Below are 56389 nucleotides of genomic sequence, written 5' to 3' on the forward strand. Positions count from 1 at the left end.
CAACAGCTACCAGGTCAGACAGGCCCGCCACACCGGCCGGCGACATCCCGGACCACCCACGATCGACCTGATCAACCTCCACCCACCACGAAGATCAACCTAAGCTGAGTGGCATTGGCTCATGAACGGCCACCCTCCCCCTGCCGGCTGCGTGCTCGCAAGACCGGTCAGGCGCCCGGGAGCTGCGTCAGAACCGACGAGCCGGCCATGACCCACGCCCCCCACACCTCGACGATCTTCCCGTCGGCGATCCGATAGACCGCGAACTCCTGAGTGTCCACCGCCCGGCCCGTCGGCGCGGCCCCGCCGGTGTGCACGCCGGTGTCGGTGAAGTGGGCGGACAGCCGGTCGCCGTCAACGAGCAGATGCCGCACTTTCCACCGGTAGCCGGGAAACGGCTCCACCATCGCCCGCAGGCCCGCGACGTACCGGTCGAAGCCCTGGTCGATGCCGTTGATCCGCACCTCGGGATCGACGAACTCGGCGAGGTCGCCGAACCGGCGATCGTTGCAGCACGCCAGGTAGCGCCGGTAGAAGTCCCGCAGAGCGTCGCTGTCCACGACCCCATCCTGGCCCGGCCTGTCATCCCCGCCAACCTTTCATGGCCGCACTGCGGACTCGCCCGGGGTGGCAGTCAAGGGCAGCGATCAGAGGCACCTGAAGAAGAGCAGGCCAGGGCAGCTCCGTGCCGTCGTCGGGCGCGCTCGGAGGGCACTCGGGCCGGATGATAACCCGGCAAAGTTAATACAATGCCCTAATGGAACAAAACGGTACGATCTTCCGACTCACCACGCGTCGTGTTCTTGCGGCTGCACTGGTGATGGCCGCCTCGGGCGCGCTCGCCGTGAACGCCCAGCCGGCCAGTGCTTCGTCGCACCAGCCTTGCAAGATCGACAAGCACCGCACCACCGCCGGTGTCACCAAGGTCGGTACGGCCACTGCCACCGTCGTCACCGACGGCGTGAAGCTGACCACCGCCCGGTCGAGCAACTCCGACAAGGTGTCGTGGCAGTCCTCCTTCAAGCCGGTGCCGGCCAGCACCGTGACCGAAGTGAGCTACGAGACCGTCAAGCTCGACACGACGGCCGGCGACAACAACACCGTCAACGACGCCGCGCTGCCGTCGTACCACCTCTACGTCAAGACGCCCGCGGGTGACGGCGTGCTGATCTTCGAGCCGTACTACTACCTGAGCTCGATCGGCGCCGGGAACCCGCAGCGCAAGGTCCGCACCGAGTGGAACGTGCTCGACGGTCCGCTGTGGACGTCCTCGGCCACGATCGCCGGTCTGCCCAAGACCGCGGGTGGCCCGGCCACCAAGACCTTCGCCGAGGTCGTCGCGGCCAACCCGCGGATGACCGTCAATGGCATCGGCTTCGGTCTCGGCACCTACAACGCCGGAGTGACCGCCGTCCTCGACGAGCAGCGCTTCGCCACCTCCCGGCAGTGCACCGAGCACCAGTGGTCGACCGGTTTCAAGGGCGGCGGCTGGTGGCGCTAGACGCCGGCAGCTGACTCGGCGGCCGGGTCCCACCAGGACCCGGCCGCTGCCGTCGGTGTCCTCGTACGATGGGCCCGAGCGTTCCCGCGGCTGAGAGGACACCACCGTGTACCTGATGATCTCGACCTATCGCGCCCCGCTGGAGCAGGTCGACGAGGCCCGGACCGCGCATCTGGCCTTCGTCGACGAGCTGCAGCGCGCCGGTGTGCTGGTCTCCGCCGGCCGCCAGGATCCGCCGGTCGGCGGCATCCTGCTGCTCGACGTCGAGTCCGAGGCCCGGGCGCACGAGCTGCTCGCCGACGACCCCTACGTGCGCCAGGGCCTGGCCGACTACGCCGCGACCGGCTGGCTCCCCACCCGCGGCGTCCTCGCCGACTGGAAGAGCCCGACCGCCTAACGCACGCCGACCTCGGCGAGGGCGCGCCGCGCGTTGCCCTCGGCGATCTCGCGCATGAACGCCGCGTGCGGGAAGTCGCCCTCGATGAGCTGCAGCGGCCCGGCGACCAGCGACAGGTAGTGCACGAGCCGGTAGAGCGCGAGCCGGGCCGGATCCGGCCCGACCGTGCGCAGCGCCGGGTAGAGCGGGCCGAAGCGCAGCTCCAGGAAGGCGTGTTCCCACTCCACGTCGAAGAACATCGCCGCTTCGATGTCGATCAGGACCGGTTCGCCGCCGGGGCCGATCAGGACGTGGTCGGGGCCGAGTTCGCCGTGGATCAGGCCGTACCCGGATCGGGGTCGCACCGCCGCGAACCGCTTGTGCAGCTCTTCTTCCAGCCGGCTGCGTGCCGCCGCGATGCGCGGGTCGCGCGCGGCCGCCTCGACCAGGCAGTTGAGGCCGCGTTGCCGGGCGAAGCCGGCGGGGGTCTCGCCGGGGAAGCCGAATGTGGGTGACCGGTGGCTGTGCATCGTGCGGAGCATCTCGCCCAGCCGGCCGACGATCTGGCGGCCGGCGGTCGCGTCCCGCTCCAGCAGCGCCTCCAGGGTGCCGCCGCGGACATCCTCGACCAGCGCGCGGTCCGGACCCAGGGCCACGATCTCCGGTACGCGCACCCCGAGCTCATGCAGCAGCGCGTGGCACCGGACGAAACCGTCGCGCCCCGCGTCGGCCTGGAACGGTCCGACGTCGAGCCCGGTCTGCGCGGGCCAGAAGTTCTCCTCCGCCGCCCAGCGGTACAGCAGCACGGTCGCGCCGTCGTCGAGGGTGAGGCGGTAGACGCCCTTGGTGGTGCCTCCGGCGAGCCGGGCCAGCTCGTGGAGCCGGCGGTCGGTGCCGTACGTGTCCCGTACGAGATCATGCAGGTCTTCTGTGGTGACGAAAGCGCGCATCCGGCCCACCTTGCCGCACCGGCGCGCGGTGGGACACCGAGTTACGCGCGGTGCGAGCGCAGCCGGCCGACCTCGCCCACGATCGTGTTGATCAGCAGGGTGTTGAGCAGGACGCCGGCCGCGACGCTGAGCCACAGCATGGCGATGGCCAGCCAGCCGTCGCCGAGCAGGAACACCGGCGCGAAGATGATCGAGACCGGCGCGGTGAGGCCGATCAGGTAGACCGCGGCCGACGAGGGCTCGTGGTTACCGGTGGCGAGATTCCCGCCGAGCAGGATGACCGAGGTGACCGCGACGGCGAACAGATAGACGCGGGTGGTCCAGGTGCCGAGGAAGAATGTGGTCATGCGGTCCATCGTGGTGAGGCCGGTGGACGCCCTCCTGAGTAGCGCTACTCAGGAGGGACCGGTACTCAGCTCAGATCCGCGCCGGTGAGCAACCCGCGGATGCCCAACTCGGCGGCGACCGCCGGATCGCACTCGTCCACGATGACGGCCGTACCGGTCACCGTCGCGCCCAGCGCCGCGAGCAGGTCGTGCAGGCCGCGGGCCTGGGCCCCGGTGACCGCCCAGTCGTCCACCACCAGTACCCGGTCGGCCGGACCGATCAACCGGGTGCGCACGCCCAGCTGCTGACCGTCACCGCGATGGTCGGCGGGCACCCGCGCCCACGTCATCGGCTCGGCGATCGGCAGCCGCGCCCCCGCCCGGTACGCCTCCACGAAGCCGACGCCCAGCGCGCGGGCCACCAGCGGGCCGACGAGGAACCCGGTCACCTCCGGGGAGACCACGACCGTCGGCGTGGCGTCCGGAAAAAGTCCGGCCAGTCCCGGACCGAGGCCGTTCAGCACCAACGGGTCGCGCCACCAGCCGGAGCGGTCGCTGACGAGCAGATCGGTGCCCGGACCGGGGTCGGTCCAACGGAATCCGGCGCGAAGCCGGTCACGGAGGTCGGATGCCACAGCGCCATGGTGTCACCGCGGGCGCGGTGTCCCGCCGCCGAGTGGGCAGAACCCGCTCAGACTAGGGGTCAAGTTGATGCAGGCGCCCACGTGGATCAGGCATGCTGTTCGGCGTACCCATGCCGATTCTCCCGGCGGGCCCCCGCCCGCTCAGCCCAGCATCCCGCGCCGGCCTCGGCGCGGCCCTCGTGCTGCTCGTCGTCGTGTCGGGCGTGGAGGTCGCGGACGGTCCGCAGGCGAACTTCGTCGGGCTCTACGCCGCCGTGCCGTTCCTGGCCGCCGTGTTCGCGTACTGGCAGACCGTGCTGGCCGTCGGCGCGGTCGCCACGATCGTCGGGATGGTCTTCGCCGGGACGGACGGCCGCTTCGACACCGTCGGCATGGTCAACGTGGTGGGGATCACGCTGGCCACCGGGATCGCCGCCGCGGTCGCGACCATCCGGCAGCGCAAGGACAACCGGATCGCCGAGCTGCTGCGCCTGGCGGCGGTCGCCCAGCAGGCGGTGCTGCGCCCGCTCGGCCCGCAGGTCGGCAGCCTCGCGGTGGCGGGCCGCTACATCTCGGCGTCGGCCGCGGCGGACATCGGGGGAGACCTCTACGAGGCCCTGGACACGCCGTACGGCGTGCGGATCATCATCGGCGACGTGCGGGGCAAGGGCCTGGACGCGGTACGGCTGGCGAGCATCGTGCTGGGCTCGTACCGGCACGTGGCGTTCGAGCGCGCCGATCTGCGTTCCATCGTCACGGACCTGGACCGGGCAGTCGCCCGCAGCGTCGGTGACGAGGACTTCGTGACCGCCGCGCTGGTCGAGGAGCGGGGCGGCACCCTCACCATCGTCAACTGTGGACATCCGGCCCCGCTGCTGCTGCGGCGTGGGCAGGTCATCGCCCTCGATCCGCCGGCGCCGGCGCCGCCCCTGGGGTTCATGCCGGTGGCCCGGCCCCGGGTGGAGCGGCTGGAGCCGGGGGACCGGCTGCTGCTGTTCACCGACGGGCTGGGCGAGGCGCGCCGGGACGGCGAGTTCTTCCCGACCGCGGACCGGGCGTGGCGGCTGCTGGGTCACGGCACGGTCGGGGACGGCCTGGCGTCGCTCGAGACCGCCCTGGTCGACTGGGTGCACGGGCAGCTCGAGGACGACATCGCCCTGGTGCTGCTGGAGTACACCGGTCCGGACGGCAGCGCGTCCGTGGCCATGCCGAGCTGGGAAGTCGGCGCGGCCGGGAGCTAGTCCTCGTGCTTGTCCGGTACGGCGGCAGTCGTCTGGTCGGTGGGCGTCCGGTTCTCGGGCGCGGGTGCCGGAGCGGGTACCACGGCGACCGTGGCGCGTGCGGCAATCGTCTCCGGCTGACGGTGCCGCCCCACGTAGTGGCGCGGCTGATCCGCCTGGCGGGGCTCCGGAATCAGACTCTTGATCGTGGCGAACATGCTGACCTCCCCGGGTCGGTCGTACGTTTCGTCGCGTACAACCGGAGCAACGATGGGCTCGGCCCGTCGATACGTCCGGACGGCGCGGCGACTTGCAAATGGCCGAACGGTTGTCCCGATTCCCACCTGATCGGAGACGTTTGACCCCCAACCCGACGGACAGGAAATGATCGAAGCGGACTTGTCGGTCCTACCAGCGGGTAATACAGTGGTGGTTACTGACGGGTAACTCGCGTCCGGAGAGCGGGGCCAGAAACACATGAGTCACTACAAGAGCAACCTGCGCGACCTCGAGTTCAACCTCTTCGAGGTCTTCGGGGCGGATCGTGCTTTCGGCCAGGCGCCGTTCGACGGCATCGACGCCGAGACCGCGCGCGACGTGCTCGCGGAGGTCAACCGCCTCGCTCGCGAGGATCTCGCGGCCAGCTACATCGAGGCCGACCGCAACCCGCCGCGTTTCGACCCGGCGACCAACACCGCGGACCTGCCCGAGGCCTTCAAGAAGTCGTACGCCGCGTTCATGGAGTCCGAGTTCTGGCGCATGGACCTGCCCGAGGCGCTCGGTGGCACCCTGGCGCCGCGGGCGCTGTGGTGGGCCATCGCCGAGCAGATCCTCGGCGCCAACGCCCCGGTCTGGATGTATTCCTCCGGCCCCTCGTTCGCGCACGTCGTGCACGTCGAGGGCACCGAGGAGCAGAAGAAGTGGGCCCGACTCTTCGTCGACAAGCAGTGGGGCTCGACGATGGTGCTCACCGAGCCCGACGCGGGCTCCGACGTCGGCGCCGGCCGCACCCGGGCGATCGCGCAGCCCGACGGCTCCTGGCACATCGAGGGCGTCAAGCGCTTCATCACCTCGGGCGAGCACGACCTGAGCGACAACATCATCCACTACGTGCTGGCCCGCCCGGTCGGCGTCGAGGGTGTGGGCGGCCCGGGCACCAAGGGCCTGTCGCTGTTCATCGTGCCGAAGTTCCACTTCGACGCCGAGACCGGCGAGCTGGGCGAGCGCAACGGCGTCTACGCCACCAACGTCGAGCACAAGATGGGTCTGAAGGTCTCCAACACCTGCGAGATGACCTTCGGCGAGGGCGCGCCGGCCAAGGGCTGGCTGCTCGGCGACGTGCACCAGGGCATCCGGCAGATGTTCATGATCATCGAGTACGCCCGGATGATGGTCGGCACCAAGGCGATCGCCACCCTCTCCACCGGCTACCTGAACGCGCTGGAGTACGCGAAGAACCGCGTCCAGGGCGCCGACCTGGTGCAGAACTCGAACAAGGCCGCCCCGCGCGTCACGATCACCCACCACCCGGACGTGCGCCGCTCGCTGATGCTGCAGAAGGCGTACGCCGAGGGTCTCCGCTCGCTGGTCATCTACACCGCCACCTGGCAGGACAAGGTCGCCATCGCGCAGGCCGCCGGGGACAAGGAGGGCGCCGAGCTGGCCGAGCGGGTCAACGACCTGCTGCTGCCGCTGGTCAAGGGCGTCGGTTCGGAGCGGGCGTACGAGCTGCTCGGCCACGAGTCGCTGCAGACCTTCGGTGGTTCCGGCTTCCTGCAGGACTACCCGCTGGAGCAGTACGTCCGCGACGCCAAGATCGACACCCTGTACGAGGGCACCACGGCGATCCAGAGCCTGGACCTGATCTTCCGCAAGATCGTCAAGGACCAGGGCCAGGCCCTCGCCGCGCTCGCCACCGAGATGCAGGAGTTCATCGACAGCGAGGCCGGCAACGGTCAGCTCAAGGTCGAGCGCGCGTCGCTCGGCAAGGCGCTCGGCGAGATGCAGGCCATCCTCGGCATCCAGATGGGCTGGCTGCAGGCCGCGCAGGGCGGTGACGCCCGCGAGCTGTACAAGGTCGGCCTCACCTCCCGCCGGGTGCTGCTCGCCCTGGGTGACGTGGTCGTCTCGTGGCTGCTGCTGCGCGGGGCCGAGGTCTCCCTCAAGGCGCTGGGCACCGAGTCCGGCACGGCGGACAAGGCCTTCTACGAGGGCAAGATCGCCGCGGCCCGGTTCTTCGCCCGTGAGGTGCTGCCCCGCATCGGCTCGGACCGCCGGATCATCGAGAACACCACCCTCGACGTGATGGACCTGCCCGAAGAGGCGTTCTGATCTTCACACTCTCCGGATAAGCCGAAGGCCGGCGGACAATGACGTCCGCCGGCCTTCGGCTATCCGCGGGCAGTGTGCTCGATGATCAACGGCATCGAGAACGGCTCGGTCCCTGACCAGGGCCTCTCGGCCCGGTGCACGGCGAGCCCGGCGGTTCGCAGCGCCGTCAGCTGCGCCTCCGCGTCGTACGGGCGCAGCAGGATCGACACGTCGGACATCGTGGGGTTGTGCCCGATGACCAGCACCGTGCGCACCGAGTCCGGTACGGCCCGCAGCAGATCGATGACCTCCGTGCGCCCGCCGTCGTAGAGCCGCTGCTCATAGTGCACCTCGGGGCTGCGCGCCTCCGGGTCGGCCTGCGCCAGCGCCACCGAGACGCCCTGCCAGGTCTGCCGGGTCCGGCGCGCCGACGAGCAGAGCACCAGATCCGGGCGCAGCCGTTCGTCGGCCAGCCAGGAGCCGGCCGCATCGGCGTCGGCGTCACCCTTCTCGGTGAGCCGGCGCTCGAAATCGGGCAGCTCCCCGGGAGTCTCGGCCTTCGCGTGCCGCAGCAGGACCAGCGTGCGCACAGTCATGGGCACAGCTTGCCTGATTGAGGAATCCGCCGCCTGGGTAGACACCCGGAACGACGTATTGCCGCGGCTCGGTGCGGCAGCCACGAGCCTGGGAGGCCATTTATGGGCATCGGCGGAAGTATTTTCCTACTCGCGCTGGGAGCGATCCTGGCGTTCGCTGTCAACGCGGACATCAGCGGTCTGGACATCAACGTCGTCGGCTACGTACTCATGCTGGCGGGCCTCATCGGCCTGGCCATCACGCTCTGGTTCTGGAACAGCCGCCGCCGTCCCGCCGCCGCCGTGCAGCAGCAGCGGCCGGTCGTCAGCAACGACCCGGCCTACCGCGACGGTGAGGTCGTGCAGGAGTACCGCGAGACCACCCGTCGCGAGCCCCCGCCGCCGCCGTACGGCGCCTGACAGCAGACGACCGGGAGTGCCACCGCCTGCGGTGGCACTCCCTTCGTCGTGTCCGGATCAGGCCAGCTGGGCGCGGACCGCGTCGGCCAGCGGGGTGGCCGGGCGGCCGAGCAGGTGCGCCAGGTCCTCGGGGCCGGTGTAGAGCGCACCGGAGGCCGCGTGGTGGTCCGAGTCGGCCAGGACCGCGGCGAAGCCCTCCGGGACGCCGACGCCGACCAGGAACTCGACGTACTTGTCCTGCGGCAGGTCGGTGTAGGTGACCTCGCGGCCGGACTGGCGGGAGACCTCGGCGGCGAGCTCGGCCAGCGTGACGCCTTCGCCGCCCAGCTCGTACACCTGCTTGTCGTGGCTGTCCGCGAGCACCGCCGCGGCCGCCGCCTCGGCCAGGTCGGCCCGGGTGGCCAGGCTGAGCCTGCCGTCACCGGCGGCACCGACCAGGCCGTGCTCGAGGGCGCCGCGCAGGTCGTAGTTCTCCAGGTACCAGCCGTTGCGCAGGATCACCGACGGGATGCCGGAGGCGGCCAGGGCCTGCTCGGTGGCGAGGTGCTCGGTGGCCAGGATCATGCCGGACGAGTCGGCGTGCGGCGCGCTGGTGTAGACGATCAGGCCGACCCCGGCGTCCTTGGCCGCGTCGACCACGTTGCGGTGCTGCGGGATGCGCTTGCCGGGTTCGCTGGCGGAGACGAAGAGCAGCTTGCCGGCGCCCGCGAACGCCTTGCGCAGGGACTCCGGCTCGTCGTACGAGGCGTACTGGACGCGTACGCCACGGTCGGCGAGGTCCTGAATCTTCTCGATGCTGCGGCCCACCGCCACGATCTGGTCGGCGGGCACGCCGCGCGAGAGCAGGTTCTCGACGGCGTGGCGGCCGAAATGTCCGGTGGCGCCGGTGACGACGATGGTCATGCGAACTCCTCAACAAGCGTTTCCGACGGCCGGTCGACCGTCCCCTGGCACAACTACGCAGCTGGAGGCTTACTTCCCAGGAGATAGAGAGCACCTTGAAGTGCAGTACACACCTGAGGGATAGTTCCCTGGTGGAAGCCGACGTGTACGCCAAGAACTGCCCCAGCCGTCAGCTGCTGGACCGCATCGGAGACGCCTGGAGCGTGCTGATCGTCGCATCGCTGGCCGACGGCGCGATGCGCTACACCGAACTCGCGCACCGCATCTCCGGCATCAGCCCCAAGATGCTCACCCAGACGCTGCGCGCCCTGGAACGCGACGGCCTGGTCACCCGTACGGTCTATCCGGTCGTCCCGCCCCGGGTCGACTACGCCCTGACCTCCCTCGGGCGCAGCCTGCTGAGCCTCGTCGACGCGCTGCAGGAGTGGGCCGAGAAGCACATCGCGGACGTGGTCGAAGCGCGCAACGCCTACGACGCGCGGGACTGAAGCCACTCCAGCGCCGCTGCCGCCGAGGTCAGGATCGAGAGGTGGCCGTCCTCCGGGCGCAGCCACAGCTCGGCGGTGGGGCAGTGCCCGGCCAGCCAGACGCCGTGCGAGCCGGGCACCATCAGATCCGCGCCGCCGTGCACGATCAGCACCGGCACGGTGATGGTGGCCGGGTCGAAGCCCCACGGTGCGACGTAGGCCAGGTCGTCGTCGATCAGCGCGGCCGGGCCGGCCGCCAGCGCCGGGTGCACCACGTCGAGGATCCACGCCCACTCACCGGCGAACATCGCCTGGTCGCGCTCGGTGAAGCCCGGCTCGGCGTCGGTGCTCGTCGCCTCATGACGCTCTTTGGCAGCACGGCCCCAGCTCGCGGCGCGCAGGGAGGCTTCGCCGGAGGGCGCCATCCCGGCGAACCAGTCCAGTCCGGCGGCGTCGTAGGGGGCGAGGCCCGAGAGGCTGGTCACGGCGGTCACCCGATCCGGCAGCAGGGCGGCACAGGCCAGGGCGTGCGGGCCACCACCGGAGTGACCCATGGCGGCGAAGCGGTCGAGACCGAGCTCGTCCGCGACGGCCGCGACATCACCCGCGGCCGACGCGATGTCGCGGTCCGGGCGAGGGCTGGAGCCGCCGTAACCCGGCCGGTCGTACGAGAGCCAGCGGATCCCGTCACGCATCAGCGGCACCGGGGGCGCGCCGAGGTTCGGGGTGCCGTGGAACCAGAAGACCGGCGTGCCGTCCCCGCCCGTGTCGTACGCGTGCACGGTGCGGCCGTCGCCGAGCTTCAGGTCGAACTGCTCCATGCGGTAGGGCCTTTCCTGCTGATCATGGCGACGCGGAAGCTGGACCCGGCGCAGGCCGTCATGCTCGGCAGGATAGGTCCTACGCGTAGAGCGCGAAATAGATGGCTATGTGGTGGCAGAGGGCGGCCAGCAGGGTGCAGGCATGGAAGAACTCGTGGTGGCCGAAGACGTCCGGCCACGGGTTCGGGCGGCGCATCGCGTAGAAGACCGCGCCGACGCTGTACATGACGCCGCCGGCGGCCAGCAGCACCAGGTCGGCCAGGCCGCCGTTGTTCAGGATGTCCGGCAGGATCGCCACCGCGCCCCAGCCGAGCGCCAGGTAGAGCGGGGCACCGACCCAGCGGGGCAGGTGCGGCCAGATGCTCTTGAGGGCCACGCCACCCACGGCCCCGGTCCAGATGAGGGTGAGCAGCAGGGTCGCCTTGTCCCGCTCCAGCAGCAGGACGCAGAACGGCGTGTAGGTGCCCGCGATGAAGATGAAGATCATCGAGTGGTCGAGGCGTCGCATGATCTGGTAGCCGCGCTTGCCCCAGTGGCGCCGGTGGTAGAGCGCGCTGATGCCGAACAGGCCACACACCGTGATGCTGTAGATCAGGGTGCTCACGAACGGCGCGATGCCGGGACGGGTCGCGGCGATGGAGCAGAGCACGACGCCGCAGACGAGCGCGACGAAGAACGCGTACTGGTGCAGCCGGCCGCGCAAACGCGGCTTGCCGATGGCGGCCGGTTTCATCTGGAACGGGGCTTCGGGCGTCACGGCTCCAGGTTACGGCACCGTAGGTTACTGATCGGTAGTGAAGCGGGTCACCTCAGCTGTCGAGGCCGCGAAGGATCAGCGGCAGCCGGGCCGCCGCACCCGGCTCCACCAACACCGGCACTCCCCAGTCCTGCCTGGTGAGGTGGCAGGCGGCGTGCTCCACGTCCGCGTCACAGGTCGCGGCCTGGGCCACCACCTGCAGGATTCCCTTGGGCACGGCCGGATTGAGCACCAGCCGGCGGGACAGATCGGTGGACGTGCCGTCGCCCTCCAGCAGCAACTCCGGCGGGGACGCGGAGACCACCAGACGGGTCGACGGCCCGAACGACGTGTCCAGCTTCTGGCCCGGAGCCGGGTCGAAGATCACGTCCAGGGTCACCTCACCCGGCGCCAGCGACGACGGCGGGCGCTCGGTGCGGTGCCGCTCGCCGGCGACCGTACGGACCGCGCCGGGCGCGAGCCGCACCAGGCGGTGGGCGCCGGACTCGACCACGACCACCTCACCGGCGCGGGTGAGCAGGATGTCACTCGGCTCGGCCAGGCCGGAGTCCACGGTGGACACCTCACCGGAGGCCGGATCGAAGCGCCGGACAGCACCGTTGTAGGTGTCGGCGATCAGCACCGAGCCGTCCGGCAACGCGCAGACCCCCAGCGGATGCTGCAACAGTGCCTCGGCCGCCGGCCCGTCCACGTGGCCGAAGTCGAACAGGCCCTGGCCGACGGCGGTGTGCAGCTCACCGGCCTCGACCCAGCGCAGCGCCGACGTCTCGCTGTCCGCGACCCAGAGCCGGTCGCCGGCCGCCGACAGGCCCGAGGGCTGTGCCATCCACACGTCGGGCAGCTTGCCGTCGCGCAGGGCCTCGACGGTGGTGCCCGCGTACACGCCGGAACCGCCGGTGGCCGGATCGAACCACCAGAGCTGATGGATGCCCGCCATCGCGACGATCACCTGACCCTCGAACCAGGCGACGTCCCAGGGCGAGGAGAGCGCCACCCCGTCGTCGGCCGCGGTGCGCCAGGGCCGCCCGGTGCCGGCGACGGTGACGACCTCCCCGGTCTCCAGCCGCAGGCCGCGCAGCAGGTGATTGACCGTGTCGGCGACGACCACGTCGTAGTCGGCGGTGCCGGCGGGCAGCAGGGAGAGGCCCTGAGGCTCGGAGAAGCTCGCGACTTCGGCCGGGCCGTCGGCGCGGCCCCGCTCACCCGTGCCGAACCGGCGCACCAGCGATTCGCCGTCGGCGGTCAGCTCCACCAGCGAGTGGCGGGCCGAATCGGAGACGAGCAGATTGCCGTTGGGCAGCTCGACGGCCTTGCCGGGGAACCGCAGCAGGGTGTCGGGGGCGGCCGGCGGCACGTACGGGCCGTCGCCGCGGTGCAGCGTGCCCTTGGCCCCGTGGGTGGCGATCAGCTCGTCCAACAGGCGCATCAGGCCCTCGGCGTGACCTTCACCGGCCATCGAGGCGACGACGTACCCCTCGGGGTCGATCACCGAGAGGGTGGGCCAGGCCTTGGCGGCGTACTGCTGCCACATGTGCATGTCGGCGTCGTCCAGGACGGGGTGGTGCACGCCGTAGCGTTCGACGGCGGCGGCCAGGGCGGCCGGGTCCCGCTCGTGCTCGAACTTCGGCGAGTGGACGCCGATGACGACCAGGGCGTCGCCGTACTTCTCCTCGAGGGGCCGCAGCTCGTCCAGGACGTGCAGGCAGTTGATGCAGCAGAACGTCCAGAAGTCGAGAATCACCACCTTGCCGCGCAGGTCGGCCAGGGTGAGGGAACGGCCACCGGTGTTCAGCCAGCCTCGGCCCCGCAGCTCCGGGGCGCGTACGCGCGCGGTCATGAGCCCATCGTGCCCGACGCGCGGCCCACCCCCGGTCCGGGGTGGCCGCGCTTCGCGCACGTCACATCGTCAGGGCCGTGGCTTGAGGCAGAGCACCTGACTGCGGCCGTTGTCGGTCGGGTTGACCACGTACGGCTGGTTCGGGTCCGGGCACTGCTCCTTGGTGTCGACGATCGCCGTCACCTCGAACGACCCGGCATCACTGCAGTTCGCGGTGACCGCCTCGTTGCCGTTGCGCTTGACGCAGTCGCCGGCGCTCACCGAGAAGCCGGTGGCACCGCCGTCGTCCGACCCGCGGGCGATCAGCCAGGTGACGCCCAGCGTGAGGCCCACGATCAGACCCGCGCCGAGGATCACCCCGAGGATCACCGGCAGCATCCGCACGTGCGGCGTCTCCGGCTTGGCCACCTCGGTCGGCACGATCTCCGGGGCGTCCGCCTTGAAGGAGTCGAACCGGCCCTGGTCGGCGTCCGGCTCGGCCCGGCCGGGCCAGGCCGCGGTCTGCTCCGGGCCGGGCGGCGTCACCGTGGCCCGGCTGGCCGGCCCTGGGAAGACACCGCCCATCCGCGGCCGATCACCGAACGGCTGGGTCTCGTCGGGCGCCGGCGGGAAGCCGTTCTCCAGCGGCGGGGCCGCGTGCATCGACGGCAGGGCGGGCGCGGGCACGTACGGCTGATCCGGGCCCTGCCCACGGCCCGACACGTCCGTGGTGTTCTCGCTGTACTGGTCCGGCGGCGTGGTGCGGGCGGCCGGGTTGCCGGGCACCGCGCCCGGCTGGTCCGGCTGACCGGACCGGCCGCGGCCGGCGATGTCCGTGGTGAACTCGGTGAACTGGGCGGCGGCGGCGCGCGGATCCGGCGCCGGCCCGGGAGCCGGCGAGGCGGGTGCGAACGGCTGACCGGGCGGGCTCACCCGGGCACTGGCCGAGGCCCGGCCCGACGCGCGGTTGCCCGGCTGGACACCGCCGGACGTGGGTGCCGCACCGAAGGCACCGGAGGTGGGTGCCGACTCGGGAGCGCCGGACTCCGCCGACGGGCCGCCGTGCTCCGGAGGCGCGCCGAACGGACCCGACGACGGACGGGGCGCGAACGGGTCGTCCTGGCCGCCGTACCGGTCCTCCTGGCCGTCCCCGAACGGGGCAGCGCCGGACGACGGCCGGGTCCCGAACGGAGCCTCGGCCGGACGCCCGTAGGTGCCGTCGGCAGACGGCGGCGTGCCGTGGGTGCCGTCGACAGGCGGCGGCGTGCCGTAGGTGCCGTCGGCCGGGCGGCTCTCCGGGTGCTTGCCGTAGGTGCCGTCGGGCTGCGGCGCGAACGCGCTCGCGGGTGGCGTGCCGTAGGTGCCGTCGGACTGCGGCGCGAACGGGCTCGCGGGCGGGGTGCCGTAGGTGCCGTCGGCCGGGCGGGTCTCCGGGGCCTGGCCGTAGGCGCCGGAGGTCGGCGCGGCGCCGCGGGCACCCGAGGTGGGTGCCGCGCCGAACGCCCCGCTGACCGGCTGATCCTCGTCCTGGTACGGCGACTGCGGTGCGGGCTCGTCGGCGGCCGCGGCCGGGCGACCGTAGACGCGCGGCTGCGGGCTCGCCGAGGGCGGCGGGGGCACTTCCTCGGCGTCCCCGGGCGGAGTGACCCGGCTCGCCACGGGAACGGAAGCGCTGGCCGACACCGGACGTGCGGTGCCCTTGGCCGGTCCCGGACGCTCGGCGGCCGCGGACGGCTCGCCGGACTCGGGCCGCTCGGCGGGGTCCCGCGGCTGCGGCACCGCTGCGCCGCTGCGGGGCTCGGCTGCCACCGGGGAGCCGATGCTGCCGAGGGAGGCGCCCGGAACACGCTGCGGATACCCGCCACTGCCGCCCTCAGGACGAACAGCATCGGGCGGACCGGTGGCCGCGAACGAGGCGCCCGGAATGCGCTGGGCGTAGCCGCTGCCGCCGGGACCGTCCGAGGACTGCTCGGCGTCGAAGCGGGCGGCCTCGGGCCGGGCGAACGGCGACGACTGCTGGCCGTCCTCGTCCGGGCGCTCGCCGAAGCCCCGACGTGCGGGCAGGTCGTCGGGCTGACCGGAGACGGGTCGTCCCGGACCGTCGGCTCCCTCGCGACGGAACGAGCCGTCACGGAAGGGGTTGCTGTCGGGGCGGCTGGCGCCGGGGAAGCCTTCGCTATCGACGTCGTCGTCTCCACCGGTCGGGAAGCCACCGCCGCGGGTCGGCAGCGTGCCGTTCTCGGCGGCGGCGCGGGCGGAGAAGGCACCGTCGGCGCCGAAGGGGCTGCTGTCGGGGTTGCTGCGACCCGGGAAGGCGTCGCCGTCACCGCCGTCGCCGCGGGACGGGAAGGGGCTGCGGTCGGCGTCGCTCCCGGGGCGGAAGGTTCCGTTGTCGACGGCGTTGCGTGCGGAGAAGGCACCAGCGCTGTCGGTCTCGCCGCGGGAGGGGAAGGGGTTGCCGTCGGCGTCGTCGCGGGGAGCGAAGGTGCCGTTGTCGGCGGCGGCCCGCGCGGAGAAGGCGCCGTCGCCGGCCGGGCGGCCTGGGAAGGCACTGCCGGCGGCGTCGTCGCGGGCAGGAAGTCCGCTGCTTGCGGCGTCGCTGCGGACGGGGAAACCGCCGTTCTCGCTGCCGTCGCGGGCCGGGAAACCGGGACCTGCGGCGTCGCCGCGGACCGGGAAACCACCGCTTGCGGCGTCGCCGCCACGGGCACCGGCGCCACGGATCGGGAAGCTTCCGTTGCCGGAGCCTCCCCGGGTCGGGAAGCCGCCGCTTTCGCTGCCGCCGCGAGCCGGTAGCCCACCGTTCTCACTACCACCGCGAGCCGGCAGGCCGCCGTTCTCGCCGCCGCTGGGGGCGGGGAAGCCACCGCTGTCCGGGCCGGCGGGCGGTGCGTCCGGCAGGCCGGTCAGGGTCGCGCCGGGAACGCGGACGCGCTGGTCGCCGAAGGCCGAGATGCCCGGGGGACGTTCGCGGGACTGCTGGTCGTCGTCGGGGCGTGCGGATCCGAACGTCTCGCCGGACGGGGGGCCGCCGAAGGGCTCGCGGGGTGCCGGTGCGAAGGACGAGCGGTCAGCCGGGCCGGATGCGGCGCCGAACGGCGACTGGTCGGCCGGGGCGCCGAACGGGGGCCGGTCGGCCGGGGCCGATCCCGGCCGGTCGAACGGCGAGCCACCGGGGCGGCGCGAAGTCTCCGGGCCGGTGGCCGGGGCGGATTCGGCCGGCTGGCGGGTCGGGGTGAAGCCGTTGAACTCGCCGACCGGCCCGTCCAGCGGTCCGCCCGCGATGCCGGGTGAACGCTGGGGCAGCTCGCCGCCGCCGCGGTACGGGTGCGGCGGGTCGGCGGGGCGGGCGAACGGGTTCTCCTGCGCTGCCGCGGACGGCTGGGCCGGCTGCGGGGGAGCCCAGGCGGACTCGGGGGCGGCCGGCGCGTCGGCGTTGCCCTGGGCCGGGATCGGCGGGCGCTGGGGCAGGGCACCGGGCTCGGGTACGCGGGCGGAGCCGCTCGAGCTCGACGAGAACTGGGCCGCGCCCGGACCGAAGGCCGGGCCCGCTGACTGCGGGCTCGAGCCGGCTGGTGAGCCGGACGGCGGCGGGAACCCGGCGGGCGGGAAGTCGGGGGCGGACGGCGACGAGGAGCCGGTCTGCTGGGAGAGCGGCGGCGGGAAGTCTGGCGATCCGGATCCGGACGCAGGGGATCCGGGCTGCTGGGGCGCGCGCTGGGAGAGCGGCGGCGGGAAGCCTGGTGAGGCGGATCCCGACGACGGCGAGCCCGGCTGCTGGGGCGCGCGCTGGGCCGGCGGCGGGAAGCCGGGTGACGCGGATCCGGAGGACGGGGACCCGGGCTGCTGGGGTGCGCGCTGGGAGAGCGGCGGCGGGAAGTCTGGCGACGGTGAGCCCGGTTGCTGGGCGCCCGGGAAGGCCGCGGGTGGGTAACCGGGCTGCTGAGGCTGGGTGCCCGGTGAGCCGGGCACGGCGGAGCCCGAGGAGACCGGTTGCTGGCCGGCCGGCGGCACCGCGGGCACCACGAACGGCGAGCCGCCGTTGGGGGTGGCGTGCGGCGGCGGGGCGTACGCGCTCGGGAAGGACTCCTGGGCGTGCGGATACGACGGGGCCCGGTCGGCGGTCGTGTGACCGTCGGAGTCCGGGGGGAAGGCGTCCGGCGGGAAGCCGTCGGTGCCGAACGGGTCGGCTCCGCTGCCCGACGTGGCCCCCGGCTGGTGGCCGGCGTGCTGGCCCTCGGACGTCATACGCGCCTCCTCCATGACTGTCGGCCGTGCCAGCTTGCCACGGACGCGGCCGACCCTGCAGAGCTCGGGCGTCGCCCGGTCGCTGCCCCGCCCGGCCGGCCGAGCCGGGCAGGTGACCGTCGCCAACCGTACCGGGCGTCGCGGACGGAAGAAATCCCGGTGTACGCCGTGCGGAGCGTGGTGGTGAGTCGGAAATCACGGAGGAGGGCGACCTTTGGTGGGCAATTGCCCTGATTGGAACGACGACGGCCCGCCCGGATAACCGGGCGGGCCGTCGGGCGCGGTGCTGTTCAGACGATCAGAACATGCGCTGCTGGCTGAGGATCGCGATCTCGTCCCGCATCGACTGCGTCGGCGCCGACTTCCACGCGCGGTCGATCGCGCGGGCGTCGCGCTTGGCGATGCGGCGGTTGCGGATGCGCTCGATGGTGCTCATGCGGTGCTCACTCCCTTGGGCCAGTGCTGGCCTCGTTTGCGGTGCCGTGTTCCGGCGCTGGTTCCATTGAACCGCGCCGGAACACGACCCGCCAACGATTCGGAGGGTGATCCCGCTTACCTACCTAAGGATCGAAGGCTGGGAAAACTGGTTGCCGACGAAACTCAGGTCCAGGACAGCAGTGCCGCCTCCGGATCCTCCAGGAAACCACCGACGTCGCGGAGGAACTTCGAGCCCAGTTCGCCGTCCACGATGCGGTGGTCGAACGAGAGCCCGAGGGTGGTGACCTGGCGAATCTTGATCTTTCCCTTGTGGACCCACGGGGTCGGGCGGACGGCGCCGAAGGCCAGGATGGCTGCCTCGCCCGGGGGCAGGATCGGCGTGCCGGTGTCGATGCCGAAGACACCGACGTTGGTGATCGAGAACGTTCCGCCGGACATGTCGGACGGTGGCGTCTTGCCCGACTTGGCGGTTTGCACGAGGGCAGTCAACGCATCCGCCAGCTCACGCAGCGTCAACCGGCCGGCGTCCTTGATGTTCGGCACGATGAGGCCGCGCTGGGTGGCGGCGGCGATGCCGAGGTTGACGTAGTCCTTGACGACGATCTCGTTCGTCGCCGCGGACCAGGTCGAGTTGACCATCGGGTGCCGCCTGACCGCCAGCAGCACCGCCTTGGCCACGAAGAGCAGCGGAGAGATCCGCACGTCACGGAACTCGGGCCGGGACTTGAGCCGCTCCAGTGACTTCATCGTCCGGGTCACGTCCACGGTCAGGAACTCGGTCACGTGCGGCGCGGTGAACGCCGACGCGACCATGTTCTCGGCCGTCAGCTTGCGCACGCCCTTGATCGGGATGCGCTGCTCGCGCGAGGCGTCGAACACGGCGGCCGTCGCCGGTGCCTGCTGAGTGACGATCGACTCAGTGACGGTCGTCTCTGCGGGCGCCGACGCGGTGGCCGCCGCCTGCTGGACGTCATCTCGGGTGATCGAGCCGAGCGGTCCGGTGCCGGCGATCATGGTCAGGTCGATCCCGAGATCACGGGCGAGCTTGCGCACCGGCGGCTTGGCGAGCACCGGCCCGGCGGGCCGAGCCGCCGGTTGAGCCGGGGCGGCGGCCGGTTGAGCCGGTGTCACGGGGGTGGGCTGGGTCGGTGCGGGTGGTGCGGCCGCCGGGGGGCGGGACGATGCCGGGGTCGGCTGGGTCACGGGCGCCGGTGCCGCCGCGGCAGCCGCCGGAGGCGGGGTGGCCGGTGCTGCGGTTGCCGGCGCTGGGGGCGTACCGATGCGGGGTCGGCGTTTGGCGGTTGCGGTTTTCGGGCCGTAACCGACGAGCACGGCCGTGCGGCCGCCCGGAGCCGGACCACCGATCATGCCGGGCTCGACCGAACCCTCCTCGGGCGCGACTTCGACCGCGGCGAGGGACTCCGCGGAGGGCACCGGACCGGCACCGGGGTCGGTGTCGATCGAGATGATCGGCGCACCGACCTCGACGGTCGTGCCGGCCTCGTGGAAGATCCGGGTGACGACCCCGCCCCACTTGGCCGGGATCTCCACGGCCGCCTTCGCCGTCTCCACCTCGACGATCGGCTGGTTCAGCTCGATAGTGTCGCCGACCTTGACCAGCCAGGTGAGGATCTCGCCCTCGGTCAGCCCTTCGCCCAGGTCGGGCAGCGTGAACTCCTTGATCCGGGACATCGGCGTCACCAGCCGAACGAACGGTCGACGGCGTCCAGCACCCGGTCCAGGTCGGGCAGGTACTCCTCCTCGACGCGGGCGGCCGGGTACGGCACGTCGAAGCCCGTCACCCGCAGCACCGGCGCCTCCAGGGAGTAGAAGCACTCCTCGGTGATCCGGGCGGCGATCTCGGCCCCGAGGCCGAGGTTGCCGGGAGCCTCGTGCACGACCACCGCGCGGCCGGTCCGGCGGACCGACTCGAAGACCGGGCCCAGGTCCAGCGGGGAGAGCGTGCGCAGGTCGACGACCTCGAGGTTGCGGCCGTCCTCGGCCGCGGCCTGCGCCGCGTCCAGGGCGGTACGGACCATCGGCCCGTACGCGATCACCGTGGCGTCCGTGCCGTCGCGCACGATCCGCGACGCGTGCAGCGGGAAGTCGCCGGGCGCGTCGAGGTCGACCACACCCTTCTCCCAGTAGCGGCGCTTGGGCTCGAAGAACACGATCGGGTCGTCGGAGATGATCGACTGCTGGATCATCGCGTACGCGTCCGCCGGGTTCGAGCAGGTCACAACCTTGAGACCGGGGGTGTGGGCGAAGTACGCCTCGGGCGACTCGGAGTGGTGCTCAACCGCGCCGATGCCGCCGCCGTACGGGATCCGGATGACGATCGGCACCCGCACCTTGCCCAGCGACCGGTAGTACATCTTCGCCACCTGGGCGACGATCTGGTTGTACGCCGGGAACACGAACCCGTCGAACTGGATCTCGCACACCGGCCGGTAGCCGCGGATGGCCAGGCCGACCGCGGTGCCGATGATGCCGGCCTCGGCCAGCGGGGTGTCGATGACCCGGTTCTCGCCGAAGTCCTTCTGCAGGCCGTCGGTGATCCGGAAGACGCCGCCGAGCTTGCCGACGTCCTCGCCCATGATGACGACCTTGGGGTCGTTCTCCAGCGCGCGGCGCAGGCCGTGGTTCAGGGCCTTGCCGAGGGTGATCGTCTCGCTCATCAGTGGGTGCTCCCCTCGAACGAGGCCTCGTAGGCGGCGAACTGCGCGCGCTGCTGGTCGAGCTCGGGCGAGCCGTTCGGGTAGACGTGGTCGAACATGGTGACCGGCTGCGGATCGGGCATCGCCAGCACCCGCTCGCGCAGGTCCAGGGCCAGCTTGCGGGCCGACTCGTCGACCTCGGCGAAGTACGTGTCGTCGGCGAGCTGCTGCTTGGTCAGGAACGCCTTGAGCCGGCTGATCGGGTCCTTGACCTTCCAGGACTCGACCTCGCTGGCGATGCGGTAGCGGGTCGGGTCGTCCGAGCTGGTGTGCGCGCCCATCCGGTACGTGTACGCCTCGATGAGCGTCGGTCCCTGGCCGTTGCGGGCCTGGTCGAGCGCCGCCCGGGTCACCGCGTACGAGGCCAGCACGTCGTTGCCGTCGATCCGGACGCCGGGGAAGCCGAAGCCGGCCGCACGCCGGTAGAGCGGGATCCGGGTCTGCCGCTCGAGCGGCTCGGAGATGGCGTACTGGTTGTTCTGGCAGAAGAAGACCATCGGCGCGTGGAACACGCCGGCCCAGACGAACGACTCGTTGACCTCACCCTGGCTGGTGGCGCCGTCACCGAAGTACGCGATGACCGCCTCGCCGTCCGGGGTGCCGGTCTTGCCGTCCATGGTGACGCCCATGGCGTAGCCGGTGGCGTGCAGCGTCTGCGAGCCGATCACGATCGTGTACCCGTTGAACTTGTACTTGTTCGCGTCCCAGCCGCCCTGGTCGACGCCCCGGAACAGGCCGAACGGCATGATCGGGTCGATCCCGCGGGTGTAGAGCACGCCGTGCTCGCGGTAGGTCGGGAACGCCATGTCCTGCGGGCGCAGGGCCCGGCCGGAACCCACCTGAGCGGCCTCCTGGCCCAGCAGGCTGGCCCAGATCCCCAGCTCACCCTGCCGCTGCAGGGCGGTCGCCTCGGCGTCCAGGCGGCGGACCGTGACGAGGTCCTGGTACAGCTCTCGGTACTCGCCGTCGGTGAAGTCGACCGAGTAGGTAACGCCGTCCGCCGTGGTGACGCTGTCGATGCGCTCACCGTCGGGCGTCAGCAGCTGAACGAAGCCGCCTGCCGGAGCGTCTGCTCCAACGGGGCTCTCGCCGTTCGCCATCCGTGTCTCCCTGTTCATCTCTGCGCCCACGGCGGGTGTTGCCCGTCCGCGCGGCTGACCGCTGGGGTTCGCCGCGCCTGGCCCGGGTGAGGTTGCCGCGCGGCTGGTCGGCGTGATCACAGACCCCGCCGGGGAGTGACGACCCCCACCGCGTCCCGCTGCTTGGTCCAGCCGCGACGGCGGCGGTGCCGTCGCCCCCATCCTCGCAGAGAACGTGAGTGGCGCCACAGGTCAGGTCGATCACAGATCCGAAATCTTGCCGAGTCATTCGTGCCCGCGTTTGTCCCATTAAGCGGTTTTCGTGCAATCACTTCTGCCGGAACGGACAACTTTCACCGCTGCCCGAACCGCCATGCGTCGTTCACCCCGATAGCCGAGACGGATCCAAGTTGATCTTTACGCAGGGGGGTGCAGGCCGTGCCGGAGCAACCGGACGACGACGGGCTCGTGCCGCCGATCAAGGTGATGCGCAAGCGGCTCAACGGCGTCTACAGCGCCGAGGGCTTCGCCGGACCGACCCGGCGCTACGTGCTCATCGTGGCCATGCTGGTCGGGCTGGCCTCGCTGCCCACCCTGGCGGCCATCACCGCCGGCTCCCGCGAACTCGACGACGACCGCACCGGCGCGATGGACGTGCCGTTCCTCCCGCCGGCATCGACGGGGCCGGTCCAGGTCGGGCCGTCGGCTTCGGCCGGCACGGGCTCCCCGGGCCCGGACGCGACGGTCCCGGGCAGCTCCGGGACGGTGCAGGGCCAGGCCCAGCGACGCAAGACCAAGCGGCGGCCGGCCGCGCCGATCAAACCGAGCAAGGGGTACGCCCAGAGCGCGCGCGACGGGTCCCGGGGTGCGGCGGTGCCGTCTCGGGGTTCGGACAATTCTGGATCTTCCAGTCCTTCGGGTGACCGGTGGGAGTCCTGGCGGCCCGGTTCCTGGCGGCCCGGTTCCTGGGCCGGGAGCGGGTCGGGTTCTGGTCCGGGCTCCGGCTCGGGTTCCGGTTCTGGCTCGGGTTCTGGATCGGGTTCCGGTTCGTCGGGTGGGGGGTCGGCGCCGGGTAAGCCGGGGCCGGTGCGGCCGCCGGTTCTGCCGTCGCTTCCGTCTGTGCCGTCAGTGCCGGTGAAGCCGCCGAAGCCGGGCGACTCGGTGGGACCCGGCGACGGGCACTTGCCGGGCGGGCACTTGCCGGGCGGGCACTTGCCGGGCGGGCACTTGCCGGGCGGGCAGTCCCCGGGCGGGCAGTCCCCGGGCGGGCAGTCCCCGGGCGGCGACTCGCCGGACCCGCCGGCCAAACCGGTCCGGCCGCCGTGGTGCTGGGACCGCACCGACTGCTCGTGGCGGCCGTCGCATCATCAACGCCCCGACCGTCCCCACCATCACCACGGCCATGCGGACCGGCCGCGCGATCAGGACAACCATCCGGACCGGCCGAGCCACCCGGATCATCGGGACCGGCCGAGCCACCCGGATCATCCGGACCAGCCGCGCGATCACGACAACCATCCGGACCGGCCGAGCCATCGGGATCATCCGAATCTGCCCCATGACCAGGACTGCAACGACGGCCACCGTCGTCGGCCCGCCGACCGCGAGGACGACGATCGCCGGTCCACCGTCCACATCAAAGCCGCCGGCCACCGTGACAAGGACCGAGCGGCGACCGCCGACCGCAACGAAGACACCCGGGCGAACGATCACAAGGCCGGGGACCTGATCGCCGGCCATCGCAACCGAGACACCCAGGCGACCGATCACAAGGCCGGGGAGCGCCGGACCGCCGGCCACCGCGACCAAGACGCCCGGGCGAACGATCACCTGGGCCAGGACGGCCGGGCGACCGGCGACCGGGCCACCGGTCATCGCGACAAGGACAGCCGGACCGCCGGCGATCACGACCGGGGCAGCCGGACGACCGGCGACCGGAACAAGGGCAGCCGGAAGACCGGTCGCCCCGGCCAGACCCGCCGGTCGAGGGGTCACGACGACAAGGCGCAGCGGACCGTTCGCCCCGACGGGCGCTCGCCGAAGGGCTCGTCGACCGAGCGCGACCAGCCCGAACAGACCATCCGCTCCATCATCCGCCGGACGGCCGAGGCCGCCGGATCCGACTCCAGCCGGAGGTCAGAAGTGACCGAACGCCCGCAGAACGTCAGGCCCGCCCGCAGCGCGGACCGCACCCACAACAGCCACCGCTATCAGCCGTCCGCCGGCGATCGCGGCGAAGGCGGCACCCAGACGACGACCGCGACCCGCGCCTACCGCGGCTCGCACCGCTCCGAACGCATGCACCGCGTCGACGACCGCACCGGCGCGCACCACCGCAGCTCCCGGATGGGCCGTCACCACCTGGAGCAGCAGCAGGAAAACCAGGACCACCAGCAGAACGGCTGGTGAAAGGCCCGCCTTCACCCGGCGACGTGGAGGTTCGCCGGGCGAGGCGGGCCGAACAGCGGCTACTGCGGGTCGATCCGCATCATGCGGGCCGGGCGATCAGCTGCGGCAGATCGACACGGATCGGCCATGGCGTACGGGTCTCGAACCCCTCGGTCGTGTAGTGGGTGGCGAAGGCATACTGTCCGGCCTCCGACGGGGTCCGACGATCTGCGGACACCTTGGTCAGGAGTCGTCGGTGAGGCGGTGGCGGTTGGTTTCGATCCAGGCGTCGATTGCTTCGGCGTCGTTCGGGTCGACGCCTTCGGAGATCAGCTGGGCCACCGCCGCCGTTGCCGGGCTGCGTTTCTCGCCGGTTGCGTACAGGCGGGCGAACTCCGGGATCATCTCCTCGACCACAGTGTCCGTCTGCTCCGCCGCTGCCGCCGGGAGGCCGCGCTTGCGGGTCGCGTACGCGGACCAGGCCCGGGTCACCCGGGGGAGCATCGCCGCGTCGTCCATGTCGAGGACCGCGCGCCGGTGCACCCAGTCGAGCAGGAACAGGCCCGCGACCGCCGGGCTCCAGCGCAGCGGGTCCGGCTCCGGCAGGCTGGCCGCGTGGTCCAGCAGCAGGCTCAGGCAGAAGTGCAGCGAGGCCAGCTCGTCGTCGGCCGACACGTCGCCGAGGGCGAAGCGGGCCGCCTCCGGCGAGGACAGGAAGTCGCGGAGCAGGCGCTCGCGGTCCGGTGCGCTCAGCTCCGGCGGCTCGGCCAGCGGCGGGACCGTGGCGGCCGGCAGCAGGGCCAGCCGGGCCGTGGCCAGGGCGCGGTCGGTCGCCAGGTTGCCGTCCGCCGGCAGGTCGCTGAGGCCGTCGGTGATCTCCAGGTGCTTGCCGACCTCGCCGCGCAGCCGGCCCGGGTCCTCCTCGCGGAACCAGGTCAGCTCGTCGCCCGCGCACATCTCGCGAACCTGGCCCAGGATGCGTTCGGCCGGGCCGCCGACGAAGACGTCCTTGGTGATGCCGATGTTGTGGTCCACCAGGGCGACCACCGCGTGCTCCGGGCCACCGAGCTCGGCGTCGTCGTAGGCGAACGTGACCAGATAGGACGTCTGGTCGCCGTACACGTCGCCGTACGCGTAGCAGCCGGTCGGGCGCACCTTGCCGAGCTGCTGCGTCCAGGCCGGGGCCTGGGTGCCGGGGCGCACGCCGGCCGCTCCCTCCGCGTCCGGCACCAGCGCCGCGAAGACCTCGCGGATCGTCGTCGCCGAGGCGGTGCGCCGCCGGGTGGTGGCGCCGAGGAACTGGCCGACGAACTCCCGGACCGCCGCGGCGCGGTCGGTGACCGCCACGGCGTACACGCTGCCCAGGAGTGCGGTGCCCAGCATCTCGGCGTCCAGAGCGCAGTCGAGTTTCGCCACGTCGCGGGCCGCGTGCAGGACCGCGTCGTACGGTGTCTGGGGTGCCGCCATGCCGCCGAGCCTACCCGTCATGGGGCCCGCCGGACCTATTCCGAACGGACGACCGTCAGGGCTTCACGTGCCTGTGCGTACCCGTTCAGCACCTCGCGGACCGGCGCGACCACGTACTCGCGGGCCACCTCGGTGACCGACCCCCGCAGGCGTTGCTCGGCGCGCCGGCCGGCCCGTCTGGCCCCCAGGTTGACGATCGGCCGGATCAGCACGGCCAGCAGGGCACCGAGCAACAACCCGCCGAGCAGCAGCAACGTCGGCAGTGGCACCTCGCCGACCTGCGGGTTGTCGAACGCGGGCAGGCCCAGGATGCGCACCGCGTACCCGGCGATGAGCCAGCCCAGGCCGACCACCGCCGCGATGGTGAACAGCCATTGCAGCAGCCCGACCACGGTCCACCAGATCGGTTTGCGGCTCATCCCGAGGTCGGTTCTGGCCACCGCCCGGTCCAGCGCGTCGGGCAGGTCGCCGAGCCGGGACCGGGAGGCCGTGCTCAGCGCCGGGGCCCACACCTGCGGGATCGGCGCGGCGGCCCGGGCGGCGACGGCGCGGACGGACAGGCCGACCGCCGACTTCTGGGCCGCGTCCGCCTCCGGCAGGGAGGTCCGGGAGACCGGTGCCTCCACCTCGGCGACCGGCTTGTCGGTGGCCAGGTGCAGGCGTTTGAGGGGATCCGGGCGGAGCTTGCGGACGCCGCGCACCAGCGGCCAGCCGGTGCTCGCGATCGCCCGGTGGCGGTAGGCGCTCGCGGTCGCGGCGGCCACGGCGGGGACGCCGGCGGACGCGGCGAGGGCGTCGCTGAGCTGGCGTACGGTCGCCCGGTCCACCTCGTCCTCGGCGGCCGGCGGACCGATCGTCGTGGCCAGCTGTTCGGCCACCATGTCCAGGTCACCGGCGAGCCGGCGCAGTGCGGCCTGCCGTTCGGCGACCGTCTTCTCCAGGGCGTCGCGCAGCTCGGTCAGCATGCCCGGCTGCTTGGCCGAGGTGGCCAGCACCGGTACGCCGGTGAGCCCGTCCTCGTCGAGCAGCCGCTTGAGGTCGGTGACGACGATCTCGGTGTCCGACGGGGACAGCCGGTCCGCCTGGTTCAGCACCACGATGGTGATGTCGCTGTGCTGCTTGAACTGGCGCAGGTAGGCGTTGTGCAGGACGCGGTCGCCGTACTTCTGCGGGTCGACCACCCAGACCACCTGGTCGACCAGGCCGAGCAGCCGGTCCACCTCGAGCCGGTGACCGCGCTCGACGGAGTCGAAGTCGGGCAGGTCGAGCAGCACGAGCCCGCGCAGGGCGGCCTCGTCGTCGCCGTCGAGGGCGCTCTCCCGGATGAAGCGCTGCCGGGGCAGCACGCCGACCCAGTCGAGCAGCCTGTTCGCCGGCTCCAGCGGGCCCCACACGCAGGCGTGGGCGACGCCGGTCGTCGGCCGCCGCACGCCCACCGGCGAGAGCTTGAGCCGGGCGAGGGCGTTGAACAGGCTGGACTTGCCGCTGCCGGTGCTGCCGGCGAGCGCCACCACGGTGTGATCCTGCGACAGGGCCAGCCGGCTGCCCGCCCGCTCGACCAGCGTGTGCGCGGCGACCAGGTCGTTGTCGGGCAGGTACGGGTCGGTCACCCGCAGGAAGCGCTGCAGGGCGTCCAGCCGGGCGACGAGCTGCTCGGCGTCCACCCGGTCATCGCCGGTCAGCGCATGCTTGACCCGCTCCACGAGGCTCATGACGGCGACCCGGTCAACGCGACTTCCTCCCTGGACCGCTCCACATCGGCCGCGGCCTGCCGCAACGCGGCTCCCGGCTGCAGCTCGAGACCCACGGCGGCGGTGCGGTCCGTGAACCGGGCCGCTTCCGCGTCGAGCAGCACGTTAACGCGTTTGATGAGGTCCTCGCGGGCCCGGGTGGCCAGTGTGCGGATCGCCTGGTCACCGAAGATCGCTTCCAGCACCTTCTGCGCGGCGACGGTGGTGCCCGCGCCGACGGCCACCTCGGCGCCGGTCGGGATGAACGCGGTCGAGGTGAACACCGCGATCATCACGGTCAGGCCGACGCCGTTGACCGCGTACGCCGCGCCGCGGGCCACGACCCGCTTGTCGCCGGCCTCGGTGCGGACCAGGTCGAGCACGTACTGCTGCCAGTCGCGGATCACCCGCTCGGCGCGTTGCGGCAGGTCGGGCGAGGGCTTCTGCAGGCCGGGCTCCAGCAGCGCCACCCCGGCGGGGTGGGCCTGCCAGGCCCCGTACGCCTGCTCGGCCGCATCGGAGGCGACCCCGCGCAGCAGCAGGGCCAGCTGGGACTCCAGCGCCGCCTGCAGGTTGCGGCCGGGCGCCGGGCGGCCGGTGACCGCCGCGACGATCTTGTCGCGGAGCTGGCCGACCCGGGACTCCAGGGTGCGCAGCAGCTCACCGGTGCCGACGAACTCCTGCCAGCGGGCCAGCACCTCGCCGCGCATCAGCCGGCCGTCCTGCAGCCCGTCCTCCATCGTCCGGCGGGCGGTGCGGTACGCCGCGGTGACCCGCTCGTCCAGGGCCTTCGCGGCGGTCGCCTGCTCGTCGGCGGCGTCGGCCAGGCCGGCCACCGCCGGGCCGAGCGCGGCCAGCGCACCGTCGAGCGTCTGCTTGACCACGGCCGCCCGGGCATTGCTGTCCGCTGCGAGCTGGGCGAACCAGTCATGCAGCGGCCGGGTGACGTCCTCCGGCAGCAGGCCGCTGCCCTCCAACGTGGATTCGGGCAGCACGAAGATCGGCGCGGCGCCCATGTCCCGGGCGGTGAGCATCTCGGCGAGATGGGCGGAGATCTCACCCGCCGCCTCGGCCGGCACCCGGTCCAGGACCAGGGCGATCACCGTGCCACGCAGCCGGGCGGTGGTGAGCAGCTCCCACGGCACGGCGTCGGCATAGCGGGCCGCTGTCGTGACGAACAGCCACAGGTCGGCGGCGGCGAGCAGCTGGGCGGCGAGCTGACGGTTGCGGTCGACGACCGAGTCGATGTCCGGCGCGTCGAGAAACGCCAGGCCGGGACCGAGCGCGGTCGCGGAGACCAGCTGCAGGGTCTGCGGATCCGTCGAGCTCTCGGCGGTACGGGTCAAGCCCGGCAGCAGATCGCCGTTGCGGAACCACGGCGAGTCGGACGGGTGACTGACCAGCACCGGCGAGCGGGTCGTCGGGCGCAGCACGCCCGCCTTGGTGACGGGAGCCCGGACCAGGCTGTTGACCAGGGTGGACTTGCCGGCGCCGGTGGAACCGCCGACCACGACCAGCAGCGGCGCGTCGAGCCGCGCGAGGCGCGGCAGCAGATAGTCGTCGAGCTGGGCGACCAGCGCGGCGCCGATCCGCTTGGCCTCCTGGGCGGAGGGCATGACCAGGGGGTACGTGGTCCCGCCGATCGCCGCGCGCAGCTTGGAGAGGGCTACGGCGAGATCACCGACGGCTGGCGGCGGTTCGACGGGCGGCACCGGCGCGAGCACGGCGGCCAGGTCCTCGGGCCGCGACCGCGCCACCGGCGCACGGTCCTTGACCCCGCCGGGCTTGACCCCGCCGTCCTTGACCTCGGTGGCCTTGGTCTCGCCGGTCTTGGTCTCGCCGGTCTTGGTCTCGACGGCCTTGAGCCTGCTGTCGCCGGCCTCGCCGGCCTTGACCTCGGCGGCCTTGAGCCTGCTGTCGCCGGCCTCGCCGGCCTCGCCGGCCTTGACCTCGGCGGCCTTGGGCCCGCTGTCGCCGGCCTCGCCGGCCTTGACCGCTCCAGCGGGGAGAGCGGGCTCGGTGGCCGGCCTTTTCGCGCCGGTCGGCTCGTCGCTCAGGAGGCGCTCCGCGGCGCCGGTCAGCTTGCCTACCAGAGAGGACTCGCCGGCGCGGGCCGGCTTGTCGGCCGGGCCAGGTGCGTCCGAGCCGGCCGCCTTGTCGACCAGGGTCGGTTCGCCCGAGCCGGATGACCTGTCGATGAGGGTGGGCTCGTCGGCACTGGTCGGCTGGCTGGCGACGGTGGGCTCGTCGGCACCGGCAGGCTGGCTGGCGACGGTGGGCTCGTCGGCACCGGTGGGCGTGCTGGCGACGGTCGGTTCGTCGGTGGTGGCAGGCGTGTCGATCAGGGTCGGCTCTTCCGCGCCGGCCGGCCGGGTCGCCACGGTCGGTTCTTCATCGGCGGCCTGCATCGTCGGGAGCGGCTCGGTCGCGGCGTCGTCGGTCACGGTCGGCCCGTCGGCGGCGGACTCCGCTGCGGGAAGGGGATCGGCGGCGGCCGTCGGCTCGTCCCCGGTATCGGCTGTGGACGACGACCCGCCGGACGTGGCGGAGGGCTTCGGTCCGGTGGCGCCGGAATCCGCGTCCACCGCGTCAGCGGACTTCGTCACGTCCGCCGGCGCCGGCTCGGCCTTCCCGCCCTGGCTCTCGGCGCCGGGCGAGCCCGCCGCGGGAGCGCTCTCCGACGGATCGGAAGCCACGGCGCCGGCTGCTGGGGCCGGCCCGGCACCGGTCGGCTCGGCGATGGTCGGCTCCGCTGCGCCCGGCCCCGTCTTGGTCGGCCCAGAGGTGGCCGGCTGGGAGGTGGCCGGCCCCGAAGTGCTCGGTCCGGTGCTGATCGGCTCGTCGGGGATCTGCTCCCCGGCCGGCTGCTTTGACTTCGTCGTCACGACGTTTCCCGTGGTCGCGGCCGTGGTGGGCGGCCATTCCGGCTTCGGTGGCGTGGTGGCGGCAGGTTCCGGCTGCGCGCCGCTGTCGGCGTTGTTGGCCTGGGCGGACGGACCTGCGGTCGTCGCGTCTGCGACCGTACCGGATGATTTGTCGGGTTTGGTGGCTCCCGCTGCCGCGGGCGCGCCGTTGGTCTGGGCCTGTGTGGGGGGTGGGTCGGCTACGGCGGGAGTGGCCGACGGACCGACCGCGTCACCGTGCGTCGTCACGGGTAAAGCGTGCCTGATCTATGCATTCCCCACAACAGGTACCCGGTCGCCGTGACCGGACAGGTACCTGCTGACAGTGACTTGCGCCGCCTTGACTCAACTCTGGCTTGCGGACTTGGATCGCCGTGGCATCATTGAGTCCGGTCCACTCAACTTGAGTCCCGGGACTTGCAACCGGCAATGAAGCGAGGAAGCGAACATGGCACGAGCGGTCGGCATCGACCTCGGCACCACGAACTCCTGCGTCAGCGTTCTCGAGGGCGGTGAGCCCACCGTCGTCGCGAACGCCGAAGGCTCCCGGACGACGCCGTCCATCGTCGCCTTCGCACGCAACGGCGAGGTGCTCGTCGGCGAGGTCGCCAAGCGTCAGGCGGTGACCAACCCCGACCGGACGATCCGTTCGGTCAAGCGGGAGGTCGGCACCAACTGGTCCGTCGACATCGACGGCAAGAAGTACACCCCGCAGGAGATCTCGGCGCGGGTGCTCATGAAGCTCAAGCGTGACTCCGAGGCGTACCTCGGCGAGTCGGTCACGGACGCGGTCATCACCGTCCCGGCCTACTTCAACGACGCGCAGCGCCAGGCCACCAAGGAGGCCGGTGAGATCGCGGGCTTCAACGTCCTGCGCATCGTCAACGAGCCCACCGCGGCCGCGCTCGCGTACGGCTTGGACAAGGGCTCCAAGGAGCAGACCGTCCTGGTCTTCGACCTCGGCGGCGGCACCTTCGACGTCTCCCTGCTCGAGCTGGGCGAGGGCGTCATCGAGGTCAAGTCGACCTCCGGTGACAACCACCTCGGCGGCGACGACTGGGACCAGCGGGTCATCGACCACCTGGTCAAGACCTTCCGCGGCGAGCACGGCATCGACCTCTCCACCGACAAGATGGCCCTGCAGCGGCTGCGCGAGGCCGCCGAGAAGGCGAAGATCGAGCTCTCGGCCGCGTCGACCACCAGCATCAACCTGCCGTACATCACCGCCGGCCCGGCCGGTCCGCTGCACCTGGACATGACCCTCAACCGGTCCGAGTTCCAGCGCATGACGCAGGATCTGCTGGACCGCTGCAAGGCCCCGTTCGAGCAGGCCATCAAGGACGCCGGGATCAAGGTCTCGGACATCGACCACGTCATCCTGGTCGGTGGCTCGACCCGGATGCCCGCCGTGTCCGACCTGGTCAAGTCCATGATCGGCCGGGACCCGAACAAGGGCGTCAACCCGGACGAGGTCGTCGCCGTCGGCGCCGCCCTGCAGGCCGGTGTGCTCAAGGGTGAGGTCAAGGACGTCCTGCTGCTCGACGTGACCCCGCTGAGCCTGGGCATCGAGACCAAGGGCGGCATCTTCACCAAGCTCATCGAGCGCAACACCACCATCCCGACCAAGCGCTCCGAGGTCTTCACCACGGCCGACGACAACCAGCCGTCCGTGCTGATCCAGGTCTTCCAGGGCGAGCGCGAGATCGCGGCGTACAACAAGAAGCTCGGCACCTTCGAGCTGACCGGCCTGCCCCCGGCGCCGCGCAACGTGCCGCAGATCGAGGTCACCTTCGACATCGACGCGAACGGCATCGTGCACGTGGCCGCCAAGGACATGGGCACCGGCAAGGAGCAGAAGATGACGATCACCGGCGGCTCCGCGCTGCCGAAGGACGACATCGAGCGCATGATGCGCGACGCCCAGGACCACGCCGACGAGGACAAGCAGCGCAAGGAGGACGCGGAGACGCGCAACCTGGCCGAGCAGCTGCAGTGGCAGACCGAGAAGTTCCTGGCCGAGAGCGGCGACAAGCTGCCCGAGGACTCGCGCAACCAGATCAGCGAGGCGCTGGGCGACCTGCGCGGCGCGCTGGGCGGCAGCGACATCGAGAAGATCAAGACCGCGCACGAGAAGCTGGCCTCAGTCTCCCAGCAGGCCGGTTCCCTGCTGTACGCGCAGCAGAACCAGGACGGCACGCAGGGCGCTCCCGGCCCCGACGGCACGCAGGGTGCCCCGGGCGACGCGGGTGCCGGTGCGGCGGGCGCGAACGCGGGCCCGAACGCCGGCCCGAAGGCCGGCGCTGACGACGTCGTGGACGCCGAGATCGTCGAGGACGACAAGAAGTGAGCCGGTCCGACGACGGGAACGACGGTGAGGCAACCGAGCGCGTCGTCATCCGGGACCGGCGCAAGATCGACGTGAAAGGTAAGGACACCAAGGTGGCCAAGCAGGCCGAGGAGGAGTCCACGGGAGGCGCGCACCGCGCTGCCGAGGAGCCGGAGGAGGGCGTGGTAGTCGACACGCCCGCCCTCGGCGCCGAGCTGGAGGCGTTGCGCACCGAGCTCGAGGAGCGCACCCGGGACCTGCAGCGAGTGACGGCTGAGTACGCCAACTACCGCAAGCGCGTCGACCGGGACCGCAGCGTGGCGGCCGAGCAGACCACCGGTTCGGTGCTCATCGCGTTGCTGCCGGTACTGGACGACATCGACCGGGCCCGCGAGCACGGTGATCTGAACGGTCCGTTCGCCACCGTGGCCGAGGCGCTCGGCACGTCGGTCGGCAAGCTGGGGCTGGTGGCGTTCGGCGAGAAGGGTGACCCCTTCGACCCGACCCGGCACGAGGCCGTCGCGCACCTGACGTCGGCCGACGTCACGGAGCCCACCTGCGTCGAGGTGATGCGCCGCGGTTACACCCTGGGCGAGCGGCTGCTGCGGCCCGCCCTGGTCGCGGTCGCCGACCCCGAGTGACGAGCACCTGTCCCGCCCACCGCACGGTGGGCGGGACCTCGGCCCTTGACACGACGATCCGGTGGAGGAGGTGGGCTGGATGAGTTCGAAGGACTGGCTGGAGAAGGACTTCTACGCCGTTCTCGGGGTGGGCAAGTCCGCCTCCGCCGACGAGATCAAGAAGGCGTACCGGAAGCTGGCCCGGGAGAACCACCCGGACCACAACCCCGGCAACAAGGACGCCGAGGACCGGTTCAAGGCCGCGTCCGAGGCGTACGACGTGCTCTCCGACGACAAGAAGCGCCGGGAGTACGACGAGATGCGCTCCCTGTTCGGCTCGGGCGCGTTCCGCCGTGGCGCCCGCCCGGGCGGTTCCCAGTTCGACCCGTCCGACCTGTTCGGCGGCGGGTTCAGCGGGGCCGGTCAGGGCGGCGGGTCCGGTGACCGCCGGTTCGGCGGTGCCGGCTTCTCCGACATCTTCAGCTCGATCTTCTCCGGCGGCGGCGCCGGCGGGGCGGGAGCGGGCGCACGCCGGGGGCCCCAGCGTGGCCGCGACGTCGAGGCCGAGGTCACGCTCGACTTCGCGCACGCGGTCAAGGGCACGACACTGCCGCTGACGCTGCGGTCGCCGGGTGTCTGCGACACCTGCCACGGCAACGGGGCGAAGCCCGGCACGGTGCCCCGCACCTGTCCGCAGTGCCACGGCTCCGGGCTGATCTCCCGCAACCAGGGGTCGTTCAGCTTCTCCGAGCCGTGCCGCGAGTGCCAGGGCGCGGGCAGCATCGTCGAGGAGAAGTGCCCCGAGTGCCGGGGCACCGGTGGTGTCACCAAGAACCGCACGATCAACGTCCGGTTCCCCGCCGGGGTCGCCGACGGTCAGCGCATCCGGCTCTCCGGCCGGGGCGAGCCGGGCGAGAAGGGCGGCCCCGCCGGCGACCTGTACGTGCAGGTCAAGGTCAGGCCGGACGAGATCTTCGGGCGCACCGGCGACGACATCACGCTGACTGTGCCGATCACGTTCGCGGAGGCGGTGCTCGGCACCGACCTGCGCGTGCCCACGCTGGACACCCCGGTGACCCTGCGGGTGCCGGCCGGCACCCCGAGCGGCCGCACGCTGCGGGCGCGCGGCAAGGGCGTGCAGCGGCGGGACGGCCAGGCCGGCGATCTGCTGGTCACCGTCGAGGTGCAGGTCCCGTCCCCGGCCGCGGTGCCCACCGAGGCCCGGGACGCGCTCGAACAGTTCGCCAAGCTCACGCCCAACGCCGAGCGGGAGCGCATCGAGGCCCGGTTGCGCCGCGGCTAGGTCAGGACCTTTGTCAGGAGGTGGCACATGTATGAAGAGATCAGCATCTCGTGGGAGCAGGCCTCCGACGCGAAGGTCCTGATCATCTCCGTGGCCGCACGGCTGGCCGGGATGCACCCGCAGACGCTGCGCCAGTACGACCGGCTCGGCCTGGTGCAGCCCGGCCGGGCCGGTGGTGGCGGGCGCCGGTACAGCGAGCGCGATGTCGCGTTGCTGCGCGAGGTGCAGAAGCTGAGCCAGGAGGACGGCGTCAACCTGGCCGGCATCAAGCGGATCATCGGGCTCGAGCAGCTCGTCGGTGAGCTGCAGGAACGGGTGGCCGAGCTGGAACAGCAGCTCGGCGACGCGTACCAGCGGATCGCTCAGCTGGAGTCGGTCGGGCCGTACCCGAGGCGCGATCTGGTCCGGCAGGAACGGCCGTCGACCGCGCTGGTGGTGTGGCGGCCGCGCCGCTCCGGCGACCGCTGACAGCTCAGGGCGTCCTCGGGCCCACGGTCTCGGTGGGCTCCGGCGGATAGAGCAGGCTGTAGTCGATGGCCCGCCGGAACGCGTAGTCCAGCTGAGCAGCGGGCCAGCGCAACCACTTCTCCTCACCGGGCGCGATCGCGCGGCCGTCGGCATGCCGTACGGTCGCCACGGTCATCCACTCGCCGGTCACCTGGTTGACCCGCAGTGTCGCCGGGTCACCGGTCTCCTCCCGCGCTTCGCCCCAGGCGTCCCAGGCCCGGTCGTTGCTCGGGAACGAGATGATCTCGAACCGTACGACCGCGTCGCTGTCGCTGGTGGTGAACTCGAACTCGGCCGTGCGCAGGCAGCCGGGGTGCCGGTCACCGCAGCCGTCGAGATCGGTGGCGGAGATCCGGGTCAGTACGTCGTCCTGCACCCGCAGGCTGGTCTCCGGGAAGATCTGGGTGGTCATGAGATAGCCGGGCTCGGCCCGGGTGATGGCTCCGACGAGCGTGGCCGCCGCGCACGCGGCCAGCGCCGCGGCGACGGCCCAGGCCCGTATCTTCACCCTGTCGGAGATGATGCCGGAGAGCACCAGCAGACCGACCGCCGCGCCGAGCGCGCCCAGGCCCCACCTCATGCCGCCGCCGAACGCGGTGGAGCCGGGGCCGTCGAGCAGTTCGGCCAGGGCGGGACCGTTCTTGCCGGGCAGGAACGGGATCGCGGCGACGAACAACAGGGCCCCGGCAATGATCCAGGCCACCCGGCCCACGGCCGGCGATCGGCGGAACCAGGCGTACACGGCCGAGCAGTAGAGCACCGGCGTCATCGGGAGCAGCCAGCCCGCGACCGCCATGCCGGAGCCGGAGCAACTGGTTGCGGCGCAGGCCGCCGCGACGGTGGCGTCCCGGTAGCCCTCGCCGACGGTCAGGGTGAAGGCGGTGGCGATCCCGACCACGAGCAGCACCAGCACCACGCCGATCCAGACCTGGGCCCGCTGCGACATATCGAAGAGCAACGGCGCCGGCTGGGCGGGCGCGGTCGGTGCGGCGGGGATCAGATCGCGGGTACGGCGGCGGCGTCGTTCTCGTCGTGACATCGGTTCCCGAGCGTACGGTCCCCGATCCAGCGATCAGCGGCGACCGAAAGCGGCGAGGCGCCGGGGGTGGCGCACCAGGCCGCCCTCGATCCAGTCCTCGTACTCGAACAGCTCGGGGCGGGTCATCAGCACCCGGCAGTTGTGCGCCCAGGTCGTCATCGGCTCGTCGCCGACCTCTTCCGCGCGTTCCACGTACTTCTTCAGGCGCCGCTTGCGCTGCGACGTCGCGTTGGGCCGGACACCGTCGGCCGCGTAGATGTACATGCAGTGCAGCGCGAACCGCCGGGCCGGGCACTGCCGGTCCATCGCCAGCTCCAACAGGGTCGGGGCGAGCACGTCACCGGCGATGAGCAGATCCCAGTCGGACGGCATGGAGTCCAGCGGCACGGCCTCGGGGTGGTACGCCCAGGCCTGCAGCTCTTCCGGTCGCGGATCGACCGGGTTCACGAACCCGAAGAAAGCCGACTCACGCACGGTCACGACGCCGCCTCGTTTAGCTCACTCATGCCGCCGTCCTCCCCGGCAGAGGGCCGTGCTGACCCGCTGGGAAGGCATCCCCCTGCATCCGGCGAGTCGCTGGTCACCCGATAACACGTTGTTGTCGCGGCGACACGTTAGCGCGAGGTGAGCGGTCTACGGAAGTCGTCAGAGATCACTTTCGGATACTGGTCAGTAGCTTTACGCTCGCTGAACGCGGAAAAAGGTCATTCGGCGGCGGGAACGACTTCCACCGGCCGGCGCACAGCCGTCCTTTTGCGGATCATCGCCTTGAACCAGGCGTAGTCCGACAGGCGGGCCAGCATCGGCCCCGTCACCACGGTGATGAGCACATAGGCGGTGGCGAGCGGCGCCAGCTCCGGCTCGACGCCGGACGCCACGGCCAGCCCGGCGATGACGATGGAGAACTCGCCGCGCGGCATCAGGGCCAGGCCGGTGCGCACCTGACCGGGCAATGCGATACCCGCCCGGCGGGCGGCGATCATCCCGGTCAGCACCTTGGTCAGCATGGTCAGCACGGCCAGCCCCAGCGCGGACAGGAGCACCGGCGGCATCGCGGCGGGATCGGTGGAGAGCCCGAAGAACACGAAGAAGACCGCGGCGAACAGGTCCCGCAACGGCGACAGGATCTGCGTCGCGTGGTGGGCGACCGGGCCCGAGAGCGCGATTCCCACCAGGAAGGCGCCCACGGCAGCGGACACCTTCAGCTCGGCGGCCACGCCGGCCACGAACAGGGTCAGGCCCAGCACGCTGAGCAGCAGCGCCTCGGCGTCCTTGACCGAGATGAAGCCGGAGATCGCGTGGCCGTACCGGATCGCCACGACCAGCACAGCGACCACCGTGAGCACCGCCACGGCCAGCGCCTTGAGCCCGCCGACCAGCCCCACCCCGGCCAGCACGGCGGTGACCAGCGGCAGGTAGAACGCCATCGCGAGGTCCTCGATGACCAGCACCGACAGGATCACCGGGGTCTCGCGGTTACCGATGCGGCCCAGGTCACCGAGCACCTTGGCGATCACGCCGGACGACGACACCCAGGTGATGCCGGCCAGGACCAGAGCGGCCTCCCAGCCCCAGCCGAGCAGGAACGCGAAAGCGGCCCCGGGTACGGCGTTCAGCAACGCGTCCACCACGCCGGCCGGAGCGGCCGAGCGCAGGTTGCCCACGAGCTCGCTCGCCGAATACTCCAGGCCCAGCATGACCAGCAGCAGGATGACGCCGATCTCGGCGCCGACCTCGATGAACTCCTGGCTGGCCGACAGCGGCAGGAAGCCGCCGTGGCCGAACGCGAGCCCGGCGAGCAGGTAGAGCGGGATGGGTGAGAGACCGAAGCGGCGACCGATGCGTCCGAGCATGCCGAGCGCGAAGAGGAGCGCGCCGACCTCGATCAGGAGAATCGTCGTGCTGTGCACAACCCTCCGCTTTCTTTGGGTTTTCCGCCGCGGGTGAGCTCAGCCTCAGTCGCCGGTGTCGCCGGCCAGGATGGCGGTCACGCCGTCCAGACCTTCGCGGGTGCCGACGGCGACGACGACGTCGTTCGCCTCGAAGCCGAAGGACGGGCCGGGGGAGGCGATCACCTCGCGGTCGCGCAGCACGGCCACGATGGACGCGCCGGTGCGGGTGCGCGTGCGGGTGTCACCCAGGCGGCGGCCGACGAACGGCGAGCCGGCCGGCAGGGCGATCTGCTCGGTGAGCAGACCCGCGGCCTGCTGCCGCAGGCCGGCGAGCTGGCCGAGCATGAGCGACGCGCCGAGGACGTCGGCGAGCGCCTCGGCCTCGTCGTCGGTCAGCGGTATCGAGGCCAGGCAGGCATCGGGGTCGTCCACGTCGTAGAGGACCAGGTCGCGACGGCCGTTGCGGTGCGAGACCACCCCGACCGTACGGCCCGACGAGGTCACCAGGTCATGCCGGACACCGATACCCGGAAGTGGAGTCTGCTCTACCCGTACGCGCACGCCTCCAACGGTAACGGATCAGTCAGGCCGGCTGCGGCACGCGCTCGTTACGTACCACGATCAGGAGCAGTAGCCCGGCCGCACACAGCCCGGTGCACAGCCAGTACGCGAGCCGGTAGTCGAAGTGCTGGGCCACGCCGAACAGCGGCCCGGCCAGCATCGCGCCGAGCGGGAACGAGTTGGTGAACAGGGTGGTGGCCCGTCCGGGCTGCCGGGGGAGCATGTTCTGCATGTAGGAGATGCCCAGGCCGGAGATCGCGGCGATGAACAGGGCGTTGAGCACCTGCCCGCCGACCAGCAGCCAGAGGTCGGTGGCCACCGCGACCAGCGCGTAGTACGCGACACCGCAGGCGGCGCCGCCGAACAGCAGCCCGCGCAGCGGCAGCCGGGTGGCGAGCACACCCAGTCCCAGCATCAGCGGGATCTCCAGGGCGGCGCAGAGCCCGAGCAGCAGGCCGGCGTCGCCGACATCGCCGCCCAGGTCGGTGCTGATGAACAGCGGCAGGGCCTGCACCGCGAGCGTCAGGGGCGTCTGCAGCAGGGTGAAGGCGGCGGCGGTGAGCCACAACGTCCACCTCGGCGCATCCAGCCGGTCGTCGACCGGCGCGTCCGGGGTGGTGGCCGCCGCCGGCGCCGGGACCTCGTCCAGCCAGAAGATCGCGACCAGGGCGGCGAGGGCGTACATCAGCGCGGCGGTGCCGTAGACCCAGACGAAGCTGCCGGTGTCGAGCAGGAACGCGGCCAGCGGCGGACCGGCGACCCAGGCGAGTGAGAAGACCGTGCGCAGGGCGCTGATGCCGAGGGCGGCGCGGGCCGGGTCGTCGCGTTCGAGGACCTGCCGGGCGTACGCGAAGGATTGCGGGAACAGCGACCCGGCCAGCGCCAGTGCGGTGACCGCCAGGGCGAGCAGCACCCAGTAGTCCCGGACGACGGCGGTCAGGCCGGTGCCGATCAGGCCGGCCACCGCGCCGGTGATCAGCAGCCGGCGCCGGATCGGCCGCCGGTCGGAGAGCCGGCTGACGAGCACCGAGCCGAGCACCCCGCCGAGCGGCGCGACGATCAGGAAGAACGTGATCTTGAGGGGTCCGGCCTCGACGTCCGTGCTGAGGAACAGCGACATGAACGGGTAGAACAGGGCGGTCGAGATGCCGACGGCCAGGAACAGGAAGCCGAGCGGGAGCAGAGCTCGACCGATGCGTGACCCGAGCTGAGACGATGTTTCCTGGGCCATTACGGCCACGCTACGGCCATCGTGCGGCATTGCCCATGGTGATGCCGGTTACCCCCGGGTTCGGGTGAGTAGCCGACGTAGAGTTGAGTGGAATACGCTCAAGTCTCGGATTGCTGCACTACTGGGAAGATCCGATCCAGGGGAGCTCATGAACGCCGAACGCCTGACCACCAAGAGCCGCGACGTCATCACCGGTGCGGTAGCCGACGCGAATCAGCGGGGCCACGCCACCGTCGAGCCGTGGCACCTGCTCCTTTCGCTGCTCGACACCGGTGGCTCCACCGCGCCGGCGTTGCTGCGCTCGGTCGGTGCCAATCCGGCCGACGTGCGGCGCGCGGCCGTACGCGCGGTCGAGCAGCAGCCCTCCGCCCGCGGCTCCTCGACCGCCGAGCCGAGCCTGTCCCGCGAGTTCGTCAACGCGATCGGTGAGGCCGAGCTGATCGCCAAGCCGCTCGGCGACGAGTACGTCTCCACCGAGCACCTGCTGGCCGGCCTGGCCCGCGTCGGCGGCGCCGTGGGCAAGACCCTGCGCGACGCCGGGGCCACCGAGGAGACCCTGGTCGCGGCCTTCCCGGCGGTCCGGGGCGGCGACCGGCGGGTCACCACCGCGGAGCCCGAGCAGACGTACCAGGCGCTGGAGAAGTACAGCGTGGATCTCACCGCGCTGGCCCGCGAGGGCCGGATCGACCCGGTGATCGGGCGGGACGCCGAGATCCGCCGGGTCGTGCAGGTGCTCTCCCGGCGGACCAAGAACAACCCGGTGCTGATCGGCGAGCCCGGCGTCGGCAAGACCGCGATCGTCGAGGGTCTGGCCCAGCGGATCGTGGCCGGCGACGTGCCGGAGACCCTGCGCGACAAGAAGCTCGTCTCGCTCGACCTCGGCGCGATGGTCGCCGGCGCGCAGTACCGCGGCCAGTTCGAGGAGCGCCTCAAGAGCGTGCTGGAGGAGATCCGCAACTCCAACGGACAGGTCGTCACCTTCCTCGACGAGCTGCACACCGTCGTCGGCGCCGGCAAGGGCGAGGGCTCGATGGACGCCGGCAACATGCTCAAGCCGATGCTGGCCCGCGGCGAGCTGCGGATGGTCGGCGCGACCACCCTGGACGAGTACCGCGAGCACATCGAGAAGGACCCCGCCCTGGAGCGGCGCTTCCAGCCGGTCGTCGTCGGCGAGCCCACCGTCGAGGACACGATCGGCATCCTGCGCGGGCTCAAGGGCCGCTACGAGGCCCACCACCGGGTGCAGATCACCGACGCCGCGCTGGTCGCCGCCGCGGCGCTGTCGGACCGCTACATCAGCGACCGGTTCCTGCCGGACAAGGCCATCGACCTGATCGACGAGGCCGCCTCCCGGCTGCGCATGGAGATCGACTCCCGCCCGGTGGAGCTGGACCAGCTCCAGCGGCAGGTCGACCGGATGCGGATCGAGAAGCTCGCGCTGGCCAAGGAGACCGACCCCGCCTCGGTCGCCCGGCTGGAGCGGCTGGAGCGGGACCTCGCCGACCGGGAGGAGGAGCTGACCGCCCTGAACGCCCGCTGGGAGCGTGAGCGCGGTGGCCTCAACCGGGTCGGTGAGCTGAAGAAGAAGCTCGACGAGACCCGCGCCGAGCTCGAGCGGGCCCAGCGCGAGGCCGACTGGGAACGGGCGTCCCGCCTGCAGTACCAGGAGATCCCGGCGCTGGAGCGCGAGCTGGAGAGCGCGTCCGCGGCGGAGGAGGAGAAGACCGAGCCGCCGATGGTCAAGGAGGAGGTCGGCGCCGACGACATCGCCGAGGTCATCGCCTCGTGGACCGGCATCCCGGCCGGCCGGATGATGGAGGGCGAGACCGCCAAGCTGCTGCGCATGGAGGAGTCGCTGCAGGCCAAGGTGGTCGGTCAGGTCGAGGCCGTGGCCGCGGTGTCCGGAGCCGTACGCCGGGCCCGCGCCGGAGTGGCCGACCCGGACCGCCCGACCGGCAGCTTCCTGTTCCTCGGCCCCACCGGCGTCGGCAAGACCGAGCTGGCCAAGGCCCTGGCCGGCTTCCTCTTCGACGACGAGCGGGCGATGGTCCGCATCGACATGAGCGAGTACGGCGAGAAGCACTCCGTGGCCCGGTTGCTCGGCGCCCCGCCCGGATACGTCGGCTACGAGGAGGGTGGTCAGCTGACCGAGGCGGTGCGGCGGCGGCCGTACTCGGTGGTGCTGCTGGACGAGGTGGAGAAGGCCCACCCGGACGTCTTCGACGTGCTGCTGCAGGTGCTCGACGACGGCCGGCTCACCGACGGCCAGGGCCGTACGGTCGACTTCCGCAACGCCATCCTGGTGCTGACCTCCAACCTGGGCTCGTCGGTCATCTCCGACTTCACCCTGGGCGAGGAGGAACGGCGCGAGGAGGTCATGGCCACCGTCCGGGCGCACTTCAAGCCCGAGTTCCTCAACCGGCTCGACGACATCGTGGTGTTCCAGGCGCTGACCTCGCAGGACCTGGCGGCCATCGTGGACATTCAGCTCGGCCGGCTGCGGCACCGGCTGGCCGACCGCCGGCTCGCCCTCGAGGTCGGTGAGGCGGCCGTGCTGTGGCTGGGTGAGCGCGGCTTCGACCCGATCTACGGTGCGCGCCCGCTGCGCCGGCTGGTCCAGTCGTCGATCGGTGACTCGCTGGCCCGGGCGCTGCTCGCGGGCGAGATCGTCGACGGGGACACGGTGCGGGTGGACCTGAACGAGGCCAAGGACGGTCTGTCCGTACGCCGGGCATGAAAAAAACCGGGGCACCCGATCGGGGTGCCCCGGTTCTTTCTCTGTCAGCTGGCCCGCGCCTCCCGCTGCCGGTAGGCGTGGGTCATCAAGATGTCCGTGATGGCGTGCTCGCCCTCGGACGACCAGATCCTGATGCCGTCGCGGTGCAGCTGGTACCGGACGTCGGTGTAGCTGGTTCTCGTGTCGTCATGGTGCACGACGGTCAGGGTGTCTGCATGGGGCATGGGACTCACCGGTCCTTGTCGAGTCTGGGGCGGCCGCGGCAACCTCACGCGGCCGGCGCAATCGGGAGGGTGCCCGGATCCGGTCTGCCTGGCCCCCGGCGTTCGATGGGCGGGGGCGGCGACTCGGGCGGGCAGGGGGCGTCACCGGAGGATTCTGATGCCTGCGGCGCGCCACGGATGGAAGTGTAGGGGTCGCTTTCGACTTCTGTCGTCCCCCTGAACGAGCGACGTGTTTCATGCGATTTCGTCGTACATCGGGCGATGTTGCCACAGGTGGGGGGCCGGTGTCGGCCGGTCGACGGATCTGGCAGCCGCCCGATACCGTGGTGGATCTAGGAGGTAGCGCCGTGTCTGAGCCGATGTACCCGGGAACGACCGCACCGCGATCACGTCCGACGGTCGTGACCGTCTCGTCTTACCTGCTCTACTTCACCGCGGCTGCCTCGATCATCTCCGCGGTGCTCTCGCTGACCACGATCGGCACCATCCAGCGCGTCTATTCCGACCTCTACGCCGATACCGCGGGCGCCGGCACGGAGAGCGTCATCGTGGCGGCCAGCGTGATCGGCGTCGTGATCAACATCCTCTTCGCCGCCGGGCTGGCCATCCTGGCGATCTACAACAACCGCGGCAAGCAGGGTGCCCGCATCACCACCTGGGTGGTGGGCGGCATCTTCCTCTGCTGCAACGGCTTCGGTCTGCTCGGCAACGCGGCGACCAGCGGGATGAATCTGGACACCGGAAACACCTCGGGGCCCAGCGCCAGCGAGGTCGAGGCGCGGCTCTCCGACGAGATGCCCGGCTGGTTCGACCCGATCACCATGCTGCTGACCGTGCTGGTCGTGCTGGCGCTGCTGGGCGCGGTGATCCTGCTGGCGCTGCCGGCCGCCAACGCGTACTTCCGCAAGCCGCAGGCCACGTGGGACCCGCTGAACCCGTACCCGGGCTACCCGGGCCAGCCTGCGGCGTACCCGGGTTACCCGAGCCAGTCGCCGTACCCGACGTACCCGGGGCAGCCCGGCCAGGGCTACCCCGGCCAGCCGGGTCAGCCGGGTCAGCCCTATCCGGGCCAGGCGTACCCGGGTCAGCCCGGTCAGCCGCCCTATCCGGGCACGGGCGGGCAGCCGCCGTATCCGCAGAGCTCCCCGCCCGGCGGCGCTAGCGACACCACCCCGCCGCCCGCCACCGACGGCGGCGCGGTTTCCGCCCGGGACACCACCGGCGGGGACCCGCACACCGGCAGCGTGCCGCCCACCGATCCGTGGAGCCCGCCGTCGCCGCCCCCGTCGTCACCGCCCTCCGACGACAAGCCGGGCCGGTCGCCGACCGATCCCGCCTGACCGCTGCATCGCGCGCCGCCGGGTATCCCGGCGGCGCGTCGCGCGTCCAGGTAGGTTCGTCCGCAACGGATCACCCGGGAGACGTCCATGTCGTACGCAATGCAGCCGCCGGCAGCCGCACCGGCCCCCACCACCACCGCCCCCCGCCGGCCGGTGTCGGTGGCGTCGGCGTCGATCCTGCTGATCGTCATGGCGGTGGCCGGCCTGGCCTACGCGATCGCGACGCTGGCCGTCGCCCCCGGCACGGTGGACCGGTTCCGCGCCGCCGCCGGCGGGGCGAACAGCGTGGACGTCGACGGTTTCGTCACAGTGGTCTGGATCGGTGCCGCCCTCGGTGCGGTGCTCGCCGTGATCCTCTTCGCGCTCTACGTCGTGCTGGCGCTGGGTCTGCGCCGGGGCAGCAACGCTGCCCGGATCGCCACCTGGGTCGTCGCCGGGCTCGGACTGCTGGCCGGTTGTGCGACGACCGTCACAGTGGCCGTGGAGCGCGCCGGTGACCCGGTGCAGGGTTCGCTGTCCGCCGCGCTGTCCGACGCGTATCCGGGCTCGTGGATCCCGCTGAACGTGGCACTGGCGATCGCGCAGATGCTCGGTTACGTCCTCGTCGGCGTGCTGCTGCTGGCCAGCCCGGGCACGTTCTTCGGCCGCGCCCCCAAGCCGGTGCCGCCGGATCCCTTCGCGGCCCCACAGCCGGGCACCCCCACCTTCGGCGCCCCGGGCTACGGCCCTCCGGCCGGCGGCACACCGGGCTACGGCGCGGCGCCGAACGGTCCTGCGGGCTACGGCCCTCCCGGGGGATTTCCGCCGCCACCGGCCGGTTACGGGCCGCCACCAACGGGTGGTTACCCGGCGCCACCAACGGGGGGTTCCGGCTCGCCGCATCCCCCCACGGGGTCGCCGATGCCGTCCGCAGCGGGCGAACCGCCGGCCGGGCCCGGCCCCGATGATGAGTACTGGTCACGTCCTTCCAGCTGACGGGCTTGGCGGCATCGACGGTTGTGCGTCACCCGAACGGGTACCGTTGACGGACGAGGATGCGCTGGTTTCGGCTGTCCGGGCGTTTCCGGCTTGCCGCTCGGTGCGGGTTTTGCGCTGGACGGGCAGACGTGACGCGATGACAACGGTGTCGGTGCGTACTCGTTCGATGACCGTCGCTGGGTGCCGCCCCGGGCGGGGTGTGGCGGAAAGGTGCTTTGAGCTGCGTCTATACCTGTCCGAAACGGGGTGCGCGGGGTCCCTCAGTTAAGAATATTTACTGTGGGGGCCGGGCTTTGCCGTGGGTCAATAGTTCCTTTCCGCCCCGGCGGGGCAGAACGTTCCAGTTTTGCGGCAGCCAGTACGCTCGATGTGATGGAAGCCCATCACGACCTGCGTAAATTCATCACTGAATTGCCCGTCGCGCAGCGTTGTGTCGTGCTTTCATCGGGTCGTGAAGTTGACTGTGAAGTCGACCCACGCCGTGTGACCGTGCAGTACCAGGACAGTTCCGACGACCGGGCGGGCGTCGGGACGGCCGCGGAACGGATCGTGAATCAACAATGTGGGGCGGCTCACTCCGGGGGCGGGGATCGAGAGCCCGACGACGTTGACCAGCGACCTGACGGCGACTGAGGCGTTGCAGGAGGCAGAGACCGAAGTCGGTGTCGCGGAATGGTGGATCGGAGTGCGGACGCTGCCCGTGCGGGGTGCCGGACAGTCGTACCGATCGGCCTACCGTTCGACCGATCTCGGCCTTACGGCCTGAAAGTTAGCCGGTTCGTTCCTGCGCACATGCAGGAGAATCGATGCAGTTGGTGGAAGGATGGAGATCGTGGGAACTGCGTTGGCGGAAATGACAATGCCTCAGATCTCGCCGCTTGCCGGCGAGCCTATTGAACGTGCCGATGCCGAGCGACTGGCGGGAGTGCTGAAGGCACTCGCCGATCCTGCTCGGTTGCGGCTGCTCAGCCTCATCCAGTCCGCTACGGACGGTGAAGCGTGCGTCTGCGACCTGACGGCCCCGCTGGGGTTGTCGCAGCCGACCGTGAGTCACCACCTGCGGATCCTGACGGAGGCCGGCCTGCTCGAGCGTGAGAAGCGCGGCGTGTGGGCGTACTACCGGCTGGTCCCCAGCGCGATCGCGACGATCGCGGACCTGCTGACCCCGCCGCGCAAGCGGGCCACCAAAAAGGCCCGCTGAGCAGACCCGACCAAGCCTGGCGTCACCGTTCATGGGGCGTGACGCCAGGCGGGCCACCTCCATCAGGATCCACCCCCCGGACCCGAGGAGTTGACGGGTTGAACTACGTGCCCGGCGATCTGCGCGACCAGCTCGCGCACGTGGGCTACGACGTGGTCCAGGCCGGACTGGTCTGCGGCTCCGGCGGCAATCTGTCCGCCCGGATCCCCGACGAGGACGCCTGCTGGGTCACCGCGAGCGGTGCCTGGCTGGACAGACTCAGCCGGACCAGCTTCGCACCGGTACGCATCTCCGACGGCGCGCCCGCGACCGTCGGCACGCTACCGGCCCCACGCACAGCACCGACCAGTGAAATCGCCCTCCACCTGGCGTTGTACCGCGCCCGCCCGGACGTGAACGCGGTGGTCCACCTGCACCCGCAGACGGCGCTGCTCCTGGATGCGCTCGGTGAGCACATCCGCATCGTGACAACCGACCACGCCTTCTACCTGAAGCGCGTCTCCACCGTGCCGTTCCGCCTGCCGGGCAGCGCCGAGGTGGCGGCGCTGACGGCGGCGATGGCGGCCGACGGCACGGACTGCCTGGTGCTCAGCCAGCACGGCTGTGTGGTCATGGCCGACTCGGTCGAGCTGGCCCACAAACGGGCCCGCAATCTGGAAGAGGCCGCGGCGCTGACCTACCGGGCGTTGGCCCTGGGCCGGCTGGACAGCCTCCGCGAAGTCCCGGAGGAGTTCCTGGACCGGCTGCACGACTCGAGCGCCGTCACTGCATGATGGTCGCCGGGCACTTCTGACCGGCGACCGGCGAGCGGGTCGGCCGGCCCGACCCGCTCGCAACGCAGTGCAACGCTGGGACCGTACCCTGGTGCGTCAGGGTGGCCCAGGCGCGGCTGCCGGTCAGGTGAGGAGATGGACTCAGCATGGGTGGTATCACCGACTGGATCACCGACTGGGTCTTCCGGCTCGTCGACGCGTTGGGCGCGGTCGGCGTCGGCCTGTTGCTGTTCCTGGAGACGGTCGTACCGCCGATCCCGTCCGAACTGATCCTGCCGCTGGCCGGCTTCCGGGCCCGCGACGGCGACCTGAACGTCTTCGCCGTCTGGACCACCGCCACGATCGGTGCCCTCGTCGGCGCACTGGTCCTCTACTATCTCGGCGCCTGGCTCGGCTACGACCGCCTGCACGCCCTGGCCGGCAAGCGGTGGTTCATCCTGGCCACCCGGGCGGACGTGGAACGCGGATACGCGCTCTTCACCAGGTACGGCAGCTGGCTCGTCCTGGTCGCCCGCTGTATCCCCATCATCCGCAGTCTCATCTCCCTGCCCGCCGGCGTGGCGCGGATGCCCCTGCCCAAGTTCCTGGCCTTCACCGCTGTCGGCAGCGGTATCTGGAACGCCGCGCTGATCGGCGCCGGCTATGCCCTGGCCGACAACTGGGACCGCGTCGAGGGTTACCTCAGCCCGGTGAGCAAGGTGGTTTTGGCGCTCGGTGTCGCGTTCGTGGTCTTCCTCGTGGTCCGGCGGCTCCTGGCCCGCCGCCGGGCGCTGGCGATCGGCGTCGACCCGGCGGAGGCCGACGTCGATGGCCGGCCCGCGCCCGACATCGACGGCCTGGGCGACCCCAACGAATACCCGACCAGCGTCCGGCACCCGGCCCGCGGCGTGGCGCGGGTGCCCGACGAGGAGCGCTGAGGTCAGAGCCGCGGGTCGACCGGCTCGGATTCGGCGGCGAGAACGGCGAAGACCATCTCGTGGATCCGCCACAGCGGGGCGCCCTCGGCCAGCCGGTCCAGCGCTGCCAGGCCCAGGCCGTGCTCGCGCAGCGCGAGGCCACGCTTACGGCCCAGTGACCGCTGCCGCAGCCGGTCGAGCTGCTCGGGACGGGTGTACTCCGGGCCGTAGATGATCCGCAGGTACTCCCGGCCACGGCACTTCACCCCGGGCTGCACCAGCCGGCCCTTGGCGTCGGTCTCGCCCAGGCCGCCGTACGGCTTCACCACCATCCCCTCGCCGCCCGCCGCGGTCAGCGCCAGCCACCAGTCGGTCGCGGCCCGTTCCGCGGCCGGATCGCCCAGCTCCACCACCATCCGCCGGGTCGGCGTGAACAGCACCGGATCCGCCGCGACCAGCTTGTCAGCGAGGTCCAGGTGCCAGCCGTGATCCTTGTCCCGGTACGAGACGCCCGCCCCGGCCAGCACCGCGAACGGCGCCAGCGTCACGCCGGTCAGCCCCTCGGTCGGCTGCACGTACGCCCGGTACGCCGCCGAGTAGCCCTCGATCTCCGTCGCCCGCAGCTCCAGCCGCGCGCGCAGCTCCGTGACGTCGAGGCCGCGCCCGGCGACCCGTTCCAGCACCGACAGGGCAGCCGGCAGCGCGGCGCGTCCCGCCGCGCCGACGCCCGCGTACCGCTCGCGGATCAGGCCGCCGGCCTTGGCCGACCACGGCAGCAGCTCGGTGTCGAGCAGCAGCCACTCGGTGTCCAGCTCGGTGAAGACCTTCCCGGCCGCCGCGCGCACGCCGGCCAGCAGCGTGGCGTTGCGCTCGGCGTCGAAGAACGGCCGCCCGGTACGGGTCCAGATGGCGTCCCCGGCCCCGGACCGCGAGACCCGGACCACCGCCCGTGAGCCCATGTGCTTCTCCTCGCACACCACCGTCCCGACCCCGGCCGACCGCAGGTCCGCGAAGGCCGTCGCCGGGTGTTCGAGGTAGCCCTCGAGCGTCGACGTCGAGCACGGCGCCATCGTCGGCGGCAGCCAGACCAGCGTGGCCGGGTCCAGCGCGAAGCGGCTCATCACCTCCAGCGCCGCGGCGGCGTTCTCCGCGGCGACCGTGGTGCGGCCGTACCCGTAGTCGAGGTGCCGGCGCCCGGTGACGTCGGCCAGGTCCAGGCCCTCGTCGGGCTTGGTGTCGACCGGGACCAGCGGGCGGGCCGGGGCGTAGTACTCCCGGGCGGCGGGGACCGACACCAGCTCGCGGGTCGGCCAGCGCAGCGCGGTCAGCTTGCCGCCGAAGACGCAGCCGGTGTCGAGGCAGATGGTGTTGTTGATCCACTCCGGTTCCGGGGTCGGCGTGTGGCCGTAGACGACCGCCGCCGAGCCGCGGTAGTCGCGGGCCCACGGGTAGCGGACCGGGAGGCCGTACTCGTCGGTCTCGCCGGTCGTCTCGCCGTACAGCGCGAAGGAGCGGACCCGGCCGGAGGCGCGGCCCTGGTAGGCCTCCTTCAGGCCGGCGTGTGCCACCACCAGCTTGCCGCCGTCCAGCACATAGTGGCTGACCAGGCCGTCGATGAAGGTACGGACCTCGGCGGTGAACGCCTCGTCCTCGCGAGCGAGCTGCTCGAGGGTCTCGGGCAGGCCGTGGGTGAGCTGCACGTTGCGGCCGTTGAGCTTGCGGGCCAGCTTCTGCTCGTGGTTGCCGGGCACGCAGATCGCCGTGCCGGCCCCGGCCATGCCCATGACCAGGCGCAGCACGCCGGGCGAGTCCGGGCCGCGGTCGACGAGGTCACCGACGAAGACCGCGGTACGGCCCTGCGGGTGCACAGCACCGACCGGACGGCCGGAGTCGTCGCGGGTCAGGGCGTACCCGAGGGTTTCCAGCAGCGTCTCCAGCTCGGCGCGGCAGCCGTGCACGTCGCCGATGATGTCGAACGGGCCGGTGACCTCCCGCTTGTCGTTGAACAGCTTCTCGTAGCGGATCGAGGCGGCGGCGATCTCCTCCTCGCCGCGCAGCACGTGGATCTTGCGGAACCCCTCCCGGGCCAGCTGCCCGAGCGAGCGGCGCAGGTCGCGATGCATGCGGTTGAGGACGTGACGGCCGAAGGTACGGTCCGCCCGGCCCTGGGTGCGTTCCCAGGCCAGCGCCTCGGGCACGTCCAGGACCACGGCCACCGGCAGCACGTCGTGCTCGCGGGCCACCTTGACAAGCCCGGCCCGGGCGTGCGGCTGCAGGTTGGTGGCATCCACGACGGTGAGCCGTCCGGCGGCCAGCCGCTTGCCGGCCACGTAGTGCAGCACGTCGAAGGCGTCGGCGGACGCGGACTGGTCGTTCTCGTCGTCCGCGACCAGGCCGCGGAAGTAGTCCGAGGAGAGCACCTGGGTGGGCTTGAAGTGCTGCCCGGCGAAGGTCGACTTGCCGGATCCGGAGATGCCGACCAGCGCGACGAGCGCGAGCTCCGGGATGTCGATCCGGGTCATGCCTCCTCCTTCACGAACACGGCGAGCTGGGTGGGAGTGCCGGCCTTCTCGTCCTCGTCGCCCACGCCCCGGAAGCTCACCCGGTAGCCGTGCGCGGACGCGGTACGTGTGGCCCACTCCTGGAACTCGGCCCGGGTCCACTCGAAGCGGTGGTCCGAGTGCCGCATCCCGGTCAGGCCCTCGTACAGGCCGTTGTATTCGACGTTCGGGGTGGTCACGACGACCGTCGCCGGGCTCGCGTGGCCGAACACCGACGCCTCCAGCGCGGGCAGGCGCGGCGGGTCGACGTGCTCGATGACCTCCATCAGCACTGCGGCGTCGAAGCCGCGGAGCCGGTCGTCGCGGTAGGTCAGCGCCGACTGCCACAGCGTCACCCGGTCCCGCTGCCGCTCGGGCACCCGGTCCAGCCGCAGGCGCTTGTGGGCCAGGTCGAGGGCGCGCGAGGACACGTCGGTGCCGACGATCCGCGTGTACCGACGGTCCTTGATCAGGGCACCGAGCAGTGCACCCTGGCCGCAGCCCAGGTCCAGCACCCGGGTCGCGCCGGACTCGGCCAGCACGGCGACGACGGCGTCGCGCCGCTGCTCGGCGAGCGACTGCTTGCGGGCCACCGGCAGCTCGGCCTCCTCGTCGGTTGCCGTGTCGGCCGGTGCGTCGACGGAGTCCGGGTCCAGCCGGTCCAACTGCTCCAGCGCGCTGGCCGCCAGCGATCGCCGGTGGGCCAGATAGCGGCGGGTGATCAGCACCTTCTCGGGGTGGGCGGACAGCCAGCCCTCGCCCGCGCGCAGCAGCTTGTCGATCTCGTCGGGCGCCACCCAGTAGTGCTTGGCGTCGTCGAGGACGGGCAGGAGCACGTACAGGTGGTTGAGCGCGTCGGCCAGCCGCAGGGTCCCGGTCAGGGTGAGGTCGACGTACGGGCTGTCGCCGTCCAGGGGATGTCCCGGAGGCACGTCGTCGAGCGGGATCGGCGTCGCGGTGACCGTCCAGCCCAGCGGCTCGAACAGGGCCGCCGCGCTGCCCCGGCAGCGCAGCACCGGCACATGGATCTCCAGCGGGAGGGTCGCGCCGGCCAGCTCCGGGCGGTCCTTGGACTCGCCGCGCAGGGCGCTGCGGAAGACCTTGGCCAGCGCGCCGGCGAGCAGGCTGGACGCCGCGTACGGGCGGTCGTTGACGTACTGGCCCAGCGCGAACGACTCCGGCGCCGACTGCTGCTTGCGACCGCCGCGCGCGGCACCGAGCCGCTGCGGGTCGACGTCGAGCAGCAGCGCGGCGGTGCACCGGTCCTCGGCTGCGTCCGGGAACAGGACGTGGGCCGTACCGGTGGGCACGTCGAAGGAATGCACCTTGTCGGGGTGCTTGACCAGCAGGTAACCGAGGTCGGTGGCCGGCCGGTGGGTGGTCGTCACGGTGAGCAGCACCGGCTGATGATGGCAGCGCGGGGCAATCGGCAGCGACTGATTTGACGCCCGGCGCAATGATTCGCGGGTCGGTACCCGTCGTAGGAGCGGAGGTGCCCGTGACCTACGAGGAGTTCGCCGACAGCCGGCTCGGCGCTCTGCTGCGCTATGCCGTCATGCTCACCGGTGACCAGCACACGGCGCAGGACCTCGTGCAGGAGACGATGGTCCGGGTCCAGCTCAACTGGCGCCGGGTCGCCGGCAGCGACTCCCCGGACGGTTACGTCCGCAAGATGCTGACCAACCAGTTCATCGACCTGCGCCGGGGCTCCTGGCTGCGGCGGGTGCTGCTGCGCGCCGAGCCCGACCCCGTCCGCGCGGTGCCCTTCGACCACGCCGACGAGACGGCCGAGCGGGACCGGGTCTGGGGCATGCTGGCCCGGCTCCCGCGCCAGCAGCGCGCGGCACTGGTCCTGCGCTACTACGAGGATCTTCCGGACGCCGACATCGCCGAGGTGCTGGGCTGTGCCGTCGGGACGGTTCGTTCGTCCATCTCACGAGCGCTCGCCACGCTCCGCACCGAGTTCGTGGAGGCCCGATGACCCCGATCGAGGAAGAGCTGCGGGCCACGTTCGAGCGGCACGAGGCCCTGACCCCGGCCGTCGGCCCGGTGCGGGCCGGCATCGAGGTGGCTTCGGTACGCGCCAGACGCCGCCGCCTGATCCGCCGGGCTACCGGGGCGGCCGTGGCTGTGCTGATGGCCGGCTCCGCGGTCCCGGTGATCCTGGACCGGTGGCACCACGGCTCGTCACCGTCGGTGCCCACCGCCGAGTTCCTCGCGGCTGAGCCGGCTCCGGCCGGCCCGCTGGACGTGTTGCTGCTGGGCAGCGACAACAGGCTGCGCTGGCCGGACCGGAACCGCCGGGCCGACACGGTCATGATCATCCACGTGCCGACCGACCGCACCCGGGCCTACCTGGTCAGCCTGCCGCGCGACGGCGAGGTGAAGCTGCCGGGCGGGGCCCGGAGCAAACTGAGCGAGACACTTCTCTCCGGTGGCCCGGAGCTCACCGGGAAGGCCGTCTCCGAGCTGACCGGAGTCACCTTCGACGCGACCGTGACGGTCGACTTCCGGGCGCTGCGGGCCGTCACCGCGGCCGTCGGTGGTGTACGGGTGTGCCTGCCGCAGGCCATCAAATCGGTGCACAACGACAAGACGTACCCGAAGGGCTGTCAGCAGCTGACCGCGGACGACGTCGGACCGGTGCTGCAGGCCCGCTACGGCCTCCGGAACGGCAGCTACGACCGTGACCGCAACACCCAGCTCTTCCTGCGGGCGCTGGCCGGGAAGCTGGCCGCGGACGGGACCGTCACCGATCCCGCCCGCGTGCACGCGCTGTTCACCGCGGCCCGGGACGGTCTGGAGATCACCGGTGACCCGGCCGCGTTGCTGCGGGTGGCCGGTTCGCTGAACTCGCCCGGCTCGCCGATCGGGATCAGCGAACGCACGTTCCACGGCATGGCCAACGGCCGGGAGCAGATCTATGCCCGCGTCGGTCCGTCGCTGTACACCGCGCTCCGCGACGACACGCTCGCGGCGTGGATCGCGGCAAATCCGGCATACATCGTGAAATAGGGCTCAGCGGTAGTCGTCGTCGAGGGGCACGCTGCGCCCCTGCTCCTGGGCGTCCCATTCCGGCGCCTCGAGGGACGAGCTCACTGCGGGCTCGTCGGCGTCGTCGGCCCAGTTCGGATCGGCCACTGCGGCCTGCTCGGCCGCGTCGCCCTCGGGTGTTTCCAGGTCACGCTCGTTCTGCGGGTAGGTCATGGCCGGCTCCCTTCACGTCGCGGGCACTCCCTCATGCTGCACCGTCCCCGCCGCGTCCGGCACGCAAACCGGCGCCCGGGTCCCGGGGCGATTTCCGTGACCGTCCCCCGCTGCGGAATACTGCCTGCTGGAGGACAGCGCGGTCCTGCCCTCTGCTTCGCATTTCTGAGATCAAGGAGCGCACCGATGCCCATCGCTTCCCCCGAGGTCTACGCCGAGATGCTCGACCGCGCCAAGTCCGGCGCGTTCGCGTACCCCGCGATCAACGTGACGTCCTCGCAGACGCTCAACGCGGCCCTGCAGGGCTTCGCCGAGGCCGGCAGCGACGGCATCGTCCAGATCTCCACCGGCGGCGCCGAGTACGCCTCGGGCCCGACGGTCAAGAACATGATCACCGGCGCGGTCGCCCTGGCCGAGTACGCGACCGAGGTCGCCAGGAACTACCCGGTCAACATCGCGCTGCACACCGACCACTGCCCGAAGAACAAGCTCGACGCGTACGTGCGCCCGCTGCTCGCCCTCTCCAAGGAGCGCGTCGCCAACGGCAAGGCGCCGCTGTTCCAGTCGCACATGTGGGACGGCTCGGCCGTGCCGGTCGACGAGAACCTGCAGATCGCCGAGGAGCTGCTCGCGCAGGCCGCCGCCGCGCACATCATCCTCGAGATCGAGGTCGGCGTGGTCGGTGGCGAGGAGGACGGCGTCTCCGCCGCGATCGACGACAAGCTCTACTCGACGGTCGAGGACGGCCTGGCCACCGCCGCCGCGCTGGGCCTGGGCGAGAAGGGCCGGTACATGACGGCGCTCACGTTCGGTAACGTGCACGGCGTCTACAAGCCCGGCAACGTCAAGCTGCGCCCGGAGATCCTCAAGGAGATCCAGGAGGCCGTCGGCGCCAAGTACGGCAAGGAGAAGCCGTTCGACCTGGTCTTCCACGGCGGCTCCGGCTCGCTGCTGTCGGAGATCCACGGCGCCCTGGACTACGGCGTGGTCAAGATGAACATCGACACCGACACGCAGTACGCCTTCACCCGCCCGGTCGTCGACCACATGCTCCGCAACTACGAGGGCGTGCTGAAGATCGACGGCGAGGTCGGCAACAAGAAGCAGTACGACCCCCGCGCGTGGGGCAAGCTGGCCGAGGACGGCCTGGCCAAGCGGGTTGTCGAGGCCTGCGAGCACCTGCGTTCGACGGGCACCTCGCTCCTCAAGTGATCTTGTCGAGAACGGCCGGTCCCCGTACGTGGGGGCCGGCCGTTCTCGTGTTGCAGGACTACGCAGAGGCGTGGGTACGATCGTCGTCTTGTCCGGAAGAGGGCGGTGATCATGCTCGGCATCGAGGGGTATGAACCCGAGTGGCACCACGACGCCGAAGCCCTCGCCGCCGTCCACAGAGCACGGTTCGCCCGGCTCATCGGCCGTCAACTGGTCGGTGGCTGGCTGATGTGGGACATGTCCGAGCGCGGCTGGTTCGCCGACGGCCCGGTGATCCTCGGCTTCGGCGGCACCAACGTCGAGATCACGCACCGCAAGTTCGACGAGTGTGCAATCACGTGGGACCAGGTCGACATGAGCGCCCCGATCGAGTGGTACGCGACCGGCATCCAGCTCGACTGGCGGGCCGACCCGCACGCGGCGCTGCGCAACGCCCGCGGCCGGATGCTGCGCGAGGTCAACATCATCGAACGGACCACGATCAAGGAGTGGCGGCCCCGGGTGCTGCACGCGGTCGAGTTCCTCTTCGAGGGGGCACGACTGGCGGTCTTCAACGCGATGGACGAGAACGGGCTGACCGACGTACCGGAAATGGACCTGCCGGTGCACAGCTGGCGCCGCGTGCACGTCGCCTGACCGGCCGGGGGCTGGCCCTGGTCCGTGAGCAGTACAGCTCTAGCTCCCGCCGCCGCCTCCTCCTCCGCCACCGCCGCCGTCTCCGCCCCCGGACCAGCCGCCGCCGTCTCCGCCGGACCAGCCGCCACCTCCGTCCCCGGAGTAGTCGCGGTGGTGCGTGTCTCCGTAGTTGTTCGACAGGCCGAAGCCGCCTGAGCCACCCAGGTAGCGATTGCCGGCGGACGGGCGTGTCCCGGTCGTGCGACGGCTGGTCCAGACCGCGAAGCCGACGGCTGCCGCCAGGCCCAGAACGAAAAGGATCGTCACCATGACCGCAGTGTGCGGCACGCCTGCCACCTGAGCCGTAATGACTTTGCGGCGGGTGCGCCGCACCGCTTCAATGCCGGTATGGATCTCCGCCGAGTGGACCTGCGGGCCCTCAACTCCCTGACCAAGTACCCGTCGATCCCGACCTACCACCTGCTCGACGCGCGCAACGGCGGCTTGCAGGACGAGGCCGTGGTCTTCTCCGGGCCGGTCGTGGGCACGGAGAAGGTCGACGGCACGAACGCCAGGATGATCCTGACGCCCGGTGGTGGCTGGCTGCTCGGGTCGCGGGAGGAACTGCTGCACGCCAAGGGGGACCTGATCGGTAACCCGTCGCAGGGCATCGTCGCGGCGCTCAAGCCGGTCGTGGAAGCGCTCGCGCCCGTCGCCGGTGACGAGATCAGGGTGATCTACGTCGAGCTCTACGGCGGCAAGGTGGGCGCGGCTGCCAAGCAGTACACCACCGACCCCACCCGGTACGGCTGGCGGTGCTTCGACGTGCTCGTCCTGCGCGACCCGGCCGAGCAGCTCGGCTGGCCGGCCGAACGGATCGCCGCGTGGCGTGACGGCGGCGGGCAGACCTTCCTCGCCGAGCAGGAGCTGGCCGGTGCCGCCCGCGATGCCGGGCTCGAGCTGACGCCGCGGCTGTTCACTGTGGACGCCGCCGAGCTGCCGACCGACCTGGACAAGACCAGCGCCTGGCTGGCCGCGCAGCTGCCGGAGTCGCGGGTGCGGCTGGACGCCGGGGCGCCGGGCGGGGCCGAGGGCATCGTGCTGCGCAGCAACGATCGCGGTGTGATCGCCAAGGCCCGGTTCCAGGACTAC

At 71.7% G+C, this 56389-nt stretch carries 52 protein-coding genes (1 of these 52 cut by a window edge); 24 read left to right on the top strand and 28 right to left on the bottom strand.

The features are described from left to right. Positions 1-167: 167 nt before the first annotated feature. Positions 168-560, bottom strand: a complete 393-nt coding sequence (locus Aau02nite_RS34495) for an ester cyclase (protein WP_212992812.1) — start codon at positions 558-560, stop codon at positions 168-170. A 197-nt stretch (positions 561-757) separates the two neighbouring features. Here Aau02nite_RS34495 and Aau02nite_RS34500 point away from each other — a divergent pair, with 197 nt between their 5' ends. Continuing rightward, the gene (locus Aau02nite_RS34500; protein WP_212992813.1) at positions 758-1501 is read left to right on the top strand and encodes a hypothetical protein; all 744 of its coding nucleotides are present in this window, start codon (positions 758-760) and stop codon (positions 1499-1501) included. A 115-nt stretch (positions 1502-1616) separates the two neighbouring features. Next, positions 1617-1898 (top strand): YciI family protein, encoded by a 282-nt coding sequence (locus tag Aau02nite_RS34505; protein ID WP_212992814.1) that lies wholly within the window; start codon positions 1617-1619, stop codon positions 1896-1898. Here Aau02nite_RS34505 and Aau02nite_RS34510 read toward each other — a convergent pair. From Aau02nite_RS34510 to Aau02nite_RS34520, 3 genes are all read right to left on the bottom strand, one after another. Beyond that, entirely contained in the window at positions 1895-2827 is a 933-nt protein-coding gene (locus tag Aau02nite_RS34510) for a phosphotransferase (protein ID WP_212992815.1), read from the bottom strand. The genes Aau02nite_RS34505 and Aau02nite_RS34510 overlap by 4 nt on opposite strands. Before the next feature lie 41 nt (positions 2828-2868). After that, positions 2869-3174: an SCO4225 family membrane protein gene (locus tag Aau02nite_RS34515; protein WP_212992816.1), complete on the bottom strand. Its 306-nt coding sequence runs from the start codon at positions 3172-3174 to the stop codon at positions 2869-2871. A gap of 65 nt (positions 3175-3239) precedes the next feature. After that, complete coding sequence (locus Aau02nite_RS34520) at positions 3240-3788, bottom strand: phosphoribosyltransferase (RefSeq protein ID WP_212992817.1); 549 nt, start codon at positions 3786-3788, stop codon at positions 3240-3242. A gap of 101 nt (positions 3789-3889) precedes the next feature. On the opposite strand from Aau02nite_RS34520, the gene Aau02nite_RS34525 reads away from it, so the two are divergent. Beyond that, positions 3890-5017 (top strand): PP2C family protein-serine/threonine phosphatase, encoded by a 1128-nt coding sequence (locus tag Aau02nite_RS34525; RefSeq protein ID WP_212992818.1) that lies wholly within the window; start codon positions 3890-3892, stop codon positions 5015-5017. Here Aau02nite_RS34525 and Aau02nite_RS34530 read toward each other — a convergent pair. Beyond that, positions 5014-5214 (bottom strand): hypothetical protein, encoded by a 201-nt coding sequence (locus Aau02nite_RS34530; protein WP_212992819.1) that lies wholly within the window; start codon positions 5212-5214, stop codon positions 5014-5016. The genes Aau02nite_RS34525 and Aau02nite_RS34530 overlap by 4 nt on opposite strands. A 259-nt stretch (positions 5215-5473) precedes the next feature. Between Aau02nite_RS34530 and Aau02nite_RS34535 the strand changes: the two genes are divergently transcribed. Beyond that, positions 5474-7327, top strand: a complete 1854-nt coding sequence (locus tag Aau02nite_RS34535; protein WP_212992820.1) for an acyl-CoA dehydrogenase — start codon at positions 5474-5476, stop codon at positions 7325-7327. Positions 7328-7386: 59 nt separating this feature from the next. On the opposite strand, the gene Aau02nite_RS34540 is transcribed toward Aau02nite_RS34535, so the two are convergent. After that, positions 7387-7902: a SixA phosphatase family protein gene (locus Aau02nite_RS34540; RefSeq protein WP_212992821.1), complete on the bottom strand. Its 516-nt coding sequence runs from the start codon at positions 7900-7902 to the stop codon at positions 7387-7389. Positions 7903-8004: 102 nt separating this feature from the next. On the opposite strand from Aau02nite_RS34540, the gene Aau02nite_RS34545 reads away from it, so the two are divergent. Then, positions 8005-8301, top strand: coding sequence for a DUF6458 family protein (locus tag Aau02nite_RS34545; RefSeq protein WP_212992822.1), 297 nt, complete (start codon positions 8005-8007; stop codon positions 8299-8301). A gap of 57 nt (positions 8302-8358) precedes the next feature. On the opposite strand, the gene Aau02nite_RS34550 is transcribed toward Aau02nite_RS34545, so the two are convergent. Then, positions 8359-9204 (bottom strand): SDR family oxidoreductase, encoded by an 846-nt coding sequence (locus Aau02nite_RS34550; protein WP_212992823.1) that lies wholly within the window; start codon positions 9202-9204, stop codon positions 8359-8361. Between the two features lie 131 nt (positions 9205-9335). Here Aau02nite_RS34550 and Aau02nite_RS34555 point away from each other — a divergent pair, with 131 nt between their 5' ends. Next, the gene (locus Aau02nite_RS34555; RefSeq protein WP_212992824.1) at positions 9336-9692 is read left to right on the top strand and encodes a winged helix-turn-helix transcriptional regulator; all 357 of its coding nucleotides are present in this window, start codon (positions 9336-9338) and stop codon (positions 9690-9692) included. On the opposite strand, the gene Aau02nite_RS34560 is transcribed toward Aau02nite_RS34555, so the two are convergent. The 8 genes from Aau02nite_RS34560 to pdhA form a co-directional block, all read right to left on the bottom strand. After that, positions 9674-10492, bottom strand: a complete 819-nt coding sequence (locus Aau02nite_RS34560) for an alpha/beta fold hydrolase (RefSeq protein WP_212992825.1) — start codon at positions 10490-10492, stop codon at positions 9674-9676. The genes Aau02nite_RS34555 and Aau02nite_RS34560 overlap by 19 nt on opposite strands. Before the next feature lie 79 nt (positions 10493-10571). Beyond that, a complete protein-coding gene (trhA, locus tag Aau02nite_RS34565; RefSeq protein ID WP_212992826.1) occupies positions 10572-11249 on the bottom strand; it encodes a PAQR family membrane homeostasis protein TrhA in 678 nt (225 codons plus the stop codon). Positions 11250-11301: 52 nt separating this feature from the next. Further along, on the bottom strand, positions 11302-13086 hold the full coding sequence (locus Aau02nite_RS34570; protein WP_212992827.1) for an NHL domain-containing thioredoxin family protein: 1785 nt from the start codon (positions 13084-13086) through the stop codon (positions 11302-11304). Positions 13087-13155: 69 nt separating this feature from the next. Continuing rightward, entirely contained in the window at positions 13156-17313 is a 4158-nt protein-coding gene (locus tag Aau02nite_RS34575; RefSeq protein WP_212992828.1) for an LppU/SCO3897 family protein, read from the bottom strand. A gap of 298 nt (positions 17314-17611) precedes the next feature. Continuing rightward, positions 17612-17749 carry a hypothetical protein gene (locus Aau02nite_RS34580; RefSeq protein ID WP_212992829.1) on the bottom strand — a complete coding sequence of 46 codons (138 nt, stop codon included), beginning with the start codon at positions 17747-17749 and terminating at the stop codon, positions 17612-17614. A gap of 164 nt (positions 17750-17913) precedes the next feature. Then, entirely contained in the window at positions 17914-19443 is a 1530-nt protein-coding gene (locus tag Aau02nite_RS34585) for a dihydrolipoamide acetyltransferase family protein (RefSeq protein WP_212992830.1), read from the bottom strand. 5 nt (positions 19444-19448) lie between these two features. Then, a complete protein-coding gene (locus tag Aau02nite_RS34590; RefSeq protein ID WP_212992900.1) occupies positions 19449-20432 on the bottom strand; it encodes an alpha-ketoacid dehydrogenase subunit beta in 984 nt (327 codons plus the stop codon). Further along, positions 20429-21568, bottom strand: a complete 1140-nt coding sequence (gene pdhA, locus Aau02nite_RS34595) for a pyruvate dehydrogenase (acetyl-transferring) E1 component subunit alpha (RefSeq protein WP_212992831.1) — start codon at positions 21566-21568, stop codon at positions 20429-20431. The genes Aau02nite_RS34590 and pdhA overlap by 4 nt, the downstream gene beginning before the upstream one ends. A gap of 417 nt (positions 21569-21985) precedes the next feature. Between pdhA and Aau02nite_RS34600 the strand changes: the two genes are divergently transcribed. After that, positions 21986-23956 (top strand): hypothetical protein, encoded by a 1971-nt coding sequence (locus Aau02nite_RS34600; protein ID WP_212992832.1) that lies wholly within the window; start codon positions 21986-21988, stop codon positions 23954-23956. A 222-nt stretch (positions 23957-24178) separates the two neighbouring features. Here Aau02nite_RS34600 and Aau02nite_RS34605 read toward each other — a convergent pair whose 3' ends face one another. The 3 genes from Aau02nite_RS34605 to Aau02nite_RS34615 are packed head-to-tail and all read right to left on the bottom strand — an operon-like array spanning position 24179 to position 29576. Next, positions 24179-25402 carry a hypothetical protein gene (locus Aau02nite_RS34605; RefSeq protein WP_212992833.1) on the bottom strand — a complete coding sequence of 408 codons (1224 nt, stop codon included), beginning with the start codon at positions 25400-25402 and terminating at the stop codon, positions 24179-24181. 35 nt (positions 25403-25437) lie between these two features. Further along, positions 25438-27114, bottom strand: coding sequence for a GTPase (locus Aau02nite_RS34610; protein ID WP_212992834.1), 1677 nt, complete (start codon positions 27112-27114; stop codon positions 25438-25440). Beyond that, a complete protein-coding gene (locus Aau02nite_RS34615; RefSeq protein ID WP_438841204.1) occupies positions 27111-29576 on the bottom strand; it encodes an ABC transporter in 2466 nt (821 codons plus the stop codon). The genes Aau02nite_RS34610 and Aau02nite_RS34615 overlap by 4 nt, the downstream gene beginning before the upstream one ends. A 76-nt stretch (positions 29577-29652) precedes the next feature. Here Aau02nite_RS34615 and Aau02nite_RS34620 point away from each other — a divergent pair, with 76 nt between their 5' ends. The 5 genes from Aau02nite_RS34620 (at position 29653) to Aau02nite_RS34640 (ending at position 34752) form a co-directional block, all read left to right on the top strand. Further along, the gene (locus Aau02nite_RS34620) at positions 29653-30339 is read left to right on the top strand and encodes a hypothetical protein (protein ID WP_212992835.1); all 687 of its coding nucleotides are present in this window, start codon (positions 29653-29655) and stop codon (positions 30337-30339) included. A gap of 144 nt (positions 30340-30483) precedes the next feature. Next, entirely contained in the window at positions 30484-32382 is a 1899-nt protein-coding gene (gene dnaK / locus Aau02nite_RS34625) for a molecular chaperone DnaK (protein WP_212992836.1), read from the top strand. Next, positions 32379-33002 (top strand): nucleotide exchange factor GrpE, encoded by a 624-nt coding sequence (gene grpE / locus Aau02nite_RS34630; protein WP_212992837.1) that lies wholly within the window; start codon positions 32379-32381, stop codon positions 33000-33002. The genes dnaK and grpE overlap by 4 nt, the downstream gene beginning before the upstream one ends. Positions 33003-33081: 79 nt before the next feature. Continuing rightward, the gene (gene dnaJ, locus Aau02nite_RS34635; protein WP_212992838.1) at positions 33082-34284 is read left to right on the top strand and encodes a molecular chaperone DnaJ; all 1203 of its coding nucleotides are present in this window, start codon (positions 33082-33084) and stop codon (positions 34282-34284) included. A 27-nt stretch (positions 34285-34311) separates the two neighbouring features. Further along, positions 34312-34752, top strand: coding sequence for a heat shock protein transcriptional repressor HspR (locus tag Aau02nite_RS34640; protein ID WP_212992839.1), 441 nt, complete (start codon positions 34312-34314; stop codon positions 34750-34752). Positions 34753-34756: 4 nt separating this feature from the next. On the opposite strand, the gene Aau02nite_RS34645 is transcribed toward Aau02nite_RS34640, so the two are convergent. The 5 genes from Aau02nite_RS34645 to Aau02nite_RS34665 form a co-directional block, all read right to left on the bottom strand. Continuing rightward, positions 34757-35830, bottom strand: coding sequence for a DNA translocase FtsK 4TM domain-containing protein (locus Aau02nite_RS34645; RefSeq protein WP_212992840.1), 1074 nt, complete (start codon positions 35828-35830; stop codon positions 34757-34759). Between the two features lie 33 nt (positions 35831-35863). Continuing rightward, positions 35864-36310 (bottom strand): hypothetical protein, encoded by a 447-nt coding sequence (locus Aau02nite_RS34650; RefSeq protein ID WP_212992841.1) that lies wholly within the window; start codon positions 36308-36310, stop codon positions 35864-35866. A gap of 224 nt (positions 36311-36534) precedes the next feature. Continuing rightward, a complete protein-coding gene (locus tag Aau02nite_RS34655) occupies positions 36535-37740 on the bottom strand; it encodes a cation:proton antiporter (RefSeq protein WP_212992842.1) in 1206 nt (401 codons plus the stop codon). A 45-nt stretch (positions 37741-37785) separates the two neighbouring features. Then, the gene (locus Aau02nite_RS34660) at positions 37786-38283 is read right to left on the bottom strand and encodes a cation:proton antiporter regulatory subunit (RefSeq protein ID WP_212992843.1); all 498 of its coding nucleotides are present in this window, start codon (positions 38281-38283) and stop codon (positions 37786-37788) included. Positions 38284-38305: 22 nt separating this feature from the next. After that, a complete protein-coding gene (locus Aau02nite_RS34665; protein ID WP_212992844.1) occupies positions 38306-39514 on the bottom strand; it encodes an MFS transporter in 1209 nt (402 codons plus the stop codon). A gap of 148 nt (positions 39515-39662) precedes the next feature. On the opposite strand from Aau02nite_RS34665, the gene clpB reads away from it, so the two are divergent. Beyond that, positions 39663-42251 (top strand): ATP-dependent chaperone ClpB, encoded by a 2589-nt coding sequence (gene clpB / locus Aau02nite_RS34670; protein WP_212992845.1) that lies wholly within the window; start codon positions 39663-39665, stop codon positions 42249-42251. A 44-nt stretch (positions 42252-42295) separates the two neighbouring features. Here the strand turns inward: clpB and Aau02nite_RS34675 are convergent, their stop codons facing one another. Beyond that, positions 42296-42475 carry a hypothetical protein gene (locus tag Aau02nite_RS34675; protein WP_212992846.1) on the bottom strand — a complete coding sequence of 60 codons (180 nt, stop codon included), beginning with the start codon at positions 42473-42475 and terminating at the stop codon, positions 42296-42298. A gap of 401 nt (positions 42476-42876) precedes the next feature. On the opposite strand from Aau02nite_RS34675, the gene Aau02nite_RS34680 reads away from it, so the two are divergent. The 6 genes from Aau02nite_RS34680 to Aau02nite_RS34705 all read left to right on the top strand — a co-directional run bounded on the left by Aau02nite_RS34680 (position 42877) and on the right by Aau02nite_RS34705 (position 47684). Then, positions 42877-43815: a hypothetical protein gene (locus tag Aau02nite_RS34680; RefSeq protein WP_212992847.1), complete on the top strand. Its 939-nt coding sequence runs from the start codon at positions 42877-42879 to the stop codon at positions 43813-43815. An 87-nt stretch (positions 43816-43902) separates the two neighbouring features. After that, entirely contained in the window at positions 43903-44790 is an 888-nt protein-coding gene (locus tag Aau02nite_RS34685; RefSeq protein ID WP_212992848.1) for a hypothetical protein, read from the top strand. Positions 44791-45165: 375 nt separating this feature from the next. Beyond that, positions 45166-45426, top strand: coding sequence for a hypothetical protein (locus tag Aau02nite_RS34690; protein ID WP_246595657.1), 261 nt, complete (start codon positions 45166-45168; stop codon positions 45424-45426). A 190-nt stretch (positions 45427-45616) separates the two neighbouring features. Further along, entirely contained in the window at positions 45617-45994 is a 378-nt protein-coding gene (locus Aau02nite_RS34695; RefSeq protein WP_092549981.1) for an ArsR/SmtB family transcription factor, read from the top strand. A gap of 107 nt (positions 45995-46101) precedes the next feature. Further along, the gene (locus tag Aau02nite_RS34700) at positions 46102-46767 is read left to right on the top strand and encodes a class II aldolase/adducin family protein (protein ID WP_281421101.1); all 666 of its coding nucleotides are present in this window, start codon (positions 46102-46104) and stop codon (positions 46765-46767) included. A 146-nt stretch (positions 46768-46913) separates the two neighbouring features. After that, positions 46914-47684: a DedA family protein gene (locus Aau02nite_RS34705; RefSeq protein ID WP_212992850.1), complete on the top strand. Its 771-nt coding sequence runs from the start codon at positions 46914-46916 to the stop codon at positions 47682-47684. 2 nt (positions 47685-47686) lie between these two features. Here the strand turns inward: Aau02nite_RS34705 and Aau02nite_RS34710 are convergent, their stop codons facing one another. Beyond that, positions 47687-50185: a polynucleotide kinase-phosphatase gene (locus Aau02nite_RS34710; RefSeq protein ID WP_212992851.1), complete on the bottom strand. Its 2499-nt coding sequence runs from the start codon at positions 50183-50185 to the stop codon at positions 47687-47689. Next, complete coding sequence (locus tag Aau02nite_RS34715; RefSeq protein WP_212992852.1) at positions 50182-51603, bottom strand: 3' terminal RNA ribose 2'-O-methyltransferase Hen1; 1422 nt, start codon at positions 51601-51603, stop codon at positions 50182-50184. Before Aau02nite_RS34715 ends, Aau02nite_RS34710 begins: the two co-directional genes overlap by 4 nt. 98 nt (positions 51604-51701) lie before the next feature. Between Aau02nite_RS34715 and Aau02nite_RS34720 the strand changes: the two genes are divergently transcribed. Both Aau02nite_RS34720 and Aau02nite_RS34725 read left to right on the top strand, forming a co-directional pair. Beyond that, complete coding sequence (locus Aau02nite_RS34720; protein ID WP_212992902.1) at positions 51702-52184, top strand: SigE family RNA polymerase sigma factor; 483 nt, start codon at positions 51702-51704, stop codon at positions 52182-52184. Continuing rightward, on the top strand, positions 52181-53218 hold the full coding sequence (locus tag Aau02nite_RS34725) for an LCP family protein (protein WP_212992853.1): 1038 nt from the start codon (positions 52181-52183) through the stop codon (positions 53216-53218). The genes Aau02nite_RS34720 and Aau02nite_RS34725 overlap by 4 nt, the downstream gene beginning before the upstream one ends. Positions 53219-53221: 3 nt before the next feature. Here Aau02nite_RS34725 and Aau02nite_RS34730 read toward each other — a convergent pair whose 3' ends face one another. Beyond that, positions 53222-53410, bottom strand: a complete 189-nt coding sequence (locus tag Aau02nite_RS34730; RefSeq protein ID WP_212992854.1) for an Rv3202a family protein — start codon at positions 53408-53410, stop codon at positions 53222-53224. Positions 53411-53596: 186 nt separating this feature from the next. Between Aau02nite_RS34730 and fbaA the strand changes: the two genes are divergently transcribed. Next, positions 53597-54622 carry a class II fructose-bisphosphate aldolase gene (fbaA, locus tag Aau02nite_RS34735; RefSeq protein WP_212992855.1) on the top strand — a complete coding sequence of 342 codons (1026 nt, stop codon included), beginning with the start codon at positions 53597-53599 and terminating at the stop codon, positions 54620-54622. 111 nt (positions 54623-54733) lie between these two features. Then, the gene (locus tag Aau02nite_RS34740) at positions 54734-55258 is read left to right on the top strand and encodes a hypothetical protein (RefSeq protein ID WP_212992903.1); all 525 of its coding nucleotides are present in this window, start codon (positions 54734-54736) and stop codon (positions 55256-55258) included. Between the two features lie 39 nt (positions 55259-55297). Here the strand turns inward: Aau02nite_RS34740 and Aau02nite_RS34745 are convergent, their stop codons facing one another. Beyond that, positions 55298-55567, bottom strand: a complete 270-nt coding sequence (locus Aau02nite_RS34745) for a hypothetical protein (RefSeq protein WP_212992856.1) — start codon at positions 55565-55567, stop codon at positions 55298-55300. A gap of 78 nt (positions 55568-55645) precedes the next feature. On the opposite strand from Aau02nite_RS34745, the gene Aau02nite_RS34750 reads away from it, so the two are divergent. Continuing rightward, positions 55646-56389 carry the 5' portion of an RNA ligase family protein gene (locus Aau02nite_RS34750; RefSeq protein WP_212992857.1) on the top strand. The gene runs 27 nt beyond the window's last position, so 744 of the gene's 771 nt are visible here — the first part of the coding sequence; its start codon is at positions 55646-55648; the stop codon falls past the right edge of the window.

This window comes from Actinoplanes auranticolor (genome assembly GCF_018332655.1).
Taxonomy (GTDB): Bacteria; Actinomycetota; Actinomycetes; order Mycobacteriales; family Micromonosporaceae; genus Actinoplanes; species Actinoplanes auranticolor.

Bases quoted from the DNA above. Each gene is read 5' to 3' on its own strand.
- Aau02nite_RS34500 (WP_212992813.1), top strand. From the start codon at position 758: ATGGAACAAAACGGTACGATCTTCCGACTCACCACGCGTCGTGTTCTT.
- Aau02nite_RS34505 (WP_212992814.1), top strand. From the start codon at position 1,617: ATGATCTCGACCTATCGCGCCCCGCTGGAGCAGGTCGACGAGGCCCGG.
- Aau02nite_RS34510 (WP_212992815.1), bottom strand. From the start codon at position 2,827: ATGCGCGCTTTCGTCACCACAGAAGACCTGCATGATCTCGTACGGGAC.
- Aau02nite_RS34515 (WP_212992816.1), bottom strand. From the start codon at position 3,174: ATGACCACATTCTTCCTCGGCACCTGGACCACCCGCGTCTATCTGTTC.
- Aau02nite_RS34525 (WP_212992818.1), top strand. From the start codon at position 3,890: ATGCTGTTCGGCGTACCCATGCCGATTCTCCCGGCGGGCCCCCGCCCG.
- Aau02nite_RS34530 (WP_212992819.1), bottom strand. From the start codon at position 5,214: ATGTTCGCCACGATCAAGAGTCTGATTCCGGAGCCCCGCCAGGCGGAT.
- Aau02nite_RS34535 (WP_212992820.1), top strand. From the start codon at position 5,474: ATGAGTCACTACAAGAGCAACCTGCGCGACCTCGAGTTCAACCTCTTC.
- Aau02nite_RS34540 (WP_212992821.1), bottom strand. From the start codon at position 7,902: ATGACTGTGCGCACGCTGGTCCTGCTGCGGCACGCGAAGGCCGAGACT.
- Aau02nite_RS34545 (WP_212992822.1), top strand. From the start codon at position 8,005: ATGGGCATCGGCGGAAGTATTTTCCTACTCGCGCTGGGAGCGATCCTG.
- Aau02nite_RS34550 (WP_212992823.1), bottom strand. From the start codon at position 9,204: ATGACCATCGTCGTCACCGGCGCCACCGGACATTTCGGCCGCCACGCC.
- Aau02nite_RS34560 (WP_212992825.1), bottom strand. From the start codon at position 10,492: ATGGAGCAGTTCGACCTGAAGCTCGGCGACGGCCGCACCGTGCACGCG.
- Aau02nite_RS34570 (WP_212992827.1), bottom strand. From the start codon at position 13,086: ATGACCGCGCGCGTACGCGCCCCGGAGCTGCGGGGCCGAGGCTGGCTG.
- Aau02nite_RS34575 (WP_212992828.1), bottom strand. From the start codon at position 17,313: ATGACGTCCGAGGGCCAGCACGCCGGCCACCAGCCGGGGGCCACGTCG.
- Aau02nite_RS34580 (WP_212992829.1), bottom strand. From the start codon at position 17,749: ATGAGCACCATCGAGCGCATCCGCAACCGCCGCATCGCCAAGCGCGAC.
- Aau02nite_RS34585 (WP_212992830.1), bottom strand. From the start codon at position 19,443: ATGTCCCGGATCAAGGAGTTCACGCTGCCCGACCTGGGCGAAGGGCTG.
- pdhA (WP_212992831.1), bottom strand. From the start codon at position 21,568: ATGGCGAACGGCGAGAGCCCCGTTGGAGCAGACGCTCCGGCAGGCGGC.
- Aau02nite_RS34605 (WP_212992833.1), bottom strand. From the start codon at position 25,402: ATGGCGGCACCCCAGACACCGTACGACGCGGTCCTGCACGCGGCCCGC.
- Aau02nite_RS34610 (WP_212992834.1), bottom strand. From the start codon at position 27,114: ATGAGCCTCGTGGAGCGGGTCAAGCATGCGCTGACCGGCGATGACCGG.
- dnaK (WP_212992836.1), top strand. From the start codon at position 30,484: ATGGCACGAGCGGTCGGCATCGACCTCGGCACCACGAACTCCTGCGTC.
- dnaJ (WP_212992838.1), top strand. From the start codon at position 33,082: ATGAGTTCGAAGGACTGGCTGGAGAAGGACTTCTACGCCGTTCTCGGG.
- Aau02nite_RS34640 (WP_212992839.1), top strand. From the start codon at position 34,312: ATGTATGAAGAGATCAGCATCTCGTGGGAGCAGGCCTCCGACGCGAAG.
- Aau02nite_RS34645 (WP_212992840.1), bottom strand. From the start codon at position 35,830: ATGTCACGACGAGAACGACGCCGCCGCCGTACCCGCGATCTGATCCCC.
- Aau02nite_RS34665 (WP_212992844.1), bottom strand. From the start codon at position 39,514: ATGGCCCAGGAAACATCGTCTCAGCTCGGGTCACGCATCGGTCGAGCT.
- clpB (WP_212992845.1), top strand. From the start codon at position 39,663: ATGAACGCCGAACGCCTGACCACCAAGAGCCGCGACGTCATCACCGGT.
- Aau02nite_RS34675 (WP_212992846.1), bottom strand. From the start codon at position 42,475: ATGCCCCATGCAGACACCCTGACCGTCGTGCACCATGACGACACGAGA.
- Aau02nite_RS34685 (WP_212992848.1), top strand. From the start codon at position 43,903: ATGTCGTACGCAATGCAGCCGCCGGCAGCCGCACCGGCCCCCACCACC.
- Aau02nite_RS34690 (WP_246595657.1), top strand. From the start codon at position 45,166: ATGGAAGCCCATCACGACCTGCGTAAATTCATCACTGAATTGCCCGTC.
- Aau02nite_RS34695 (WP_092549981.1), top strand. From the start codon at position 45,617: ATGGAGATCGTGGGAACTGCGTTGGCGGAAATGACAATGCCTCAGATC.
- Aau02nite_RS34705 (WP_212992850.1), top strand. From the start codon at position 46,914: ATGGGTGGTATCACCGACTGGATCACCGACTGGGTCTTCCGGCTCGTC.
- Aau02nite_RS34710 (WP_212992851.1), bottom strand. From the start codon at position 50,185: ATGACCCGGATCGACATCCCGGAGCTCGCGCTCGTCGCGCTGGTCGGC.
- Aau02nite_RS34725 (WP_212992853.1), top strand. From the start codon at position 52,181: ATGACCCCGATCGAGGAAGAGCTGCGGGCCACGTTCGAGCGGCACGAG.
- Aau02nite_RS34730 (WP_212992854.1), bottom strand. From the start codon at position 53,410: ATGACCTACCCGCAGAACGAGCGTGACCTGGAAACACCCGAGGGCGAC.
- fbaA (WP_212992855.1), top strand. From the start codon at position 53,597: ATGCCCATCGCTTCCCCCGAGGTCTACGCCGAGATGCTCGACCGCGCC.
- Aau02nite_RS34740 (WP_212992903.1), top strand. From the start codon at position 54,734: ATGCTCGGCATCGAGGGGTATGAACCCGAGTGGCACCACGACGCCGAA.
- Aau02nite_RS34745 (WP_212992856.1), bottom strand. From the start codon at position 55,567: ATGGTGACGATCCTTTTCGTTCTGGGCCTGGCGGCAGCCGTCGGCTTC.